This is a genomic window from Ralstonia sp. TCR112 (assembly GCF_007997035.1).
GTDB lineage: Bacteria > Pseudomonadota > Gammaproteobacteria > Burkholderiales > Burkholderiaceae > Ralstonia > Ralstonia edaphi.
Map to the genome: position 1 here is coordinate 1 of NZ_VOSS01000010.1, position 56,330 is coordinate 56,330.

The 56,330-nt window shown below is 65.3% G+C and carries 50 protein-coding genes and 5 pseudogenes (1 of these 55 running past the window's edge); 22 read left to right on the forward strand and 33 right to left on the reverse strand.

Annotation, left to right across the window (positions count from 1 at the left end):
* Positions 1–59: 59 nt before the first annotated feature.
* From can to FUT88_RS04270, 4 genes and pseudogenes are all read right to left on the reverse strand, one after another.
* On the reverse strand, positions 60–740 hold the full coding sequence (gene can / locus FUT88_RS04255) for a carbonate dehydratase (RefSeq protein ID WP_147213962.1): 681 nt from the start codon (positions 738–740) through the stop codon (positions 60–62).
* 23 nt (positions 741–763) lie between these two features.
* Positions 764–2,598: pseudogene (aceK, locus tag FUT88_RS04260) on the reverse strand (bifunctional isocitrate dehydrogenase kinase/phosphatase).
* Between the two features lie 158 nt (positions 2,599–2,756).
* Positions 2,757–3,938 (reverse strand): isovaleryl-CoA dehydrogenase, encoded by a 1,182-nt coding sequence (locus tag FUT88_RS04265; RefSeq protein WP_147213963.1) that lies wholly within the window; start codon positions 3,936–3,938, stop codon positions 2,757–2,759.
* 175 nt (positions 3,939–4,113) lie between these two features.
* Entirely contained in the window at positions 4,114–4,611 is a 498-nt protein-coding gene (locus tag FUT88_RS04270) for a MerR family transcriptional regulator (protein ID WP_147213964.1), read from the reverse strand.
* Between the two features lie 183 nt (positions 4,612–4,794).
* Between FUT88_RS04270 and FUT88_RS04275 the strand changes: the two genes are divergently transcribed.
* Both FUT88_RS04275 and FUT88_RS04280 read left to right on the forward strand, forming a co-directional pair.
* Positions 4,795–5,874, forward strand: a complete 1,080-nt coding sequence (locus FUT88_RS04275) for an MBL fold metallo-hydrolase (protein ID WP_147213965.1) — start codon at positions 4,795–4,797, stop codon at positions 5,872–5,874.
* A 34-nt stretch (positions 5,875–5,908) separates the two neighbouring features.
* On the forward strand, positions 5,909–6,295 hold the full coding sequence (locus tag FUT88_RS04280; protein ID WP_147213966.1) for an antibiotic biosynthesis monooxygenase family protein: 387 nt from the start codon (positions 5,909–5,911) through the stop codon (positions 6,293–6,295).
* Positions 6,296–6,363: 68 nt separating this feature from the next.
* On the opposite strand, the gene FUT88_RS04285 is transcribed toward FUT88_RS04280, so the two are convergent.
* From FUT88_RS04285 to argS, 5 genes are all read right to left on the reverse strand, one after another.
* Positions 6,364–7,209, reverse strand: coding sequence for a helical backbone metal receptor (locus FUT88_RS04285; protein ID WP_147213967.1), 846 nt, complete (start codon positions 7,207–7,209; stop codon positions 6,364–6,366).
* The gene (locus tag FUT88_RS04290) at positions 7,206–8,006 is read right to left on the reverse strand and encodes an SDR family oxidoreductase (protein ID WP_147213968.1); all 801 of its coding nucleotides are present in this window, start codon (positions 8,004–8,006) and stop codon (positions 7,206–7,208) included. Before FUT88_RS04290 ends, FUT88_RS04285 begins: the two co-directional genes overlap by 4 nt.
* A gap of 111 nt (positions 8,007–8,117) precedes the next feature.
* Positions 8,118–8,774, reverse strand: a complete 657-nt coding sequence (locus FUT88_RS04295; protein ID WP_004633713.1) for a thiol:disulfide interchange protein DsbA/DsbL — start codon at positions 8,772–8,774, stop codon at positions 8,118–8,120.
* Positions 8,775–8,934: 160 nt separating this feature from the next.
* Positions 8,935–9,645, reverse strand: a complete 711-nt coding sequence (locus tag FUT88_RS04300) for an SPOR domain-containing protein (RefSeq protein WP_147213969.1) — start codon at positions 9,643–9,645, stop codon at positions 8,935–8,937.
* Between the two features lie 60 nt (positions 9,646–9,705).
* Complete coding sequence (argS, locus tag FUT88_RS04305; protein WP_147213970.1) at positions 9,706–11,496, reverse strand: arginine--tRNA ligase; 1,791 nt, start codon at positions 11,494–11,496, stop codon at positions 9,706–9,708.
* 175 nt (positions 11,497–11,671) lie between these two features.
* Here argS and FUT88_RS04310 point away from each other — a divergent pair, with 175 nt between their 5' ends.
* Complete coding sequence (locus FUT88_RS04310) at positions 11,672–11,995, forward strand: DUF1840 domain-containing protein (protein WP_147213971.1); 324 nt, start codon at positions 11,672–11,674, stop codon at positions 11,993–11,995.
* A 128-nt stretch (positions 11,996–12,123) separates the two neighbouring features.
* On the opposite strand, the gene FUT88_RS04315 is transcribed toward FUT88_RS04310, so the two are convergent.
* The 3 genes from FUT88_RS04315 to FUT88_RS04325 all read right to left on the reverse strand — a co-directional run bounded on the left by FUT88_RS04315 (position 12,124) and on the right by FUT88_RS04325 (position 13,469).
* Complete coding sequence (locus tag FUT88_RS04315) at positions 12,124–12,681, reverse strand: bacterioferritin (RefSeq protein WP_004633723.1); 558 nt, start codon at positions 12,679–12,681, stop codon at positions 12,124–12,126.
* A 42-nt stretch (positions 12,682–12,723) separates the two neighbouring features.
* A complete protein-coding gene (locus tag FUT88_RS04320) occupies positions 12,724–13,152 on the reverse strand; it encodes a YqjD family protein (protein WP_147213972.1) in 429 nt (142 codons plus the stop codon).
* A gap of 143 nt (positions 13,153–13,295) precedes the next feature.
* Positions 13,296–13,469, reverse strand: coding sequence for a DUF1328 family protein (locus FUT88_RS04325; protein ID WP_004633727.1), 174 nt, complete (start codon positions 13,467–13,469; stop codon positions 13,296–13,298).
* A 221-nt stretch (positions 13,470–13,690) separates the two neighbouring features.
* Here FUT88_RS04325 and FUT88_RS04330 point away from each other — a divergent pair, with 221 nt between their 5' ends.
* On the forward strand, positions 13,691–15,133 hold the full coding sequence (locus FUT88_RS04330) for a CHASE3 domain-containing protein (protein ID WP_147213973.1): 1,443 nt from the start codon (positions 13,691–13,693) through the stop codon (positions 15,131–15,133).
* 82 nt (positions 15,134–15,215) lie between these two features.
* Here FUT88_RS04330 and FUT88_RS04335 read toward each other — a convergent pair whose 3' ends face one another.
* From FUT88_RS04335 to FUT88_RS04365, 7 genes are all read right to left on the reverse strand, one after another.
* Positions 15,216–15,356: an entericidin A/B family lipoprotein gene (locus tag FUT88_RS04335; protein WP_147213974.1), complete on the reverse strand. Its 141-nt coding sequence runs from the start codon at positions 15,354–15,356 to the stop codon at positions 15,216–15,218.
* Between the two features lie 70 nt (positions 15,357–15,426).
* Positions 15,427–15,867, reverse strand: a complete 441-nt coding sequence (locus FUT88_RS04340; RefSeq protein WP_147213975.1) for a response regulator — start codon at positions 15,865–15,867, stop codon at positions 15,427–15,429.
* Positions 15,868–15,969: 102 nt separating this feature from the next.
* Complete coding sequence (locus tag FUT88_RS04345) at positions 15,970–16,602, reverse strand: response regulator transcription factor (RefSeq protein ID WP_009277190.1); 633 nt, start codon at positions 16,600–16,602, stop codon at positions 15,970–15,972.
* 310 nt (positions 16,603–16,912) lie between these two features.
* Positions 16,913–17,338, reverse strand: coding sequence for a hypothetical protein (locus FUT88_RS04350; protein WP_147213976.1), 426 nt, complete (start codon positions 17,336–17,338; stop codon positions 16,913–16,915).
* Between the two features lie 243 nt (positions 17,339–17,581).
* A complete protein-coding gene (gene metH / locus FUT88_RS04355; protein ID WP_147214022.1) occupies positions 17,582–20,320 on the reverse strand; it encodes a methionine synthase in 2,739 nt (912 codons plus the stop codon).
* On the reverse strand, positions 20,317–20,670 hold the full coding sequence (locus FUT88_RS04360; RefSeq protein WP_147213977.1) for a bleomycin resistance protein: 354 nt from the start codon (positions 20,668–20,670) through the stop codon (positions 20,317–20,319). Before FUT88_RS04360 ends, metH begins: the two co-directional genes overlap by 4 nt.
* Before the next feature lies 1 nt (position 20,671).
* Positions 20,672–21,712: a homocysteine S-methyltransferase family protein gene (locus FUT88_RS04365; RefSeq protein WP_147213978.1), complete on the reverse strand. Its 1,041-nt coding sequence runs from the start codon at positions 21,710–21,712 to the stop codon at positions 20,672–20,674.
* Positions 21,713–21,863: 151 nt separating this feature from the next.
* Here FUT88_RS04365 and FUT88_RS04370 point away from each other — a divergent pair.
* Positions 21,864–22,255: pseudogene (locus tag FUT88_RS04370) on the forward strand (rhodanese-like domain-containing protein).
* 111 nt (positions 22,256–22,366) lie between these two features.
* On the opposite strand, the gene FUT88_RS04375 reads toward FUT88_RS04370, so the two are convergent.
* The 4 genes and pseudogenes from FUT88_RS04375 to FUT88_RS04390 all read right to left on the reverse strand — a co-directional run bounded on the left by FUT88_RS04375 (position 22,367) and on the right by FUT88_RS04390 (position 25,753).
* On the reverse strand, positions 22,367–22,624 hold the full coding sequence (locus FUT88_RS04375) for a DUF3567 domain-containing protein (RefSeq protein WP_147213979.1): 258 nt from the start codon (positions 22,622–22,624) through the stop codon (positions 22,367–22,369).
* Positions 22,625–22,938: 314 nt separating this feature from the next.
* A complete protein-coding gene (pcaD, locus tag FUT88_RS04380) occupies positions 22,939–23,778 on the reverse strand; it encodes a 3-oxoadipate enol-lactonase (protein ID WP_147213980.1) in 840 nt (279 codons plus the stop codon).
* Between the two features lies 1 nt (position 23,779).
* A complete protein-coding gene (locus FUT88_RS04385; RefSeq protein WP_147213981.1) occupies positions 23,780–24,916 on the reverse strand; it encodes a DUF3108 domain-containing protein in 1,137 nt (378 codons plus the stop codon).
* A pseudogene (locus FUT88_RS04390) lies at positions 24,882–25,753 on the reverse strand (IclR family transcriptional regulator). The gene FUT88_RS04385 and the pseudogene FUT88_RS04390 overlap by 35 nt, the downstream one beginning before the upstream one ends.
* An 82-nt stretch (positions 25,754–25,835) precedes the next feature.
* Here FUT88_RS04390 and FUT88_RS04395 point away from each other — a divergent pair.
* A complete protein-coding gene (locus FUT88_RS04395) occupies positions 25,836–26,828 on the forward strand; it encodes a fumarylacetoacetate hydrolase family protein (protein WP_102064381.1) in 993 nt (330 codons plus the stop codon).
* Positions 26,829–26,837: 9 nt separating this feature from the next.
* Here the strand turns inward: FUT88_RS04395 and FUT88_RS04400 are convergent, their stop codons facing one another.
* On the reverse strand, positions 26,838–27,746 hold the full coding sequence (locus FUT88_RS04400) for an IclR family transcriptional regulator (protein ID WP_147213982.1): 909 nt from the start codon (positions 27,744–27,746) through the stop codon (positions 26,838–26,840).
* Positions 27,747–27,849: 103 nt separating this feature from the next.
* Here FUT88_RS04400 and FUT88_RS04405 point away from each other — a divergent pair, with 103 nt between their 5' ends.
* The 5 genes from FUT88_RS04405 (at position 27,850) to FUT88_RS04425 (ending at position 33,132) form a co-directional block, all read left to right on the forward strand.
* A complete protein-coding gene (locus FUT88_RS04405) occupies positions 27,850–28,854 on the forward strand; it encodes an LLM class flavin-dependent oxidoreductase (protein ID WP_147213983.1) in 1,005 nt (334 codons plus the stop codon).
* Positions 28,855–28,937: 83 nt separating this feature from the next.
* The gene (locus FUT88_RS04410) at positions 28,938–30,101 is read left to right on the forward strand and encodes an ABC transporter substrate-binding protein (protein ID WP_147213984.1); all 1,164 of its coding nucleotides are present in this window, start codon (positions 28,938–28,940) and stop codon (positions 30,099–30,101) included.
* A gap of 80 nt (positions 30,102–30,181) precedes the next feature.
* Entirely contained in the window at positions 30,182–31,000 is an 819-nt protein-coding gene (locus FUT88_RS04415) for an enoyl-CoA hydratase/isomerase family protein (RefSeq protein WP_147213985.1), read from the forward strand.
* A gap of 56 nt (positions 31,001–31,056) precedes the next feature.
* Positions 31,057–31,944 carry a PhaM family polyhydroxyalkanoate granule multifunctional regulatory protein gene (locus FUT88_RS04420; RefSeq protein ID WP_147213986.1) on the forward strand — a complete coding sequence of 296 codons (888 nt, stop codon included), beginning with the start codon at positions 31,057–31,059 and terminating at the stop codon, positions 31,942–31,944.
* 3 nt (positions 31,945–31,947) lie between these two features.
* Complete coding sequence (locus FUT88_RS04425) at positions 31,948–33,132, forward strand: patatin-like phospholipase family protein (protein ID WP_186829235.1); 1,185 nt, start codon at positions 31,948–31,950, stop codon at positions 33,130–33,132.
* Here FUT88_RS04425 and FUT88_RS04430 read toward each other — a convergent pair whose 3' ends face one another.
* The gene (locus FUT88_RS04430) at positions 33,133–33,828 is read right to left on the reverse strand and encodes a glutathione peroxidase (protein WP_147213987.1); all 696 of its coding nucleotides are present in this window, start codon (positions 33,826–33,828) and stop codon (positions 33,133–33,135) included.
* Positions 33,829–34,232: 404 nt separating this feature from the next.
* On the opposite strand from FUT88_RS04430, the gene FUT88_RS04435 reads away from it, so the two are divergent.
* A complete protein-coding gene (locus tag FUT88_RS04435) occupies positions 34,233–35,087 on the forward strand; it encodes a ferritin (RefSeq protein ID WP_004633768.1) in 855 nt (284 codons plus the stop codon).
* A 73-nt stretch (positions 35,088–35,160) separates the two neighbouring features.
* A complete protein-coding gene (rfaE2, locus tag FUT88_RS04440; protein ID WP_027678400.1) occupies positions 35,161–35,658 on the forward strand; it encodes a D-glycero-beta-D-manno-heptose 1-phosphate adenylyltransferase in 498 nt (165 codons plus the stop codon).
* A gap of 4 nt (positions 35,659–35,662) precedes the next feature.
* Here the strand turns inward: rfaE2 and FUT88_RS04445 are convergent, their stop codons facing one another.
* The 3 genes from FUT88_RS04445 to FUT88_RS04455 all read right to left on the reverse strand — a co-directional run bounded on the left by FUT88_RS04445 (position 35,663) and on the right by FUT88_RS04455 (position 38,303).
* Positions 35,663–36,448, reverse strand: a complete 786-nt coding sequence (locus FUT88_RS04445) for an SPOR domain-containing protein (protein ID WP_147213989.1) — start codon at positions 36,446–36,448, stop codon at positions 35,663–35,665.
* 95 nt (positions 36,449–36,543) lie between these two features.
* A complete protein-coding gene (locus FUT88_RS04450) occupies positions 36,544–37,425 on the reverse strand; it encodes a type III pantothenate kinase (protein ID WP_147213990.1) in 882 nt (293 codons plus the stop codon).
* Positions 37,422–38,303, reverse strand: a complete 882-nt coding sequence (locus FUT88_RS04455) for a biotin--[acetyl-CoA-carboxylase] ligase (RefSeq protein WP_147213991.1) — start codon at positions 38,301–38,303, stop codon at positions 37,422–37,424. The genes FUT88_RS04450 and FUT88_RS04455 overlap by 4 nt, the downstream gene beginning before the upstream one ends.
* A 187-nt stretch (positions 38,304–38,490) precedes the next feature.
* Here FUT88_RS04455 and FUT88_RS04460 point away from each other — a divergent pair, with 187 nt between their 5' ends.
* The 5 genes and pseudogenes from FUT88_RS04460 (at position 38,491) to FUT88_RS04485 (ending at position 43,437) form a co-directional block, all read left to right on the forward strand.
* Positions 38,491–39,615, forward strand: coding sequence for an MlaE family ABC transporter permease (locus tag FUT88_RS04460; RefSeq protein ID WP_147213992.1), 1,125 nt, complete (start codon positions 38,491–38,493; stop codon positions 39,613–39,615).
* Positions 39,612–40,490 (forward strand): ABC transporter ATP-binding protein, encoded by an 879-nt coding sequence (locus FUT88_RS04465; RefSeq protein ID WP_147213993.1) that lies wholly within the window; start codon positions 39,612–39,614, stop codon positions 40,488–40,490. The genes FUT88_RS04460 and FUT88_RS04465 overlap by 4 nt, the downstream gene beginning before the upstream one ends.
* Positions 40,490–41,458 (forward strand): MlaD family protein, encoded by a 969-nt coding sequence (locus tag FUT88_RS04470; RefSeq protein WP_147213994.1) that lies wholly within the window; start codon positions 40,490–40,492, stop codon positions 41,456–41,458. Before FUT88_RS04465 ends, FUT88_RS04470 begins: the two co-directional genes overlap by 1 nt.
* Before the next feature lie 9 nt (positions 41,459–41,467).
* Positions 41,468–42,131, forward strand: a pseudogene (locus FUT88_RS27075) (ABC-type transport auxiliary lipoprotein family protein).
* A gap of 115 nt (positions 42,132–42,246) precedes the next feature.
* On the forward strand, positions 42,247–43,437 hold the full coding sequence (locus FUT88_RS04485; protein ID WP_186829236.1) for a VanZ family protein: 1,191 nt from the start codon (positions 42,247–42,249) through the stop codon (positions 43,435–43,437).
* Here the strand turns inward: FUT88_RS04485 and FUT88_RS04490 are convergent.
* The gene (locus tag FUT88_RS04490; protein ID WP_147213998.1) at positions 43,425–44,669 is read right to left on the reverse strand and encodes a rhizoferrin export MFS transporter; all 1,245 of its coding nucleotides are present in this window, start codon (positions 44,667–44,669) and stop codon (positions 43,425–43,427) included. The two genes, FUT88_RS04485 and FUT88_RS04490, sit on opposite strands and share 13 nt — an antisense overlap.
* A pseudogene (locus FUT88_RS04495) lies at positions 44,666–46,632 on the reverse strand (NRPS-independent rhizoferrin synthetase). Before FUT88_RS04495 ends, FUT88_RS04490 begins: the two are co-directional and overlap by 4 nt.
* Positions 46,633–47,207: 575 nt before the next feature.
* Here FUT88_RS04495 and FUT88_RS04500 point away from each other — a divergent pair.
* The gene (locus FUT88_RS04500) at positions 47,208–49,310 is read left to right on the forward strand and encodes a phosphocholine-specific phospholipase C (RefSeq protein WP_147213999.1); all 2,103 of its coding nucleotides are present in this window, start codon (positions 47,208–47,210) and stop codon (positions 49,308–49,310) included.
* Between the two features lie 179 nt (positions 49,311–49,489).
* Here FUT88_RS04500 and FUT88_RS04505 read toward each other — a convergent pair whose 3' ends face one another.
* From FUT88_RS04505 to FUT88_RS04515, 3 genes are all read right to left on the reverse strand, one after another.
* The gene (locus FUT88_RS04505; RefSeq protein ID WP_147214000.1) at positions 49,490–49,792 is read right to left on the reverse strand and encodes a hypothetical protein; all 303 of its coding nucleotides are present in this window, start codon (positions 49,790–49,792) and stop codon (positions 49,490–49,492) included.
* Positions 49,789–50,859: a DMT family transporter gene (locus FUT88_RS04510; RefSeq protein ID WP_147214001.1), complete on the reverse strand. Its 1,071-nt coding sequence runs from the start codon at positions 50,857–50,859 to the stop codon at positions 49,789–49,791. The genes FUT88_RS04505 and FUT88_RS04510 overlap by 4 nt, the downstream gene beginning before the upstream one ends.
* Before the next feature lie 187 nt (positions 50,860–51,046).
* Positions 51,047–52,492, reverse strand: coding sequence for a helix-turn-helix domain-containing protein (locus tag FUT88_RS04515; protein ID WP_147214002.1), 1,446 nt, complete (start codon positions 52,490–52,492; stop codon positions 51,047–51,049).
* Positions 52,493–52,759: 267 nt separating this feature from the next.
* On the opposite strand from FUT88_RS04515, the gene FUT88_RS04520 reads away from it, so the two are divergent.
* The 3 genes in view from FUT88_RS04520 to FUT88_RS04530 are tightly spaced (at most 16 nt apart) and all read left to right on the forward strand, a layout consistent with a single transcriptional unit that may run on beyond the window.
* Positions 52,760–54,283 carry an aldehyde dehydrogenase family protein gene (locus FUT88_RS04520; protein ID WP_147214003.1) on the forward strand — a complete coding sequence of 508 codons (1,524 nt, stop codon included), beginning with the start codon at positions 52,760–52,762 and terminating at the stop codon, positions 54,281–54,283.
* Between the two features lie 16 nt (positions 54,284–54,299).
* Positions 54,300–56,021 carry a choline dehydrogenase gene (betA, locus tag FUT88_RS04525; RefSeq protein WP_147214004.1) on the forward strand — a complete coding sequence of 574 codons (1,722 nt, stop codon included), beginning with the start codon at positions 54,300–54,302 and terminating at the stop codon, positions 56,019–56,021.
* A protein-coding gene (locus FUT88_RS04530) for a TorF family putative porin (protein WP_147214005.1) crosses the window boundary here: on the forward strand, positions 56,021–56,330 show its start. It continues 500 nt past the right edge of the window; only the first 310 of its 810 coding nucleotides appear in the window; the start codon lies at positions 56,021–56,023; its stop codon lies beyond the right edge, outside the window. Before betA ends, FUT88_RS04530 begins: the two co-directional genes overlap by 1 nt.

A 56,330-nucleotide genomic window follows, 5' to 3' on the forward strand; every position in this document is an offset into this window, starting at 1 on the left:
AGGGGATGAAACAAGGGATGGACCAACAACAAAACAACCCATCCCAAACAAAAAAGAAGTCAGAACCCCACCGGACTAGGCGTACTCCCTTCCTTCCCATAATTCAGCCAAGCCTCAGCCAACTGAGCATGCAGTTCCTCATTGGAACTCGCCGCCATCCCCAGATTGCGCAGCATCCCGTCCTTCACGCCGTAAATCCAGCCATGAACGGTCAGCGGTTGCCCGCGATCCCACGCGTCCTGCACGATCGTCGTCAGGCACACGTTGTTGACTTGGTGAATCACGTTGAGCTCGCACAGCCGATCATGCTGATCCTGCTCACGGACCACTGTGCCGAGATACGTTTCGTGCTGCTCGGCCACGTCACGCACGTGGCGGATCCAGTTGTCAGCCAGCCCGAAGCGCTGCTTGGTCAGTGCAGCCTTCACGCCCGAGCAGCCGTAGTGGCCCACCACCGTGATGTGCCGGATCTTCAGCACTTCCACCGCAAACTGCAGCACCGACAGGCAGTTCAGATCCGAGTGCACCACCACGTTGGCGATGTTGCGATGGACGAACACTTCGCCCGGCGGCAGACCGATGATCTGGTTGGCAGGCACGCGCGAATCCGAGCAGCCGATCCACAGGTACTCGGGGTTCTGCTGGTTGGCCAGGTTGGAGAAGAAAGCCGGGTCTTCGGCGTTGACGCGCTCGACCCACTTCCGGTTGTTTTCGAAGAGTTCCTTGATGCGATGTGGCATGGTTTCCCGTCGTGTTGAGAGAGTTAAGCGGCGGCGCGCTGCTGCGTCGTGTTGTCTTGCGCGGCATTGTCGGGCGCGCTCGCCCCGTAGCGATTGACGAAGCGTTCCGCTGCGTCATACGCGTAGAAATCGTGCATCTGCCCGGAGAGCAGGCGCTCCTTGTACCCCTGCCACATGGAGGCTTCGAAGAAGTCTGCGTGGTGTTTGAGGAAGGCTTCGCGCACGCGCGGGTCGCCCAGCAGGAACGTGCGGTACGTCTCCGGAAAAATGTCGTGCGGCCCGACGCTGTACCAGACCTCGCCGGACATTTCTTCTTCTTCCGTACGCGGTTCGGGCACGGTGCGGATGTTGCAGTCGGTGAGGTATTCGATCTCGTCGTAGTCGTAGAAGACCACGCGGCCGTGGCGCGTCACGCCAAAGTTCTTGTACAGCATGTCGCCCGGGAAGATGTTCGCGGCGATGAGTTCCTTGATGGCGTTGCCGTATTCGATGATGCCGTGCTCGACCTGCGCATCGGTGCCTTCGTGCAGCCAGATGTTCAGCGGCGTCATGCGGCGCTCGATGTAGACGTGGCGGATGACGATCTCTTCGCCGCCGTCATCGCTGCGCTGGTATTCGACCATCGACGGCGCATGCTTCTCCAGCTCCTTGATGAGGTCGTCATCAAAGCGCGAGAGCGGGAACGCCACGTCGGAATACTCCAGCGTATCTGCCATGCGCCCCACGCGGTCGTGCGCTTCACAAGCTGGTACTTGCTCTTGATCTGCTCGCGCGTGGTTTCCTTGGGCGGCGGAAAGTAGTCCTTGATGACCTTGAACACGTACGGATACGACGGCAGCGTGAACACCAGCATCACGAGGCCCCGGATGCCCGGCGCGATGATGAACTTGTCGGACGAATGCTGCAGGTGATGCAGGAAGTCCCGATAGAAAAGGTTCTTGCCCTGCTTCTGCAGACCCAGCGAGGTGTAGATCTCGGCGCGCGGCTTGCGCGGCATCAGGTCACGCAGGAAGGTCACGTAGGCAGACGGAATCTCCATGTCCACCATGAAATACGAGTGCGTGAATGAGAACAGGATCAGCAGCTGCTCTTGCCGCAGCAGCACCGTGTCGAGCGACAGCTGGCCCGACGCATTGCGCAGGATCGGCACGGCCAGCGGGAACGTCTTGTCGCCGTTGATCACGCGCCCGATGATGTACGCCGCCTTGTTGCGGAAGAACAGCGACGACAGCACGTGGATCTGGAAATTCGGCGCGATGCGGAAATCGCCGAAGTGTTCGCCCACCGCGCGCACGACGTAGCCGATGTCGCGCTCCAGGTCTTCAAACGGCGCGTTGAGCTGGAAGTTGTGGACGATGCGCTCGAAGCAGGCGCCCAGGCCGTCGCGTGTGCCGGGGTAGTACGCGCGATACGTCGGCTTGGTGGGCGACTCTTCGTTCTCGATGTATTCCGTCGAGATGGCCGGGCGCACGAAGATGAAATCGTTGTTGAAGTACGAACGGTGCAGGATGCGCGTGCACACCGAGTTGAAGAAGGTCTCGGCCAGTTCCGGCTGGTGATGGTTGGTCAGCAGGCCGATGTAGTGCAGCTTGATCTGGCGCCAGATCTCGTCGTCGATGTTCTCGGCGTCGTATTCGTCTTCCAGGATGACGGAGGCTTCACGCACGCGCTCGTCGTAGTACGCAATGCGGTCGCGCTGCAGTTGCTGCAGGCCGGCCCAGTCCCCGGTCTCGAACGCAGTCTTGGCCTGTACGCTCACCTCGCGGAACAAGCGGTAGTGCTTGTCGAAGCCGTCGAGCATCGTGCGGGCGACGTCAAAAGCGATCTGCGACGACAGGAGCTTGGGGAAATGGGACATGGCGTGTACGCGGGGAGGGCAGGGAAGCGGCAAAACCAGCAAACCAGGCAGACCTAGATTGTAGGGTCTTCGGTGCTGTGTTCGTGTCCTGAAACCGTTGCGCCTCCTTATCCGTTTGGCTGATGGCCCCGTGCCGCCAGCCGGCCTGCTCCGCCCCGTTACATCGTCTCTGCGTACAGCTCCCGGCCGATCAGCATGCGGCGGATTTCCGACGTGCCGGCGCCGATTTCGTACAGCTTGGCGTCGCGCCACAGGCGGCCGACCGGGAATTCGTTGATGTAGCCGTTGCCGCCCAGGATCTGGATGGCTTCGCCGGCCATCCAGGTGGCTTTTTCGGCCGTGTAGAGGATCACGCCGGCGCAGTCCTTGCGCACTTGGCGCACGTGGTCGCGGCCCAGCGAGTCAAGATTCTTGCCGACCGCGTAGAGGTACGCACGGCACGCCTGCAGCGTGGTGTACATGTCGGCCATCTTGCCCTGGATGAGCTGGAATTCGCCGATGCTCTGGCCGAATTGCTTGCGGTCGTGGATGTACGGCGTGACGACGTCCATGCAGGCCTGCATGATGCCGATCGGGCCGCCGGAGAGCACCGCGCGCTCGTAATCCAGGCCGCTCATCAGCACCTTGGTGCCGCCGTTTTCCTGGCCGAGGATGTTTTCCACCGGCACTTCCACGTTCTCGAACACCAGCTCGCCCGTGTGCGAGCCGCGCATGCCGAGCTTGTCCAGCTTCTGCGCCACCGAGAAACCCTTCATGCCCTTCTCGACGATGAACGCCGTCATGCCGCGCGCGCCCAGTTCGGGCTCGGTCTTGGCATAGACGACCAGCACGTCGCAGTCGGGGCCATTGGTGATCCACATCTTGGTGCCGTTGAGCACGTAGCGGTCGCCTTTCAGCTCCGCGCGCAGCTTCATGCTGACGACGTCCGACCCGGCATTCGGCTCGCTCATGGCCAGCGCGCCCACCCATTCGCCGGAAACCAGCTTGGGCAGGTATTTGGCCTTCTGGGCCGCCGTGCCGTTGCGGTGGATCTGGTTCACGCACAGGTTCGAGTGCGCGCCATACGACAGGCCCACCGACGCCGATGCGCGGCTGATTTCTTCCATGGCGATCATGTGCGCCAGGTAGCCCATGTTGGCGCCGCCGTACTCCTCGGCCACCGTGATGCCCAGCACGCCCAGCTCGCCCATCTTGCGCCACGCATCCATCGGGAACTGGTCGGTGCGGTCGATTTCGCCGGCACGCGGTGCCAGCTCGCCCTGCGCCCAATCGCGCACGGCCGAACGCAGCATCTCGATGTCTTCGCCCAAGTCGAATTTCAGGCCGGGCAGATCAATCATGGTGGTCTCCTTGGGCGCGGTTCAAGCCGCGGTGTCTCGGGTAAGTGGTCTGGCGCTGTGCGGTGCGCGCCGCTTGTGGCAGGCGCACCGGTGCCGGGAGGGTGTTGCGAGGTGTTGCGTATTGTATTGACGTTTACGTAAACGTCAATGACTGGCGATTACGTAGATTTGCGGATCAGGCGGCCTTGCGTCGCTTGGGCGGCTTGCCCGCGCCGGCCTGCGCATCCTCCAGCAGCTGGCGACACTGCCGTTCGTGCTGGTCGATCTCGGCCAGTTGCGCGTTCAGGTCTTCCAGCTGCTGCGTGAGCACCGCACGGTGTTGCGCCAGCGAGGCCAGGAAGCGCTCCAGCTGCGGCACCGTATCGCGTGGCGATTCGTACAGATCGAGAATCTCCTTGATCTCGCCGAGCGACAGGCCGAGTCGCTTGCCGCGCAAGGTCAGCTTCAGGCGCGTGCGCTCGCCGGCTGAATACACCCGTCGACGTCCGCCCGGCCCTTGGCGGTCCGGAGCGAGCAGGCCCTGATCCTCATAGAAGCGGATGGCGCGCGGCGTGATGTCGAACTCGCGTGCAAGATCGGTGATGGTGAAGCTTGCGTCGGCAAGCGCGCCGGCATCGCCCGATTCAAGATCGGCGGCAAGCGCGGCGGCGGCAGACGGAGTGGAGGCAGACATACGGCGGGAGCGGAGTAACGACAGAGGTGTGATGACACATGCACGCCAGCCAGCGACATTAAGTTTTCGCTTAAGATGGATGACCGGCGGCGAATTGACGTTTACGTTAGCGTCAATGGCGCCAAACCGCAATCGCAGAGACCGCCCGAAGCCCTCAAAGGCGGCGACCGAGACCCCATCCACATGAACGCGCTCGAACACCAACTCGACTATCCCTTTGGCGACACGCTTCCCGAAGGCGGCACGCGGTTTGAAGTCGCCCCCGGCGTCTACTGGCTGCGCATGCCGCTGCCGTTTGCGCTCGATCACATCAACCTCTGGCTGCTGCGCGATCGGCAGGACGGGCAGGACGGCTGGACGATCGTCGATTGCGGCATCAACCACGAAGCAATTCGCGGGTATTGGGAAACGATCTTCGCGAAGCACCTCGATGGCCTGCCGGTGCTGCGCGTGCTGGTCACGCACTGCCATCCGGATCATGTCGGCCTGTCGAACTGGCTGTGCGAAGGCGGCGACGAAAAACGCTGGAACGTGCGTCTGTGGATGAGCCTGGGCGACTACGCCTTCGCCCGCATGCTGGTGGGCGGCACCGGCGCGTCGAACGCCGGCGGCGAATTCGCCGCGCGCCATTTCGAGCGCCACGGCTTGACGGACCCGGCCTCCATCGAAGGCATCCGCAACCGCAAGGATTACTACAGCACGCTCGTGCCGGGCGTGCCCAGCCAGTACCGCCGCCTGATGGACGGCAACGTCGTCGCCATCGGCCAGCACAAGTGGCGTGTCATTACCGGCTTTGGCCATGCGCCCGAGCACGTCGCGCTCTACAGCGAAGACGCCAACGTGCTGATTTCCGGCGACATGGTCCTGCCCCGCATTTCCACCAACGTGAGCGTGTTCGATCTGGAGCCTGAAGCCGATTCGCTCACGCTGTATCTGGATTCGCTCGGCAAGTACGAGCCGCTGCCCAAGGACGTGCTGATTCTGCCGTCGCACGGGCGGCCCTTCCGCGGGCTGCATACGCGCATCCAGCAACTGCGGGACCACCATGCGGATCGCCTGGCCGAAACGTTGGCTGCATGCAAGGCCGCCCCGCAATCGGCCCGCGACATCGTCAACGTCATCTTCAAGCGCCAGTTTGACGTGCACCAGATGACCTTTGCGATGGGCGAGGCGCTCGCCCACCTGCACGCGCTGTGGCATCGCGGTGAACTGGTGCGCGAAACCGGCGCTGACGGTATCGTTCGATTCCACGCAGCAACGTAAGCTGCACAACTGCCGCCATTCACCGGAGCCGACCATGGCTGACCAGCATGACGTTCTCGACGACAGCGCCGTCGTCCTACCGTTTCCCGCGCAAACGCCGACTGCGCCGTATTACGCCGTGATCTTCGCCTCCACCCGCACCGACGGCGACAACGGCTACGGCGCCATGGCCGACCGCATGGTGGAACTGGCCCGCAGCATGCCGGGCTTTCTCGGCATCGAATCCGTGCGCGATGAGCTGGCCGGCGACCAGGGGCGGCCGGGCATCACCGTCTCGTATTGGTCGTCGCTGGAGGCCATTCGCGAGTGGAAGAACCAGAGCGACCACCTTGCCGCGCAGAAGCTAGGGCGCGAGCAGTGGTATGCGTCGTACCACCTGCGCATTGCCAAGGTGGAGTACGACTATGGATTTGTGCGATAACGCATCGCTCCGACCGACAAAAAACCCGCCAATTGGCGGGTTCTTTTTTGTGCGCACCGCTGGAAGATCTAACGCAGCGTCTTCGCAAATTGCCCCAGGTACCGCACGCCGTCGATCGCGCGGCTCCCGTACCACGACACCATCTCGCCATCGACGAGATAGACGGGCTTGCCGATCTGCTTTTCCAGCGCGTCGACATGCTCGTCGGTAAAGCTGTAAGGCTCGGTGGAGAGCAGCACGCAGTCGATGTTGCGCACGACATCATCGCTCCAGCGGAACGTCGGGTAGCGCGTGTCGGCCCGGTTGGGGCGGGCGCAATCGCCGCTCTTGTCGGTGCCGCATTGCACGGGCGTCGGATCGTCGGGCCAGGTGTGGCAGTTGACGAGCTTGAGCATGCGGGAGATGTACGTGTCGCGCGACACCGTCATCCACGGGTCTTGCCAGATGGCGTACAGCACGCGATGCGGCAGGAAGTGGCGGCCGCGCAGCGCCTCCAGCTCCTGCGTCAGCGCATCCGACAACTTTTGCGCCTGCGCTTCGCGGCGAAAGATGCCGCCCAGCAGCTGGTACAGCGCGAGATTGTCTTCCGGGGAGCAAGGATGCGTGACGATGATGTGCGGGATGAACTCGCGCAGCTTGTCGACGGTCGGGCGCGTGTTCTCGTCAATGTTGACGATCACGTGCGTGGGGGCCAGCTCGCGGAGCTTGTCGAGTTTGACGGTCTTGGTGCCGCCTACCTTCGGCACGTTGCGCACCGCTTCGCGCGGGTGGATGCAGAAGCCGGTGCGGGCGACGAGCTGATCGCCCAGGTCGAGCGAGAACAGCAGATCGGTAATCGAAGGCACCAGGCTGGCAATGCGCGGTGCGGTGTCGACGGGGGCGTGGGCAAGCCCAGCCGCATCGGTGTAAGTCATGACGAAATCTCGGGGTTGCGGGGTTTGCGCCCGGCGCGCGCAAACGCAAAGTCATAGAGCCCGCGCGGCAGCACGTGCAGCAGCTTGGCAACGACGCCCATTTGCCATGGCAGCACCGTGAAGCGCACGCCGCGATGGATCGCATTCACGGCTTTTTGCGCGAAGCGGTCCACCGGCATCAGGAAAGGCATCGGATACGGGTTGTGTTCCGTCATCGGCGTGCGGATGTAGCCGGGCGCGATTGTCACGACGCGCAAGCCCAACGGGCTGAACTCCACGCGCAGGCTCTCCATCAGTTTGATGACCGCCGATTTGGACGCGCTGTAGGCCGCCGCACCGGGCAAGCCGCGCACGCCCGCCACGCTGGCAATGCCGACCAGCGTGCCGCCGGGCCGCCCCGGCTTCGCACGTGCCAGCATCGGCGTGACGAACGGCTGGAACGTGTTGAGCACGCCCATCCAGTTGGTGTCCATTACGGCTGCAAAGGCTTTCAGGTCGCCCGGTTCGCGCAAGTCCGTGCCGACCGAGATGCCGGCGTTGGCGATCACCACGTCGGGCACGCCGACCTTGGCGATGAATGCGCTGGCCACGTCGCGCATCGATTCGGCGCTGCGCACGTCGGCGGCGTAGCAATGGCAGCGGCTCTGGATGCCGGCCGGCAGCGTCTGCACAAACTCATGGAGCACGTCGACACGCCGCGCGACCAGCCCGATCGTGGCGCCCTGCGCTGCGTATTGACGTGCCAATGCCTGGCCGATGCCGCTGGAAGCGCCGGTGATGAAGACGGTCTCGCTCATGTCGATGTCCTGTTGGTGCGAAGAAGGCCGAGGCACAAAAAACGCCCGCACAGGGGCGGGCGTCGATGGCGGTGTCACGCCCGGGCGGATGCCCGGAAACGCGGCAACCGGTCACATCTTGCGGTTGCGCACCTGGTCGACGAGGTAGTCGAGCGTCTGCGCGGCGCCCACGTTGCTGCCGGCATCGGCCGGCGACGTGGTGTACTTGCCCTGCACCACGACGGTCGGCACGCCTTCGATCTTGTACTGATCGGCCAGTTGCGCGGCGCGTTTCGTATTGGCATTCACACTGAACGAGTTGTAGGTGTCGCGGAACTGCTTTTCGTCGACGCCGTTGGCGGCCATGAACTTCGCAATGTCATCCAGTTCGGACATCGAGCGGTAGTTCTTGTGCAGTTGGTCGAACACGCGGTCATGCAGCGTCTTGCCGCTGGCGTCCTTGGCGTCGAGCTTGCCGAGCGCTTCCAGCGTGTAATAGATGCGCGTATGCGGTTCCAGCTTGGCATTGAAGGCCACCGGCACGCGCTTGATCACCACGTCCTTGCCTTGCTTGGCGACCCACGCCGTCCAGGTGTTTTCAAAGTCGTAGCAGTGCGGGCAGCCGTACCAGAAGAACTCGGTCACTTCGATCTTGCCTGCGGGCACGGGCTGCGGCGTTTGCAGCACTTTGTATTCCTTGCCGGCGGTGGGCGCGGCGTTGGCCGGCGCGGTCATCAGGAAGCCGGCGCCGGTGGCGAGGGCGATCAGGAAAGCAGCGAGTTTTTTCATGGTGAATGGACGACGAATTAGACGACGAACTGGACGAAGCGACGGAAAAACCAGCGAAATCCAGCGCAGAACCGACAGACGCCGCTGTCAGCGTCACTGAGACTCAGGTTTCTGACCGATCACAGCCCGCCGGGTTCACAGCGGGCTGCACGACTTGACGTTACTGGCGAGCGAAGCGAATGACCGACGATTCCACGCCCGTCGACTGCAGGCGGCCGCGCACGGCGGTCATCTCATCCAGCGAATTGAACGGCCCCAGGCGCACGCGATACATCGTGGTGCCGTTCACCTCGCGCTGCGTCACCTTGGCTTCAAAGCCTTGCATGGCCAGATTGCCCTTCTGGCGCTCGGCATCTTCGGACGATTTGTAAGCGCCCACTTGCAGGAAGTAGCCCGTCTTGGCGGCATCCTGGCGGGCAATCTCGGCAATCGGGTCCGTCACGGGTTTTTCGTTGGAGGCGGTGACCGGCGGCTTGGGCGGCTTGGCGGCGGGCGCGCTTGCCGCCTGCGAGGCCGAGCCCGGCTGGGCCGGATGGATGGTGATGCCCGGCGGCGGATTGTTCTGATCCGGCGCCTGATCGACCGGCTTGGCCGGCACGCGGCTCCACAACGGCGCGTTCGGGTCGGCTGCCTGCGGCGCGCTGGCTTGCGGCGCGGGCTGAACCGGCGTCGGCAGCGTGTTGACCACGTTGCCTGCTTCGCTCGGCTTGGGCTGCGCGCCGCCACGCGACACGAAGGGTACCGGCGCCTTGGTGATGTACACCGCCACCACCACGGCGATCGCCAAACCGACGATCAAGCCCAGCACCAGACCCAGAAACGTGCCGCCCCGTTGCGAGCGGGCACGGGAAGATTGCGTATTGCGTGCCATGTCGATCCTTCTAGAAGCGCCCGATTATAAGAGCGCCGTGTGATGCCAAATCGTGCGCGTTTACATCTTTTGCGGCGCCGACACGCCGATCACCGCCAGCCCGTTGCGCAGCACCTGACGCGTGGCAGCCAGCAGCGCCAGGCGGGCACGCTTGACGGCCTCGTCGTCGACCAGCACGCGATCGGCGTTGTAGAACGCGTGGAAATCGCCTGCCAGGTCGCGCAGGTAGAAGGCGACGGCGTGCGGGGCCAGCTCGCGTGCGGCGTCGGCCAGCATGTCGGGGAAGGCGGCGAGGCGCTGCACCAGGGCCGTCGCCTGCGGGCTGACGTCCGGGCCTGTCACCGCGGCCAGATCAGCGGTGGTGAGCGAGGCGGCGTCAACGCCGGCGCGCTCGAACACCGAGCAGATGCGCGCGTGGGCGTACTGCACGTAGTACACCGGGTTTTCGTCGCTTTGCTTGAGCGCCAGATCGACGTCGAAGACGAATTCGGTATCGGCCTTGCGCGACAGCAGGAAGAAGCGCACGGCGTCGCGGCCACGCGTGAAGCGCGCCGGCCAGTTCGGCTCGCCGGCTTCCACGCAGGCGCGGATGGTGTCGACGCCGGCTTCGCTGTCGGCGTCGCCGTTGGACCATTCGATCAGGTCGCGCACGGTCACGTACGAGCCGGCGCGCTTGGAGATCTTCACCTCGGCGCCGTCCTTCATCACCGTGACCATCTTGTGCAGGACGTAATCGGGGTAGCCCTTCGGGATGCCGATGTTCAGGCCCTGCAGGCCGGCGCGCACGCGGGCGATGGTGCCGTGGTGGTCGCTGCCCTGCACGTTGATGACCTGCGTGAAGCCGCGTCCCCACTTGGTCGTGTGGTACGCCACGTCGGGCACGAAGTAGGTGTAGGCGCCGTCGGACTTGCGCATGACGCGGTCCTTGTCGTCGCCGTCGTCGGTCGTGCGCAGCCACAGCGCACCGTCCTGCTCGTACGTCTTGCCGGCCGCAATGAGCGCGTCCACCGTCTGCTGCACCTTGCCTTCGGTGTAGAGCGACGATTCCAGGTAGTAACGGTCGAACTTCACGCCAAAGGCTTGCAGGTCGATGTCCTGCTCGTTACGCAGATACGTCACCGCAAAGCGGCGGATGGCCTCGAGGTTCTCGACATCGCGCTCGCCCGTCACGGGTTCGCCATCGGAGGCGCGTACGGTCTTGCCCGCGAGGTAATCGGCGGCGATGTCGGCAATGTAATCACCGTTGTAGGCGGCTTCGGGCCAGTTGGCGTCGCCCGGCTTGTAGCCGCGCGCGCGGGCCTGGACGGAGACGGCCAGATTGTGGATCTGGACGCCGGCGTCGTTGTAATAGAACTCGCGATGGACCTTGTGGCCCTGCCAGTCGAGCAGGCTTGCCAGCGCATCGCCCAGCGCGGCCTGGCGGCCGTGGCCCACGTGCAGCGGACCGGTCGGATTGGCCGAGACGAACTCCACCAGCACCGGCGCGCCGTCATGCGTGTTGGCGGCGCCGTAGCGATCGCCTTCTGCAAACACGGCGGCGATCACGTCGGCGCGCGCGGCGGCAGACAGGCGTAGGTTGATGAAGCCGGGGCCGGCGATTTCCACCGCGGCCACGAGGCGCTGGCCGCGAGCATCGGCGCGGATGGCATCGGCGATCTTGCCGGCCAGCTCGCGCGGGTTGGTGCCCAGCGGCTTGGCGAGCTGCAGCGCGACGTTGCAGGCGATGTCGCCGTGCGCGGCCTGCTTGGGGCGCTCCAGGACGATCTCCGGTCGGGCTTGGCCCTCGGGCAGCAGGGAGCCGACGGCGTCGGACAACAATTGGGCGATCGTCTGTTTGTGGGAGGGCAGCATAAAGAAACCATGACGCCGGCAGTGCTGAAATGGATTGAAATCCAGTCCTGGCGCCGCCAGTTGCGTTGTTCGGGGAAAAGTACGAAATTTTATCAGGTGAGCCACGGTCTCAGAGGTATCCGCCCCCAGTCATGGCAATCCGCGGCCCCAACCCAACCAAGGGAAATAAGAAATCATGATCACCTTTACTTCGCACGCTTCGCAAAAATTCTCGATGCAGAAGGATCTCGCCATGGTGCTGCTGGGCGTGATCGGCAAGACGCTGGGCGAGCGTGGTGTCATCACGCCCGAAGAAATGCCCCACGCCATCGACCGCCTGAAGCGCGCCATCAAGGACGACACCCACCAGGCACATATCAAAGTGGCAGAGCTGTCGGCCTCCGAGCTGGACGAAAACGGCGAAGAAGAGCCGCCGCACCTTGGTCAGCGGGCCTATCCGCTGCTGCACATGCTGGAAGAATCGCTGGTCGAGCAGTCCAACGTGCTCTGGGGCGTCTGACCTCCGGACGCCGGCCAAAAAAAATGCCCGGCCGCCAAACGGGGCGGTCCGGGCATCCGGCCACAGCGGGCCGGGAGCGGGGGAGGGGGCTGGCGCGTTGGCCGGTATCTCGTCTTACTGCATTCGCGTTATTGGTCGTGGAGCATGTCGGACAGCTCGTCCGCGTGCTCTTCCTCCACGGCCAGAATCTGTTCCAGCACGCGCCGCGTGGTGGGGTCTCGGTCCCCGATGTAGCGGATCATCTCCAGGTAGCTGTCGATCGCGATCCGCTCGGCCACCAGGTTTTCCTTGATCATGTCGACCAGGCCGTCGGCTTCCACGTATTCGGAATGGCTGCGCGTCGACAGGCCCTCCGGGTTGAAGTTGGGCTCGCCGCCCAGTTGCACGATGCGCGTGGCAATGCTGTCGGCGTGCGCCTGTTCCTCGTTGGCGTGCACCAAAAATTCTGCGGCGATCGGCTCTGCGTTGATGCCTTTGGCCATGAAGTGGTGGCGCCTGTAGCGCAGCACGCAGATCAGCTCCGTGGCCAGCGCCTCGTTCAGCAGCCGCAGCACGGTCTCCCGGTCGGCTTTGTAGTCTTCGGTCACCGCACCTTCTTCGATGTGCTTGCGGGCACGTTCGCGCAACGTTTTGATGTCGGTGAGGAAGCTGCTTTCCGAGGGTGCGGCGACGTTGGTCCGGCTCATATGAATGCTCCTGCGGGGTGATTGGCGTGGACGTGAAAGGGCTTATTCGCTGGCGTCGCGTCGGCTGCTGCCGCCTGCCAGTGCTACTACCAGCCCGATCGCCGCGCCGATCGCCACCGCAACCCCCACTGACTTGAACGGTGCGCCGGTGATGGTTTCTTCGGTGCGATCGAGTGCCCAGTCCATGCGTTCGCGGGCTTGATGGGCACGGTCGTTGGCGGCCCGGCGCAGTTGCTCCGCGCGAGCGTGCAGCGTGCGGCTTGCGCGGTTGGCTTCGGTGCTGCCTTCGTCGGTCAGTGTGTGGATGGCGTTTTCGAGCGAGCGCAGCAAGCTCTGCACGTCTTCCACGGCGGGGCGAGCAGCGTAGCGGGCGTGGTCGACGGCGTCGCTGGCGCTGTTCATGGCGCGGTGCGCGCGATCATTGACGTCGTCAATTCGGCTTCGGACGCGGTGGCTGGCAAAGAGTGACATGGTGAAGCTCCTCATCGTGGCGCCGCGGGAAAACACGCCGGCGGCGCGGTTGGTTCGCGTGCGATTTCGGCTCGTGCGAAAGCGGGCCGCATGCAAAACCACTTAGCAAGACACGGGCCGCGCTTTCGCGCGAAGGGTCCGCGCTAATCGACGGCCTTGAAGACCGTGACGCCCAGTACCAGAAACAGCACGAACAGCACCACGAAGATGAAGAACAGGACCTTGGCGATACTCGCCGCGCCTGCGGCAATGCCGGTAAAGCCCAGCACGCCGGCCACCAGGGAAATGATGGCGAAGATGAGTGCCCATTTCAGCATGTTGTCGTCTCCGGTTCGGATGGATCGGAATGCAGGGGACGGCGCATGGGGTGAGGCCGACGCCCTGTCGCGTACTCCCACGCACATCGCGTGCCTGGCCCGGGTGCGCCCCAAGTGTCGCGCGGGGCGCCCACGCGGTATCATCCGAATTGCCAAAAAAACACAAACGCAACGCGCGCCGCGTCGGGCGGTTTGACGCGTTTCCTATGGGTCTGCACGCCATGCGGTCATCCTTGCGCTCCACTCTGCTGCTCGCCGGCGGCATTCTGCTGACGCTCGGGGTGCTGATTGCCTCGGAGACGGGCAACATCCGCCTGAGCCAGGGCTATCGGCAGGTGATTCAGTCGCAGCAGGCTGAAACCGCCATCAACGAGCTGCTTGCCGAGCTGGTGAACGCCGAGGCCGGCCAGCGCGGTTTCCTGCTCACGGGCAAGGACGAATACCTCGATCCGTACAACAAGGCCATCCCGCACATCCACGCGTTGATGGCAGAAATTCGCGATCACTACGCCAACGATCCGGACGCGCTCAAGCTGTTCTCTGAGACGGCGCTGCAGGTCAGCCGCAAGCTCACCGAGATGGAGCTCACGCTGATCTACGGCAAGCGTGACCTGGAAGTGGCGCTCGACCTTGTGCGCACCGATTTCGGCAAGGCGTCGATGGAAGCGGTGCGGCAGGGGCTGGATCGCCTGCGTCAGCGTGAGATCGCCACCGTGGCCCGCAGCCTGGAACACGCCGAGCGCGATCTGGCGCTGTCGCGCTACGGCATTGCGCTGATCACGGCGGTGAACATCATCTTGCTGGTGGTGCTGGGCATGCAGCACGCCAAGCGCCTCGCCCTGACCGAGCGCGAGCGCGACATGGCCGAAGAGGAAAGCCAGAAACTCGATCGCATGGTGCGCGAGCGCACGCGGCAGTTGTCCGACTTGGCCGCCCACTTGCAGCGCGTGACTGAAGACGAGAAGACGCGCCTTGCGCGCGAGCTGCATGACGAGTTGGGCGCCATCCTTACCGCCACCAAGATGGATCTGCATTGGCTGCGCTCACGCATTCACGCCAGCGAGCCCGCGGTGAGCGAAAAGATCACACGCGTGATGGCCCACGTGGATCAGGGCATCCAGATCAAGCGCCGCCTGATCGAAGACCTGCGCCCGACGATTCTGCTGAACCTCGGCTTGGTGGAGGCGCTCTCCCAATTGACCGAGGACGTCGGCACGCGCAACGGCTGGCATACGGAAGTGAGCCTGCCCGACGACATGCCCAAGCTGACCGACGATGCGGCCATTGCGCTGTATCGCATCGTGCAGGAATCGCTGACCAACGCATCGAAATACGCGCATGCGACGACCGTATCGGTGGCGCTCGACGTAGATGACGAGGGCGTGCGCTTGCGTGTGCGCGACAACGGACGAGGCTTCCCTGCCGACATCGAGCGGCGCCGCATGGTTGGCCATCACGGCCTGTTGGGGATGGAGCAGCGGGCCATTGCGCTGGGCGGCACGCTCGTCATCGACTCCATGCCCGGCGGGGGCGTGACGATCATCGTCGAGCTGCCGCCCAGCGATGCCGTGTTCGACCGCGCTGCCGCCAACGAACCATCGGGCATGCAGGCGCTGACCGGCGGCATCGCGCCCGCCCCGGGCCACGGGGGCGCGACGGTGTAAGCCGCCGGGCGTGATGGCATCACCCAAACAAAAAAGCCCCGCGATGGGGCTTTTTGTTTAGGCGATGTGGCCGGTGGAGGCGTTACATCTTCTGCTTGGCGTTGTCGGCGGAATTTTCCAGCTTCTGACCGCCGGTCTGGATGTCCTTGCCGGCGCCGGCCATGGTGTTGCAGCCGGCCAGGAACATACACGTCAGTGCAAGTGCGGCACACAAGGTCTTCATCGAACGCTCCTTGGGGTGAGAAATGGCGTTGAGCGCGCGGCGCGACGGCAGATGCAGCGCGCGAAGAATCTCAGGGGTGGAAATGCTGCGCGGGCTGCTGGCGGGGGCGGCCGACGCCTGCGCGCTCTTCGATCACCTCGAACACCTTGTCGAGCTCGAGCGATTTGTCGAAGAAGTAGTTGGCACCGGCTTCAAAGCAGCGCTGCCGGTAAGTCGGCACTTGCGCGTGATTGGTGTAGACGATACGCACGCTGGGCGACGCTTGATCGCGCAACGTTTGGAGGACCTTGAAGCCGTTGCCCTGCCGCAATTGCAGGTCGACGATCACGACGTCGTAGTTGCCCTGCCCGAGTAGGCCGAGCGCCAGATCTTCGGTGTCTGCCCATTCGACCGTCGCCACGAAGGCGGAAGCCTTGAGGTATTCCAGCACCATGCCGCGAAGCACGGGGGAGTCCTCGATCAGGAGGACACGCAGGCCACGGGCGGAGAGGGTGACGGCTTGATCCAGCATGGGTTGATGTTAGCCAGCGCGTTGCCGAGGTGGTATCAGGCGTTGTCCTACATGCCAGTTGGGTTTGCGGCGCGCCGAGGGGTTTTGGCGCTCCACCGGCGGCTACTCGACCAGGCCGTTCTTGATGGCGTAATACGTCAGATCGGCATTGGATTTCATGCCCATCTTTTCCAGAATCCGCGTGCGGTACGTGCTGACCGTCTTGACGCTCAGGAACAATTCTTCCGCGATGATCGATACCGATTGTCCGCGTGCCAGCTTGCAGAAGATCTGGAATTCACGCTTCGACAGGGTCTGGTGCAGCGGCTGATCGGTCGGCTTTTCCAGGCCGCCAATCAGCAGCTCAGCCACGGTCGGGCTGACATAGCGACGGCCTTGCGACACGGTGCGAATGGCCTTGACCAGCTCGTCCGGCGCACTTTCCTTGGTCAGGTAGCCCGATGCGCCTGCGCGGATCAGGTTGATGGCGTACTGGTCTTCCGGGAAGGTCGACAGGATCAGCACCGGCAGATCGGGATGGCGCTGGCGGGCCAGCTTGAGCGTGTCGATGCCGTTGCGATCGGGCATGGAAATGTCGAGCACCACGACGTCGAAGGCGCCGGTGCGGAGTTGCTCCATCACCTCTTCCCCGCTGGCCGCTTCCCCCGCGACTTCGATGTCCCGCTCTTCGGACAGGAACTGCCGAAGGCCGGCACGGACGATCTCGTGGTCGTCCGCAATCAGGACGCGAATCATGCTGCTCCTTATGAGCGCGCTGGGCGGTCTATCCGACGCCGCGCGCTGCGCTTGTTGGTTCGATACGACAGCAATTGTATCGGACTGTTGCGCCAAACCGGGGCTCCTCGTGCCAGCGTGTTCAGGGGAAGTTGTCTGCGTTTCCATAAGAGACCTCGGGAATGTGCATGAATCGCAACATGTCGATGCCTCCCAATGAGCAATCGGCGTGCCTGGGCGCGTGCGGCCAAAGAAAATGGGGCGGAAGAGTTCCGCCCCAGAGGGTAGCCAGGATTGCCGGACGGGGCCGGCAGTTCTGCGCAGTGACGTGTTACTTCGTCTGGGTAGTCGCGGCGGCGTTTGCGCCGGCGTCGGCGCTCAGGCCCGCGCCCGTATCAGCCTGGGCAGCCTTGCCCGACTTCTCTGCGGACTTTTCCGTCTTGCTGACCGACTTGCCGACCTTGTCTGCGGTCTTGTCGACGCCGGCTTGCGTCTTGGCCTTGCGCTCGTGCGCCGCCTTGGCGCCGTGCTCGGCCTTGGTGTTCAGTTGGCTCTTGGCGGGCTCGGTGTCCAGTTTGGCGCCGCCGTCCGACTTCGCATCGGCCTTCAGGCCTGCGCCGGCATTGCCTTGCGCTGGGGCCACGGCAGCCGTGCCGTTGGTTTGCAGCGATGCGCCGGCCGACGGGGTTTGCGCGTTGGCGTAAGCCGAAGCAGCAGCGATGGCGATGGCGGACAGGGAGATCAGCAGCTTGTTCATGGAAGAGACTCCTTTCGTTCTGAACGGCCACGCGAGGGATTCGTCGCGGCATCACTCTGTGTGTGTGTTGAGTGAATGGGTTCAGTCTATGGAGCCCTTCCGGTTACGACTGTTAGGGGGTGTAAGCCTTTGTAATGTAAGGCACGCCCCTCTTGAAACGTCGACAAAGCCAATGCGGGCAAGGGTTTGCGGACGTAAGACACAGTGTGGATCACACCATGTCTTAAACGTCTTGTCACAGAATCAGAGATTCGGCGCGAGGGCGCGCTCCACAAAGGCGCGGTCTTCGCCGCTGCGGGCGATCATGTCATCGACCTGATCCTGCCCGATCTTGCCCAGCGTGAAGTACGTGCTTTCCGGGTGCGACAGGTAGAAGCCCGAGACCGACGCGGCCGGCGTCATCGCCAGCGCCTCGGTCAGGCCCATGCCGATCTCCTGCGCGTCGAGCACGCGGAACATGTCGCGCTTGACGGTGTGCTCCGGGCAGGCCGGATAGCCGGGCGCGGGGCGAATGCCTTTGTACTCTTCGCGGATGAGCGCATCGTTGTCGAGCGTCTCGTCCGCGGCATAGCCCCACAGGTCGCGCCGCACGCGGGCGTGCAGGCATTCGGCAAAGGCTTCGGCAAAGCGGTCGGCCAGCGCCTTGAGCATGATCGCGCTGTAGTCGTCGTTGTCGGCTTCGAACTGCTTCTCGCGCTTTTCCACCCCGATGCCGCCCGTGACGGCAAACAGGCCGATGTAGTCGGCAATGCCGGTGCTCTTGGGTGCGATGAAATCGGCCAGGCAGCGGTTCGGACGCATCACGCCGTCGATGATCGGGCGCTCGCTCTGCTGGCGGATGTTGCGCCAGGTAAGCGCGACTTCCGAGCGCGATTCGTCGGTGTAGATCTCGATGTCGTCGTCGTTGACGGTATTGGCCGGCAGCAGCGCGATCACGCCGTTGGCCGTGAGCCAGCGCCCGGCGATCAGGCGCGCGAGCATGCTCTTGCCGTCGGAGAACACCTTACGGGCCGATTCGCCGACGATCTCGTCGTTGAGGATGTCGGGGAATTTTCCGGCCAGGTCCCACGTCTGGAAGAACGGGCCCCAGTCGATGTACTGCGCCAGTTCGTTCAAGTCGTAGTTGCGGAACACGCGGCGGCCGATGAACTTCGGCTTGGGCGGCGTGTAGTTGCTCCAGTCGATCTTCGTCTTGTTGGCGCGCGCGGCGGCCAGCGACACCATCGGCGTGGCCTTCTTGTTGGCGTGCTGCGTGCGGATGCGATCGTAGTCGGCGTGCAGTTCTTCGACGTAGCGTGCGGCGCCTTCGTCGGACAGCAGGCTCGATGCCACGCTCACCGAGCGGGAAGCGTCCGGCACGTAGACCACCGGCCCTTCGTAATTCGGGGCGATCTTCACGGCGGTATGCACGCGGCTCGTCGTCGCGCCACCGATCAGCAGCGGGATCTTCTTCACGCGGAAGTATTCGTCGCGCTGCATTTCCGACGCCACGTAGGCCATCTCTTCGAGCGACGGCGTAATCAGGCCCGACAGGCCGATGATGTCCGCGCCTTCCACCTTCGCCTTGGCCAGGATGTCGTTGCACGGGACCATCACGCCCATGTTCACGACTTCGAAGTTGTTGCACTGGAGCACGACGGTGACGATGTTCTTGCCGATGTCGTGCACATCGCCCTTGACCGTGGCGATGACGATCTTGCCGCGCGAGCGCACGTCGCCGCCTGCCGCTGCAATCTGGCGCTTTTCTTCTTCGATGAACGGAATCAGGTGCGCCACCGCCTGCTTCATCACGCGGGCGGATTTCACCACCTGCGGCAGGAACATCTTGCCGGCGCCGAAGAGGTCGCCCACGATGTTCATGCCGTCCATCAGCGGGCCTTCGATGACCTGGATCGGACGGCCGCCGGCGGCAAAGATCTTCTGGCGGACTTCTTCAGTGTCTTCGACCACGTAGTCGGTGATGCCGTGCACGAGCGCGTGGGCCAGCCGCTTTTCCACCGGCTCCTGGCGCCAGGCGAGGTTTTCTTCGCGCTTTGTGCCGCCGCCCTTGTAGCGGTCTGCGATTTCCAGCAGGCGGTCGGTCGCATCCGGGCGGCGGTTGAGCACCACGTCTTCCACGCGCTCGCGCAGCTCGGGGTCGAGGTTCTCGTACACGCCGAGCTGGCCGGCGTTGACGATGCCCATGTCCATGCCCGCCTGAATCGCGTAGTACAGGAACACGGTGTGGATCGCCTCGCGCACCACGTCGTTGCCGCGGAACGAGAACGACACGTTCGACACGCCACCGCTCACTTTCGCGTACGGCAGGTTCTGCTTGATCCAGCGCGTGGCTTCGATGAAGTCCACCGCATAGTTGTTGTGTTCTTCGATCCCGGTGGCCACCGCAAAGATGTTCGGGTCGAAGATGATGTCTTCCGGCGCGAAGCCGACCTTGTTGACCAGGAAGTCGTAGCTGCGCTTGCAGATCTCGGTCTTGCGGGCAAACGTGTCGGCCTGGCCTTGCTCGTCAAACGCCATCACCACGGCGGCCGCGCCATAGCGCTTGATGAGCTTGGCGTGGTGCGCGAACTGTTCTTCGCCCTCCTTGAGCGAGATCGAGTTGACGATCGCCTTGCCCTGCACGCACTTCAGACCCGCCTCGATCACGTCCCACTTGGACGAGTCGATCATGATCGGCACGCGCGCGATGTCCGGCTCCGAGGCGATCAGATTCAGGAAGCGCACCATCGCCGCCTTCGAATCGAGCATCGCCTCGTCCATGTTGATGTCGATGACCTGCGCGCCGTTTTCGACCTGCTGGCGTGCCACGGCCAGGGCCTCGTCGAACTGGCTGTTCAGGATCATGCGCGCAAACGCCTTGGACCCGGTGACGTTGGTGCGCTCGCCGACGTTGACGAACAGCGTGCTCTCGCCGATGTTGAACGGCTCGAGGCCGGAAAGGCGCATGGGGTGGTCGGTCATGATGGTGCGGGGTTCGGTCAGGCGGCGGCGTATTCGCCGAGCTTCAGCAGGTTGCCGTGCGGGTCGATCACGTAGAGCTCTTTCATGCGCCACGGACGCACCGCCGGCGGCGCGAGCTCCAGCCCGCGCGCGGTGAATTCTTCAAGCAGGGCCTGCGTGCTCGGCACACGCAGGTAGCACGAGGTGTGCTCGGCAATGCGGCGGTCGTCGCACAGCCAGAAATGGATCTCGGCGCCATCGCGGCTGACGATCAGGTAGTCGTCGGCGATCAGCTCCTGCGTGAAGCCGAGCCGCTCCGTGTAGAAGCGGGCCGACTCCTGCAGGTCCAGCGAGGCCAGCACTGGGATCGTGCTGTCGATGCGCGCCTTCATGTCAGGCGGCTTCGAGATACTGGCCGGGCCATGCGCGCGGCTTGCGGTTGGCCACGCGCTCGGCAATCGCCTTGATGTGCTCCGGCGTGGTGCCGCAGCAACCGCCTACAAGGTTCACCAGGCCGGCCGAGGCAAATTCGTCGACCAGGCTGGACGTGACGTCAGGCGTTTCATCGAAGCCCGTGTCGCTCATCGGGTTGGGCAGGCCGGCGTTGGGGTAGCACGAGACGGCCGTGTCGCAGATCTTCGCCAGCTCGGCGATGTACGGACGCATCAGCGCCGCACCCAGCGCACAGTTCAGGCCGAAGGTGATCGGCTTGGCGTGGCGCAGGCTGTTCCAGAACGCCTCGACGGTCTGGCCCGAGAGAATGCGGCCCGAGGCGTCGGTCACCGTGCCGGAGATCATCACGGGCACGCGCTCGCCGGTGTCTTCAAAGAGCTGATCGATGGCGAACAGTGCCGCCTTGGCGTTGAGCGTGTCGAAGATGGTCTCGACCAGGAACACGTCCGCGCCGCCTTCGAGCAGCGCCTTGCCCTGCTCGTAATACGCATCGCGCAATTGGTCGAAGCTGACGTTGCGGGCGCCCGGGTCGTTCACGTCGGGCGAAATGCTGGCGGTCTTGGGCGTCGGCCCGAAGGCGCCTGCCACGAAGCGCGGCTTGTCGGGCGTGCTGTATTTGTCGCAGGCCTCGCGTGCCAGACGGGCGGCCACGACGTTCATCTCGTACGCCAGATCCGCCATCTTGTAGTCCTCCTGCGCGATGGTCGTCGCGCCGAAGGTGTTGGTTTCGATCAGGTCCGCGCCGGCGGCCAAGTATTGCTCGTGGATTTCACGGATGACGTCGGGGCGCGTGAGCAGCAGCAACTCGTTGTTGCCCTTCACGTCGATCGGGTGGTCGGCAAAACGCTCGCCGCGGTATTGCGCCTCGGTCAGCTTGTAGCGCTGGATCATGGTGCCCATCGCGCCGTCCAGAATCAGGATGCGGTCGCGCAGCAGCGCGGGCAGGTTGGCGGCACGGGTGTAGGGCAGGGGCGCGGTCATGAGGAGGGACTCCGAGGTGCAGCGGCCGGTCAACTATTCAAAATTTGCGGCCAAAGGAGAATTTTACCAGTCGCATCAATGACTTGCCGCCGTTGTGGGCAATCGCGCTCCTATAATCCACATCACGTCATTTGCCCGTCCGATGCCCGCCATGCAATTGCTTGATCCCGCAGACGCTCACGCCTTCCTGGAACGCACACCCGCCGCGCTGTTTGTCGACTGCCGCAGCGAAATGGAACACCTGTTCGTGGGACATCCGGCCGGCGCCCACCATGTCTCGTGGAACGACGGCCGCATTGGGAAGTGAACCCCGAATTCGTGCCGACCGTGCGCAAACTGAGCGGCCATGGCGTCGAGCGCCCCGTTGTGTTGATTTGCCGCAGCGGCAATCGCTCGGCGGCTGCCGCGCATGCGCTGGAAGAGGCGGGTTTCCGGGATGTCTACGTGGTCCGCCACGGCTTTGAGGGCGATCTGGACAGCACGCGCCATCGCAACACCCTCAACGGCTGGCGCCATGCCGGCCTGCCGTGGGAGCAGTGCTAGAACGAAGCTATTACCGCGATAGCGGGTCGGCACATGAAAAACGCCCGGCAGCGCCATGCTCCGGGCGTTTTGGTTGGTTCGCGTGGCGGGCCGTTGCGCCCGCGGAGTACATCAGTGCATCGTGACTGGTTGCGTCATCACCGTGTCGAATTTGCCGAGAAAATCGTCGACTTCTTCAACGGTCGGCTCGCTGGCGATCAGCTTTTTCACGTCCTCGCGGAAATGCTCGGCCAGCTCGCCCCCGAGGAAGATCTCACGTTTGAGGTTCTTGTCCACGATCTCGTAGCCGCCCGCTGCCAGAATGGCGTGTTGGCCGTCTACACCGAACTCAACAACACAGTAGTTGTCGCTGTTGTAGATCATCTGCATGGTGCACCTCCGAGGCGTCAATCGTCTTGCTGTTGTGGGGACTGCTCTACTGCTGCACCGGGTAGATGGGGCCCGCCATCACGACTTCAAGGGCCGATCAGCTCCCGCCTCATGACCGTTTCATCTACCCCTTCGGCTTCATGATCGGTCACAAAGTTCGCGAACGCGAGGCGAAATGTGTGACGTGCGTTGTGATCGCGTAACAAGACCTTTCCTGCCCTGCACCGAAAGAAGCAAGCGCCCTTCCGCCGTTCGGCCGGTAGACGAGGGGCCGTGTGCGGGGCGCCTGCAACTATCGGCAAGGCAAGCAGGCCTCATGGCGTGTCACATTGACTCCCGCATCCTGCGTGCCCGAGGAACTCATCCAGATCGGCGAGAAACGCATCCTCCTGTTCGATAGGGGCCAGGTGCGCCGCATGCGGGATCACTTTCAAACGTGCGTCGGGAATGTGCGAGGCGATTTCGCGTGCTGCTTCCACGGGCGCGCCGGTGTCTTGGTCGCCGGTCATGACGAGCGTGGGGCACGCGATGCGCGCCAGTGAGCTGCGTGTGTCGAGCGCCTTGATGGCCAGGCACGCCCCGACATAGCCGTGGGGCGGCGTGGCGCGCAGCAAGTTGCGGATGCGTTCAACGACGTCGGGATGGGCCTCACGAAACGGTGTGGTCAACCAGCGCTGCATCGTGGGTTCGACAATGCCGCTCATCCCGTGTGCTTCCACCTGGCCGATGCGTTCGTCCCACATGGCGTGCGCCGACACGGGCGTGTAGGACACGGTGTCGCACAGGGTGAGCGACCGCAGCCGCTGCGGATGCCGCACCCCCAGAATCTGCCCGACCATGCCGCCCATCGACAGGCCAACGAAATGCGCCTGTTCAATCGACAGCGCATCGAGCAGGCCGGCCACATCGTCTGCCATCTGGAACAGCGTGTAAGGGCCATGCGGGGCACTGGTCTTGCCGTGGCCGCGTGCGTCGTAGCGGAGCACTCGGTAGCGGCTGGCCAGCTTCTGCGCGCTGCTGTCCCACAGTTCGTGGTCGACACCTAAGGCATGGGCGAGCACGATCCATGGCCCGTCTGCGCCATCGGTGCGGTAGTGGATGTCGATGTCATTGGCGTGCACCGTGCCGGAATTGGCGAGGGCGTTGGCGTCCATGTCAGCCTCCTTCCTGGGACTGGTAGACCAGATCGAACTGCATGCCGTTGGGCTCGGTCTGGCGCAGGCGTACCGGCAGCCAGCCGCGATCGGGGGACAGCCAGATCTCCACGCGGCGCTTGTCGTCTGCACGGCGTGGCAGCCGTATGAAGTGCTGCGCACGAATCGTGCCGTTCGGCGTGTCGACGCTCTCCTCGCCGATGTGCTGGACGCGGGCGACTTCCACGCTGTCGGTATCGGCGATCGGGAATTCCAGCGTGAGGCCGGGGCTGGCAATGCGCTCCGGGGCACCGCGCGCCAGCCCGGTCAATTGGAGGAAGACGCTGAAGCGGTCTTGCGTGCCCTCGGGCAAGGGCAGCACGGCCGGCGTGCGTGTGAATGTGACGGTGGATGCGCTCTGGGGGCCGGACGCCGGTGGGGTGCCGGCCGCGTAGTGGAACGTGGTGACGTCGGGTTGTCGGCGGCCGCGCACTTCTTCGTACCGCATGGGCGTCAGGCCATACGCACCCACGATGCCGGCGCTGCGAAACGCGAGCGTGCCGAAGAACAGCGGCAAGGGAATTTCCACGGCCAGCGTGTAAGTTTTGCCATCGGTGGCCCAACGGATCACACCGTCCTCGTTGCGCACGCCGTTGACGTAGGTGGCGTACCGCAGCGTGGCGGAGGGCGGCAGTGAGAAGGCATCCCCCGGCGGAGCGGGCGGCCCGCTCGGGCCTTCGCCACTGATATCCGTGATCACGCCGGTATCGCCAGAGGCTTGGGCGCCGGCGCTCGTGAACTCGGATGGGTCCATGCTTGCCACGTCGGGCGCGAGCGGGGTGGGAGCCGGCGCTGGGGCGGGTGCGACCTGGGGGTGCGGACGACTCGGAGCAGGCTGGGGCTTGGGCGCGGCCGGAGGCGGTGGCGGCTGCACCGGCTCCGGTTGCAGCAACAGGGCGGGGATGATCTGCTCCGGCGTGGGCGGCCACGTCACCTGGCGGCTGCGCGCGATCCACACGACGGCAACGACATGCAGCACAAGCACGGCCAACAGCACGACCCCGAGACGGCCAAGCCGATGGAAGCGGCGCCTGCGCGATGGCACGTCGTCGGTACTCAGTTCGTCAGGATTGCGGGGCGTTGGGGGCAACGTATCCAAGGTCGGCGGAAAGCTGTTGTGCGGCCAGCCGCAAGCGCGCTCCAGCGGGCTGCTCCAGGTGGTGTCGAAGGTGCTTTGTGCGCCCAGCGCGATCAGCGCAAGGCACAGTTGGCCGTTGGCGTCGAATACGGGCAGCGACATCGCGTTGATGCCCGGAAGTACGCCGCCGTGGATGCGCGAGGCGCCGTGCAAACGCACATCGGCGCAGATGGCGTCGTAGGCTTCGAGCGTTTGCGGCAGCTCCGGGTTCTCGGTGTCGCCGGACTCGCCCTTGGCCGCAATGCGATCGAGTTCGCGCTGGACGAACGAGCGCGTCTGCGCGCGCGGCAAGTACGCGCCGAACACCCGGCCGGTGGCCGAGTTCAGCATCGGCATCACATCCCCCAGGCGCAGGCTGACCGTCACAGGGTGGCTCGCTTCTTCCCAATGGACGATGGCCGGGCCCTGGTTGCCCCAGACAGCCAGGCCGATGGTGTGATCGATCTCGTCGCGCAGGGCGGCGGCAGCGGGCCGGGCGCGGCGCATCGGATCTTGCCGGTTCAGGCTCACCAAGCCCATTTCCAGCGCGAACGGGCCGAGGTCGTAACGGCCCTCAGGCGTTTGCGTGACGAGCCCCAGCCGCGCAAAGCTCACCAGATAACGGTGCGCCTTGGCGGGGTTCATGGGCGCGGCACGCGCGAGGTCGCGCAGCATCATCGGCCCAGTGGTGTGCGTGAGCACTTCCAGGAGCCGGAAGCCGACTTCGATGGACTGGATGCCCGAGCGCGCGGGCGCATCCAGCTCGCCATCGGCATCGGGCTCCAGGTCGAGATCGGTGTCGGCGGGCAGCGGTGACATGGTGACGGGTCAGGGATCGGTTCGGGCCAGTTTAGCCGATGCTCGGTGTACCATCCGCGCAGCCTTTCTCCATACAACGCACATGAAACTCGCCACCCTCAAGGATGGCTCGCGCGACGGCCAACTCGCCGTGGTCTCGCGCGACCTGAAGACCGCTCACTTCGCCACGCACATCGCCGGCACGCTGCAGCGCGCGCTCGACGACTGGGCCTTCCATGCGCCGCAACTGCAGGATCTGTACGACCAGCTGAACGCGGGCCGAGCACGCCATCCGTTTGCGTTCGACGCTGCCAATTGCATGGCGCCGCTGCCACGCGCGTACCAATGGGCCGACGGCTCGGCCTATGTGAACCACGTTGAATTGGTGCGCAAGGCGCGCGGCGCCGAGATGCCCCCCGAGTTCTGGACCGACCCGCTGATGTACCAGGGCGGCTCGGATGACCTGGCCGGCGCGCATGACCCCATCGTCTGCCGCAGCGAAGCGTTCGGCATCGATTTCGAAGCCGAGGTGGCCGTCATCACCGGAGACGTGCCGATGGGCACCGAGCCGGCCGCCGCCGCCGAGGGCATCCGCCTGATCATGCTGGCCAACGATGTGTCGCTGCGCAATCTGATCCCGGCTGAGTTGAGCAAGGGTTTCGGCTTCTTCCAGAGCAAGCCGGCAACGGCGTTTTCACCCGTGGCCGTCACGCCCGATGAATTGGGCGAGGCCTGGCGCGAACGCAAGGTGCATCTGCCGATGACGGTGCGCTGGAACAACAAGAAGGTTGGCCAGCCCGAGTGCGGCACCGACATGGTGTTCGACTTCGGCCAGCTGATCGCGCATATCTGCAAGACGCGCAACGTGCGCGCGGGCAGCATCGTCGGCTCCGGCACGATTTCGAACGTGGACCGCAGCAAGGGGTACGCGTGCATTGCCGAGAAACGCATGCTGGAAACCATCGAATCCGGCGCGCCCGTTACCGAATACATGCGCTATGGCGACACCGTGAAGATCGAGATGTTCGACGCCAACGGCGTGTCGATTTTCGGGGCGATCGACCAGGAAGTTGTTGCGCCGGGCACGCAGGCGTAAGACTTTTCCTTATGCGGATTCGGGTGCCGTCCGCGGACGGCGCCCCCGCTTTGGCGCAGCGGCACCGGCCGTCAGCGCCTGCCCGTGATACCCCAGGCGCAGCGATAGCGTCCGCCCGGCCTCGCGCAGCAGCCGCGACGCGGGCCCCTCCAGGCTCGAATCGAACACGCTGGACAAGCCCAGCGCCGTGATGGCCCCGGCCAGCTTGCCTTGTGAATCGAGCACCGGCACGGCCACCGAATCGATGCCGTGCACCAATGTCCCGCCGATTCGCGCGACGCCTTCCTGCCGCACCGCCTGCCAGCGCGCGCGGCAGTTCAGCCAGTCGGTCAGGCCCGCCTTGCCGGCGCCGGGCCCGCGCAATTCACGGTCGATGAGCGAGACGATCTGGATTTCGGGCACCCACGCGGCGCACGCCTGGCCCGTGGCCGAATTCAGCAGCGGCATGACCGAGCCCACCCGCACATTGACCGCCACCGGCCGGCCGCTGTCTTCCCAGCGCACGATGACGGGGCCGCGCGCGGTCCAGATCGACAGAAACACGCTTTCGTTCAGCCGTTCGGCCAGCTTGGGCAGCAGGTTGCTGCCCTCGCGCACGAAATCCACGTCGGACAGCGCCGACAGCCCCACCTGCAACGCCTGCGCGCCCAGCCGGTAACGGGCGGAGGCCGGGTCCTGCTCGACAAAACCCATGCGTTCCAGCGACACCAGATAGCGATGCACCTTCGCGCGCGGCATGCCCAGCTGCCGACCGAGTTCGGAGACGGCATGGGCGCCACCGGCATGCGCCATCGCCGAAAGCACGCTCAGCGCGATCTCGGCGGACTGGATGCCGGCGCTGGTGCGTTCCGGCGTGGCGTCTTCTGTGGGCAGGTCTTCGGGTGAGGTATCCGGCGGCAGCGGGTCGTCGATGGGCATCTTGAAGTCTCGGATGTCGCTTTATAAGATACGCGTTACGTAAAAAGATACAACCGGCGCGGCGGCCTGCGCGCTGGAAAAGACCTCGAAACCGGGAGACGCCATGAAGCTGTCGATCTTTTCCGTGCAGGACCATTACCCCGACCGGCCCCGCAGTCTGCCGCAACTCTACGCAGACGTCATCGCCCAGGCGCGCCACGCCGAAGCGCTCGGCTACGACACCTTCTGGGTGGCCGAGCATCACTTTCACGAGTACGGCGCCGTTCCCAACCCCGCAGTCTTTCTGTCGCATCTGGCCGCGCAGACGCAACGCCTGCGACTGGGCACGGCCATCTCGATCCTGACCTTCCATCATCCGGCCACGGTAGCCGAGAACTACGCGATGGTCGATGCGCTTTCGGGCGGGCGGTTGTCGCTGGGCGTGGGCTCGGGCTACCTCAAGCACGAGTTCGAAGGCTACGACGTCGACCCCGCCGTCAAGCGCGAGCGCTTTGACGAAGCGCTGATGCTTGTCGAGCGCCTGCTTTCCGGCGAGCGCGTGCATCACGCGGGCCAGTTCCACACGCTGCGCGACGTGCGCCTCAACGTTCTGCCGGTGCAGGCCCGCGTGCCGATCCATGTGGCGATCCTGCGGCGAGAGGCGGCGTATCACATTGGCCGGCAGGGGCGGCGCATGCTGTTCGTGCCGTATGCCTCGGTCGAGAGTTTTGAGGACATCCGCACGTTGATGGACGAATACCGCCGTGGCCTGGCGGAAGCAGGCATTGCCGACACGCGCGGCATGGCGGCCGTCGCGCTGCACACGCATGTGGGCCCGACCGAAGCCGCCGTGCGTGCAACGGCCGCCGACGCATTCGACCTGTACGTCGCCACGCGGCTCTACGCGCGTCGCCAGACGTACGACGATGTGCTCGCCAGCGGCCTGTCGTTGTTCGGCACGCCCGACGCGGTGGCTGAAAAGCTCGCGCAGCTGTCCGACATGGGCGTCGACCATGTGATGGCGCTGCACAACTTCGGGCTGATGCCGCAATCGGCCGTGCTCGAATCGATGCGCGCGTTGGTGGAGGATGCGCTGCCGCGCGCCGGCATCACGGCGCTCGCTGCCTGAACCTGTCCAGCCTGGGAGACTCCGCATCGCCAAACCGTCGCAAAACCGCTACGCTCACTGCCAAACCACGGGAGGAGACCCCAATGCAGCGACCGAAGCGGCGACACGCAGGCGTACTGGCTGGTTTGGCTTTGTTGTCTTCCGCCGCGCTGGCGGATATTCGCATCGGGGTCACGGTGTCGGCCACCGGGCCGCAGGCGTCGCTGGGGCAGCCCGAGAAGAACGCCACCACGCTGTGGCCGCGCGAGATCGGCGGTGAAAAAGTCGACGTGATCGTGCTCGACGATGCATCGGACACCACGCGCGCGGTCACCAACACGCGCAAGCTGATGAGCGAGTCGAACGTTGACGTGATCGTCGGCTCGTCCACGACGCCGAATACGCTGGCGATGATCGACGCGGCGGCCGAAGGCAAGACGCCGGTGATCTCGCTGGCCTCGTCTGCCCGCTTGATCGAGCCGATGGACGCCAAGCGGCGCTGGATCTTCAAGACGCCGCATTCGGACTCGCACATGGCCTCGCTGATTGCCGAGCACGCTGCCGCGCACGGCGTGAAGACCATCGCCTACATCGGTTTTGCCAACGCGCTAGGCGAGGCCTTCCTTGCGGAGGTGCAGCGCTTTGCCGATCTCAAGCACATCCGCATCACTGATACGGAGCGTTTTTCGCCCACCGACAACAGCGTGACCGCGCAGGTGCTGCATCTGCTGGCGAACAAGCCCGACGCGGTGGTGATTGGCGGCTCCGGAACGCCCGCCGCACTGCCAGCCCGCGCGCTGGCCGAGCGTGGTTACACCGGCAAGATCTACTTCAACCACGGCGTATCCAACAACGATTTCGTCAAGCTGTGCGGCAAGGACTGCGAAGGCGCCTACGTGCCGACCGGCCCCGTGATGGTTGCGGCCGAATTGTCAGACGCCAATCCGACCAAGAAGCAGGCGCGGGATTTTGCGCATCGCTACGAGGCCGCCTTTGGCAAGGGCAGCGTCTCGATCTTCGCCGCCTACACGGGCGACATCGGCTTGCTGTTACAGCGCGCGGTGCCGGTGGCGCTCAAGCGCGCCAAGCCGGGCACGCCGGCTTTTCGCGAGGCGCTGCGCGACGCACTGGAGCAGGTGCGCGATCTGCCGACCAGCACCGGCGTGGTCAACATGAGCCCGCAAGACCACGTCGGCCTGGACCAGCGTGCCCGCGTGATGGCGCAGATCCGCCGCGGCCAATGGCACCTGGCCGATACCGCGAAGTGACAGTGACGGTGACGATGGCGCACATCCCGCGTTGCACGCGCAGTCTCATCCGCTATGCTTGATCCATTACCTCGGACGCCATGACCTCGCTCGCTCCCCGCTTTGCCCGCTACCAGGCGCTGACGCTCGTCCAGCACGGCCCGATCCTCGAAATCGTGATGGGTGCGGCGCAGTCCGCCAACCGCAAGCTGTCCACCGCCGATGCCGGCCTGCACCGCGAGCTGGCGGAAATCTGGCGCGATGTGTCCGCCGAGCCGTCGGTGCGCGTCGCGCTGATCCGCGGTGAGGGCAAGGGCTTCTCGGCCGGCGGCGATCTGCACCTCGTCGAGCAGATGGCCGACGACTTCGAGGTGCGCACGCGGGTCTGGCACGAGGCGCGCGACCTCGTCTACAACGTCATCAACTGCGACAAGCCGATTGTCAGCGCCATGCACGGCCCGGCCGTGGGGGCAGGGCTGGTCGCCGGATTGCTGGCCGATATTTCGATCGCCGCGAAGGATGCACGCATCGTCGACGGCCACACGCGCCTGGGCGTGGCGGCGGGCGACCATGCCGCGATTGTCTGGCCGCTGTTGTGCGGCATGGCCAAGGCCAAGTATTACCTGCTGCTGTGCGAATCCATGACCGGCGAGGAGGCCGAGCGCATCGGGCTGGTTTCGCTGGCCGTGCCCGAATCGGAACTCGTCAACCGCGCATTCGAAGTCGCCGAGCGCTTGGCGGCCGGTTCGCAGACGGCCATCCGCTGGACAAAGTACGCGCTGAACAACTGGCTGCGCATGGCCGGCCCAAGTTTCGATACGTCGCTGGCGCTTGAATTCATGGGTTTTGCGGGCCCCGACGTGCGCGAGGGCATTGCGAGCCTGCGCCAGAAACGTCCGCCCACGTTCGACGGCGCGTGATTGAAGATGAAGACTCGCAAGCGCGCCCGACCCTCGACCGATTTGTAGGAGACACCATGTTCACCCAGATGCCCAATTTCGCCGAAGGCGGTTTTGAATTCTTGCGCAAGTTGTGGGGGGGCGGCTTTGCCGGGATGGCCGGTGGCGGCATGCCCAACATGGCGAGCTTTGCCGCGCCGCCGATGGATCTTGAGGAAATCGACAAGCGCATCCACGACCTGCGCGCCGTGGAGAGCTGGCTGCAACTGAACGCCAGCCTGCTGCGCACGGCAATCCAGGGCCTGGAGGTGCAGCGCGCCACGCTGGTGGCCTTGCAGACGTTCGGCTCCGCACTGTCGCCCGAGGCCATGAAGTCTGCGTTCGACGGGCTGACGCCGGACGCGTCCTCGTCGGCATCGTCTTCCGACGAGGCATCCAAACCTGCTTGGCCGCACACCGCCGCCACGGCCAAGCCGGCCGAAGACGAACCGCCTGAAGACGCAGACGAGGCGGAAGAAGACACCGACGACGATCAGGCTGAAGCCCGCGCCGAGAATGCCCAGGCTCAAGCCCAGGCCGCTGCGCAGGCACAAGCAGCCGCCCGCGCCGCCGCGGCCGCGCTTGACCCTTCACCGTGGTGGAACATGCTGCAGCAGCAGTTCAACCAGATCGCCAGCTCCGCGGCGGCGGCCATGCCGATGCCGCAAAACCTGATGCCGGGCTTCCCGGGCGGCTTCCCCGGGTTTGGCGGCGCCCCGGGCGCGGAAGGCCTGGATGCCGCGCCGGAAGATATCGAAGGCACGCCGGCGCCGGCCAAGCCCAAACGCGCTGCCGCCAAGTCGGCGCAGAAGCCGGCCGCCAAGACCCCTGCAGGCAAGACGGCGAAGCCCGCCACCAAAAAGGCCGCTGCCAAGAAAACGCCCGCGAAATCTGCATCGCATAAGCCCAACAACGACGCGCCCTGATCGATGTCGACAGACTGCACTGCACTCTTGATGATGGGCGGCGGCGCGCGTGCCGCCTATCAGGTCGGCGTGCTGCGCGGCATCGCAGGATTGGCGCGCGAGTATGCGCCGGATGTGGCGCGCACGCCGTTCGACGTCATTTGCGGGACATCGGCGGGCGCGATCAACAGTCTGGGCCTCGCACGCGGCGCGCAGGATTTCACGCTCGCTACCGAGGCGCTGACCCAGCTCTGGGGCAGCCTGCATGCCGATCGCGTCTATCGCACGGACGTCGGCCGCGTCGGCTCCAGCGGCGCGCGCTGGCTGACCGCACTGGCGTTCGGCTGGATGACCGGCCGCACGCCGCGCGCGCTGTTCGACAACACACCGCTGCGCGAGCTGCTTGAATCGCAACACGACGGTCAGCAGGTGCAGGCTGCATTCGACGCCGGAGCGCTGCGCGCGCTGGCCATCACCGCGCTGTCTTACACCACGGGGCGTCACGTCACGTTCTATCAATCGCCGCACGTGGTGCTGCCGTGGCGGCGGTCGCAGCGGATTGCGGTGTCGGATCAGATCGGCGTATCGCACATGCTGGCGTCGTCGAGCATCCCGTTCGTCTTCCCGGCCGAGCCGGTGCCGCTCGAAGGGAACGACGAATGGTTCGGCGACGGCACGATGCGGCAGATGTCGCCGTTGAGCCCCGCCATTCATCTGGGCGCGAATCGCATTCTGGTGGTGGGTGCCGCGTCCCGCTCGCAGCCGGGCTGGTACGACACGGTACCGGCGTCGGGTTATCCGTCGCTGGCGCAGATTGCCGGGCAGGCGCTGGCGAGCATCTTTCTCGACGGGCTTTCGGCCGATATCGAGCGGCTGCAACACGTCAACGCCATGGTGGCCCGCAACCCCGAGATTGCCGACGCACGCGACGGCTGGCGCAAGATCGAGGTGCTGGTCATGGCGCCGTCCGAGCGCATCGAACTGATTGCTTCCCGCCACGTGCAGCGCCTGCCGGGCACGGTGCGCGCACTGCTCAAGCCGCTGGGCGGCACTGAGGCGCGGGGGGCGGCATTCGCCAGCTATCTGCTCTTTGAGCCGGAGTTCACGCAGGAATTGATCGACCTGGGCGAGCGCGATGTGCAGGCGCGCCGCGATGAGTTGGCGGCGTTCCTGTACGGCGCGATTCCGGATACGATGCGCGCAGCCTGATCAGCGCGACGAGCGTGTCGACGGTTCAGCCAGCAACGCGTCGATGCGCTTGATGAGCGCCGGGTCGCTCGGCTCGACGCTGCTCGGGAACACGGCCGCCACGCGGCCGGTGCGGTCCAGCAGGTATTTGTGGAAATTCCACTTGGGCGGCTGGCCCGTCTGCGTCGCCAGCCACGCATACAGCGGCGACGCGCTCGCCCCCACCACAGCCGTCTTCGAGAACATCGGAAACTTCACGCCGTACGTGTTGTAGCAAAAGTCGGCGATCTGCTTGCTGTTGCCGGGTTCTTGCTGGAAGTCGTTGGACGGAAACCCCAGCACCGTCAGCCCCTTGTCACGGTACTTTGCGTACAGCGCTTCGAGCCCTTCGTACTGATGCGTATAGCCGCAATAGCTGGCGGTGTTGACGACCAGCAGGACGCGGCCGGCATATTGGCAAAGGTCTTGTGGCGCGTCGTCCTGCAGGCGCTTGACGCGAAAATTCAGGCTGGCGGGGCAGGCACCTGCAGCGGCCGGCGCTTGTGCTGCAGGGGTGACGCCGGCCGTCGCAGCGTGCCCAGTGCGCGGCAGCAGCAACGCGATGACCGCAATGGCAATCGCAATGGCGATCATGAGCAGATGGTGCCGACGCAGGACGCCCGACGTGTGCAGTTGCAGGCGCGGACGACGTGCGGACGCGGTGGCAGAAAACAACATGGCGATCCTCCAAAAGCGGACGCTCAGCCGGCGAGCGGGAGTTTGTCTTCAGTCTAGGGTATAACGCGCCGGGGTCGCCCCATGTGGGATGTGCGGTATGCGTGGCGCGCCATCCGCCGCACGGATCGCTGCACTTTCTATACTGAAGAACTCGCCGGGCGATGACCCGGTCCGACACAAAAGACGGTGGCCGCGTGCTGCCGATCACATCGCGGTGTACCGCGAGACAACGCGCGACTGCGTCGTGCGTCAGGGGGTCGCCAAGCCACCTTGCAACTGTGGCATCGGCAGGCCTGTTGTCACGAGGAAACGGGCAGACACAGAACTTTGCTCGGGCAACCACGAAAAACAGGGCCCGGTCAAGCATGTCTGCTAGAATCCGCCTGCAAATTCAAAGGCTTACCATGCTCTATCCCGAATTGTTCAAGTCGTTGGAAGCGGTCCGCTGGAATATGGAAAAGGATATTCCGTGGGACACGTTCGATGCGTCGCTGCTGACCGACGCGCAAGCGCAGACCATCAAGATGAATGCCATCACCGAGTGGTCAGCCCTGCCGGCCACCGAGATGTTCCTGCGTGACAATCGTCACGACTCCGATTTTTCGGCGTTCATGAGCGTGTGGTTCTTTGAAGAGCAGAAGCACTCGCTGGTGCTGATGGAGTATCTGCGCCGCTTCCGTCCGGACCTCGTGCCGACCGAAGAAGAGCTGCACAACGTGCGCTTCGAATTCGATCCGGCTCCGCCGCTGGAAACGCTGATGTTGCACTTCTGCGGCGAAATCCGCCTGAACCATTGGTACCGCCGTGCCTCCGAATGGCACACCGAGCCGGTCATCAAGGCGATCTACAAGCATCTGTCGCAGGACGAAGCCCGCCACGGCGGCGCCTACCTGCGTTACATGAAGAAGTACCTCGGCCAGTTTGGCGACAGCGCGCGCAGCGCATTCGCCAAGATCGGCGTGCTGATGGCCTCGGCGCGTCGCACCGAAAAGCCGCTTCACCCGACCAACCTGCACGTCAACAAGGCGCTGTTCCCACAAGACACGGTGCAGTCGCGCCTGCCGAACCCGGATTGGCTGGAGCACTGGCTGGACGAGCAGATCAAGTTCGACGCCGGCTGGGAAAAGAAGGTCATCGAGCGCATCCTGCACAACATGGGCCTGCTGTTCGAGCGCACCTTTGAAACCGTGCAAGACCTGAACCGCTACCGCAAGGAACTGAACGCACGTCTGCTCGGCTCGGCCGAACAAGCTGCCTGATCCTTGCCACTGGCAGCCAGCGGCCCATCGATTCGATGGGCGTTTTGTTTTCCACTCCGATTCCGCTTTTGCCATGACCGCTCGCCAGCCCGCACCCGCCTTTGAACAGAAGATCTGCGACGCCGCCGACGTGGAAGCCCGCGTGCGCGCCTTGCCGCGCCCCTTGGTCTTCACCAACGGCGTGTTCGACATCCTGCATCGCGGTCACGCCACGTATCTGGCGCAGGCGCGTGCGCTTGGCGCGTCGCTCGTGGTGGGCGTGAACACCGACGCCTCGGTGCGGATGCTCGGCAAGGGCGACGACCGCCCGCTGAACACACAGGACGATCGCCTTGCCGTGCTGGCCGCCCTCGAAGCGGTGAGTCTGGTGGTGTTGTTTGCCGAGCGCACGCCGGTCGAACTCATCAAGCGCGTGCGCCCTGACATCTACGTGAAAGGCGGCGACTACGACATCGATGCGTTGGAAGAAACGCGTGTGGTGCGCAGCTGGGGCGGCACGGCGCTGGCGATTCCGTTCGAGCACGATCGCTCGACGACGGCGCTGCTCAAGCGCGTGCGCGCGACGTCTTGAGCGTTTAGCGCGATGCCGTGACCGCCGCGCAAGCGTGCAGGTCTTCGGCGCCCAGGTTTTTCTTGAGTGCGGCCAGCTGGGCTGCGACGCCCGAAGCCGCATCGGCGGTGGTCGTCACGCGCAGCGTGGTCTGCGCGCCAAGTCGGCGTGTTTGCGTGACCACCGCGGTGCGCACGTCCTTGGCGCGCAGTTCGTCCAGACGCTGCTGCGCGCGCTCCTTGTCGCGGAACAGGCCCAGCGACACCACAAACGTATTGCCTTCCTGCACGATGGCTGAATCCGCCACGTTGCGGCGCTTGAGTTCGGCCACCTTGCGATCGGCGTCGTCGCGCGTGTCGCGGGCCGGCATGTGGACCCACCAGCGGTTGTCTTCCTGCCGCGTGATGCGCTCAACCTGCACGCCGGGCAGCTGCTTGATCTGATCGAGGCCGCGCGTGGCCTGTGCTTCGGTCAGGCCGCCGAGTTCGGTGCAGCTGCCGCCGCTGTCAGCGGTGGTGGCGGTGGACAGAGCCGTGCGTTCGATGTTGGCCTGTGGGCCCGACGCGGCAGGCGTGGAAGCGGCTGACGACGAGCCCGGCGCCGATTTGGGTACGCCGCCGGCTGGGGCAGAAGCGGGTGCCGGCTCGAGAATGCGGATCTCTTCGGTACGGATCTGGCGGCGCATGCGGTCAGGCTCGCGCTCGCTTTCGAACCACGCCTTGGACACTTCGGGCCCGAACACGCCGGTATTGGCCGCGAGCAGAACGCCGTTGACGAGCAGCAGGAGCAGCAGGGCGAGGCGAAGCGTCATGGTGCGAACGGACGTGGATTCGGACGGTGGTTCGGAATGCAGGAACACAGCAGCAACGGTAAGACGTCAGACGAAGACAGCGCGGCCAAGTGAGACTACGCCAGCGTCGCGGCACCTTCCCGGCTCGCGCGCGCCAGCACCTGCAGGCCAAGCAGCACGAGATTATCGTGCATCTGGAACGGCATGCGCAGATGCGGCCCCAGCGCAGCGCGCGCCCCGCCGCTCAGCACGCAGCGTGCCGGCCCGGGATGCTGCTTTTGCAGTGCCATCCACGTCTGCGCAATCGCGCCCGCCTGCGCGATGACGCAGCCCAGCGCGATGGCGTCTTGCGTGTTGTCGGCCCAGGGTGGTGCCACGACGTCGCCCGCACTCAGGTAGCTGACATCGACTTCGGGCAACTGCGCCGTGTTGCGGGACAGCGCGCGCATCATCAATGTGAGGCCGGGCAGGATCAGGCCACCGGCAAACAGGCCATCCGGCGTGACGATGTCGAGCGTGGTGGCGGTGCCAGCCGTCACGAGCAGAAGGGCGGTGTCGGGCCACAGATGGCGGGCGCCGACCGCGCCGACCCATCGGTCAGTGCCGAGCTGCGACGGGTCGCGATACCCATTGCGCAGGCCAGCGGTGGCGTCTTCCGATGCCGCAATGCGCACGCGCGCGCCGTCGAACACGCGGGCGATGCGCGCGGTGAGTGCATCGCGCAGTGCCGGACCGGCCACCGCGCTGATCCACACCTCGGGCGGCGCAACGCCGGCGGCGTGGCAATCGCGCCAGTCTTCCACCAGTTCGGCCAATCGATCGTGCGCGCGGGCGCCGGCATGCTGCCAGGGCGTGCCGCCGGGCTCCTCCGGCAGGGCGAGTTCGGCATCGGCACCACCGGCAATCCACGCCCATTTGATGCGCGTATTGCCCGCGTCGATCAGCAACAGCGGACGGGCAGAGGCGGCGTGCGCGGCAGAGGCCTTCAGGCGTGTCATGGCTGCTCCGCGTCTGCGCTGCGCAAGGAAACCTCGCCGCTGTGGACCCACTGGACCCGTCCACCGGATTCGATCGCCAGGCGGCCTTGCGCGTCGATGCCATGCGCCACGCCTTCGAGCACCACGGTGCCGTCCTGCCACAGGCGCACGCGTTCGCCGGCAAAGGCATCGCGGGCGGCAAACGGCGCCACGAACGGCGCCAGGCCCTGTGCGCCGAAGCGTTGCAGGTATTCACCGAGCGACGTGAGCAGCGCCGAGAACACGGCGTTCGGTTCCGGCGCATCCACCAGTTCTTCCACGCCCGACAGGCCGCGGCCGAGCGTGGTCTCCAACACGCGTGGCCGTTCCAGGTTCAGGCCGATGCCGATGACGGCCCAGGTCTGGCCCGGTTCCTTGCGCACGGTCTCGACCAGGATGCCGGCCAGCTTGCGCCCGGCGATCTGCACGTCGTTGGGCCATTTGAGGCCGAGCGCTTGTCCGCTGCCGCCCCGCGCTTCCGCGTACCCGGCCACGGCGTCGGCCACGGCCACACCCACGGCCAGGCTCAGGCCGCCGAGCTGCGCGGGCTCGCCCGCAAACGCGCAGGCGACGGAGAAGGTCAGACCGTGGTCGCCGCCCCATGGGCGCCCCTGGCGGCCGCGTCCTGCCGTCTGGCGCTGCGCGGCAAGCACGCGGGCGCCGAGCAGCGGCGCGGTGCCGGCCTGGCCGCGAATCGCCGTGTTGGCGGGCCAGGGGGCCTCGCGTACCGCGGCCATCAGATCTGCGCTGGTGGAGCCGGTGGTTTCAACCACATCGATAGGCCAGCCGGCAGCCGGGCCGCGGGGCTGGATACGCTCGCGCGCAAGGCGCCACCGCGCGGAGGGTTCGGCAAGAGACATAAAAAAACGGGCGATCAGGTTCGCACTAAGAATGCGCGCATTGTACGAGCGGCGCGTCAAACGCGGGTCTGGCGCTTGCTTCAAGCGACGCAGAGGCCTCACAGTGTGGCAGCCAGTGTGACAGCGTTTGGCGGCGCGTTGGCTACAATTCGACCGATATCCGGCATCACCGCTTACGGAGAACCGTTTGATCACCTGCCGTACACCGCAGCTCGAGGTACGCGTTGTCGATGGACGTTCCGTCGCCTTTCTCTCCGGCGACTGGACCACGCTTGCCTTGGCCGAACGCGCCGGCGTGCGCGGCGCGCGCCAGCAGATCCGCGCCGGGCTGGACAAAGCCAACGCGTGGTGCCTGACTGAAGTCGGCCGGATCGACCACTTTGGCGCGCAACTGCTCTGGCGCGCGTGGGGCAACCAGTGGCCCGAACACCTGGACGCCCGGCCCGACCAGCGTCGCATGCTCGATCGCGTTGCCAAGCTCGACCCGGGCGGCTGGAAGCAGCGCCTTGCCCCGCGCATGAACCCCGTGGCGATCCTGGGCGAAGGCATGCTCGATTTCTTCGATCACGCGCGCGACGGCATCGCCATGGTCGGCCAGCTGGTGTTCGACTTCGGCAGGTTCCTGCGTGCGCCGCATCGCGGGCCCTGGCGCGAGATCTCCGCGAACATCTACAGCACGGGTTACAAGGCGCTGGGCATCACGGCGCTGGTGGGCTTCCTGATCGGCATCGTGCTGAGCTACCTGTCGGCCAACCAGCTGCGCGTATTCGGGGCCAGCATCTTCATCGTCAACATTTTGGGGATGGCCATCATCCGCGAGCTGGGGCCGGTGCTGGCGGCGATTCTGGTGGCCGGGCGTTCGGGCTCGGCCATCACGGCGCAGATCGGCGTGATGCGGGTGACCGAAGAGCTGGACGCGATGCGCGTGATGGGCATCTCGCACGGCTTCCGGCTGATCCTGCCCAAGGTGATTGCGCTGGCGATTGCCATGCCGCTGCTTGTGGCCTGGACCGATCTGCTCGCGCTGGCGGGCGGCATTCTGGCGGCCAAGTTCCAACTCGATATCAGCCCGACGTATTTCATCACTTCGTTGCCCGATGCGGTGCCGGTGGCCAACCTGTGGCTCGGCATCGGCAAGGGCGTGGTGTTCGGCATGCTGATCGCGCTGGTGGCGTGCCACTTCGGCTTGCGCATCCAGCCCAATACGCAGAGCCTGGGCGAAGGCACGACCACGTCGGTGGTGGTGTCGATCACCATCGTCATCCTGGCAGACGCGGTGTTCGCCATCCTCTTCAAGGACGTCGGGATATGACGCGGCCCCGCCATCCTCACATCGAGCACGCAGCGGCGCCGACGGCAATCACGCCCGCGCGCGAACGCGTGATTGAAGTGCGCAACGTCACCAAGCGCTACGGCAAGGTGACCGTGCTCGACAACATCGATCTGGACGTGTTTCGCGGCGAGGTGCTTTCCATCGTCGGCGGTTCGGGCAGCGGCAAGACGACGTTGCTGCGCCAGGTGGTGGGGCTGGAGAAACCCACCTCGGGCACGATCCACATCTTTGGCGAAGAGCTGACCTGCCAGGTCGGCAACGATCTGCAGTCGATGCGCAACCGCTGGGGCATGCAGTTCCAGCATGGCGCGCTGTTCTCGGCGTTGTCCGTGATCGACAACGTGGCGTTGCCGATGCGCGAGTTGCGCACGCTGCCCGATGCGTTCATCCAGCGCGTGGCGATGCTGAAGCTGCAGATGGTCGGGCTCAAATCCACCGATGCCGACAAGATGCCGTCGGACCTGTCGGGCGGGATGATCAAGCGCGTGGCGCTGGCGCGGGCGTTGTCGCTGGAGCCCGAGCTGGTGTTTCTGGACGAGCCGACGGCCGGGCTGGATCCGCGCGCGTCGGACGATTACGTCGCGCTTATCCGCGAGTTGCGCCAGGAACTGGGCTTGACCGTGGTGATGGTGACGCACGATCTCGACACGCTGGTGGCACTGTCCGACCGCATTGCCGTGCTGGCGGATCGCAAGGTGCTGGCGGCCAAGCCGCTGGACCAGATCATTCAGATCGATCATCCGTTCATCAAGGAATACTTCCTCGGTGAACGGGGCAAACGGGCCCTCATGGCGCTGGGCCCGCAGATGACGGAGGCGGTGGCTGCAGCCTCGCTTTCGACGCAGGAGGATTGATGGAAAACAAGGCCCACGCATTCCTGGCCGGGCTGTTCACGATCGGGCTGGTCATCTTCATCGGCCTGGCCGTCATGTGGTTCAACCGCGACCAGACGGTGCGCTTGCCGTACGACGTCGTCACGCGTTCGACCGTCAACGGGCTCAACCCGCAGGCTTCTGTGAAGTACCGCGGGCTGGACGTCGGCAAGGTCGACAGCATCCGCTTTGACGACAAGGTGCCGGGGCAGATCGTCGTGCGCGTGCTGGTCGACAAGGATGCGCCCATCACCACCACCACGTACGGCCGACTGGCCTATCAGGGTGTGACGGGTCTCGCCTATGTTCAGCTGGACGATCGCGGCTTCGACAACAGCCAGCGCGCGCCTAACCCGACGCACCTCGCTACATCAGACAAGAACCCCGCGCGCATCCGCATGGAAGCCGGCTTCCTCGACGAGTTGGACAAGCGCGGCGACCAGATGCTTTCCAAGCTCGATCAGACGCTCAGCTCGCTGTCGATCATGTTTGACGACGAGCATCGCCAGCAGGTCACCGCGTCGCTGCAATCGTTCCAGAAGACGATGGACGCCTACAGCACGCTCGCGCAGCAGGCTGAACCGACCATGCGCCGCCTGCCGCAGATTGCCGACAACCTCGATTCCACGCTGGTGGCCACGCGCAAGCTCACGCAGTCGCTGTCGGATCCGAAGGGGCCGTTGATGACGACGCTTTCCGGTGCCGGCACGGATCTGACGGCGGCAACGCAGTCGATGCAATCCGCCGCCAATGTGCTGACGTACGAAACGCTGCCGCAGCTCAACGGCTTTGCGCGTGAGGCCCGCCAGGCCGTGCGCGGCTTCGATCATGCCGTGACCGACTTCAACGCCCGGCCGCAAAGCGTGCTGTTTGGCCCCGCACCCGGCGCGCCTGGCCCCGGTGAAACGGGCTTTACCGCACCCGCCGCCCGCGCTTCGGCCCAGCCCTGAGGAGAATCCATGCCGATGTTGTCTGCTGTGTTCCGCCGCGCGCACGCGCTGCCTGCGCTGATGGCGCTGTCGCTCCTGGCAGCCTGCTCCAGCGCGCCCGTGGCGCCCGCTGCCCTGTATGACTTTGGCCTTGCGCCTGCCGCAAGCGCTGGCGCGCGCCTGCCCACCGCCCTGCGCGTGGCCGACGTGGCCGGCCCGGGCTGGATGGACGGCAACGCCATCTATTACCGCCTTGCGTATGCGCAAAGCCAGCGCACCGACGTCTACGCCAACAGCCGTTGGGTGGAATCGCCGGTCAACCTGTTCGATGCGCGTCTGCGCAACGCGGCGCGCGCGCGGCCAAGTGGTGGGCTATCCCACGCCCGATGTGCCGAGCTTGCGCGTCGAGCTGGTCGACTTCTCACAGGTGTTCGACAGGCCCGAAGCCAGCCGCGGCGTGGTGCGGTTGCGGGCGACGGTGTCGCTCGCGCGCGGCGTGATCGATCAGCGTGTGGTGCAGGCCGATGCCCCGGCGCCCAGCCCTGATGCAGCGGGTGGTGTGGCGGCACTGACGCAGGCGTCGGACAAGGCCATCGGCGAGGTGCTGGACTGGGTGGCCGGCTTGCCGCTGGCGGCGTCGACCTCTGCCGGGCCCGCAACGCCGGGGGCGGCATTCGGTACGCGCCGGCGTTGATCTCCCGACCTCTCAACCGGATGGAGGAACCATCCGTGATGCGCGGCATCGGACGCTATCATGGGCGGCTTCTTCCGGGCACGTCCGCCCCTCCTTTTCGATTGCAGCTTCTCCGGTGACGGACTTCCACTCGCAACCCGCCGCGCCCACCTCGCATCGTCACTCGCCGCTTGCGCGCGCCGGGCTGGGGTGGTTCGTGCTGCTGGTTGTCTACGCAAGCCTGTATCCGTTTGCGGGCTGGACAGACACCGGCGTGTCGCCGTTTGCCTTCCTCAGCGCACCGCTGCCGCGCTACAACACCGGCTTCGACCTGCTCACCAACGTGTGGGGCTACATGCCGCTGGGCATGCTGACGGTGCTGGCGCTGCATCCGCGCATCACGGGGTGGCGCGCGGTGTTGCTGTCGCTGCTGGCGGGGCTGCTGCTTTCCGGCGCGATGGAAGCGATCCAGACCTATCTGCCCACGCGCGTGTCGTCCAATGTCGACCTGGCGACGAACACGCTGGGCGCCTTGCTCGGCGGCATCGTCATGCTGCCGTTTTCAGCGCGGCTCATCGACCGGGGCGGGTTGCGCCGTCTGCGCCGCCGCTGGTTCGAGCCGCATGCGACCTTTGCAATCCTGCTGATGCTGGTGTGGCCGTTCGCGCAGATCTTTCCGCAGGAATTCCTCTTCAGCATGGGCGGGGTGATCCGCAGCATCCTGCTCGATCCATCGCCGGATGCGTTTGTGGTCAACCTCGTCAACGGCTGGTTTCCGGAGCTGTTCGACTGGCAGGACAAGCTGACGGCGCACCCGGAAGCACTGCAGCGCCAGGAACTGCTCGAAGCGCTCATCACGGCTTGCAGCTGGATCGGCACCGGGTTGCTGGCCAGCGTGGCCATGCGCCGCGGCGCGCCGATGCTGCGCCTGCTGGCTGCGCTGCTGGCCGGGGCGCTGCTGGTGAAGGCGGGGGCGACGGTGCTGCAGTTTCCGCTGGGCGGCGCGTGGGATTGGCTTTCGTCCGGCGCGCGTTTTGGGTTGGTCGTCGGCTCGCTGGTGCTGGTGCTGCTGGTGCGGCTGCCGCGCTGGCTGCGTGGTGCGCTGGCCATGGCCCTGCTGATCGCGCTGATCATCCTGTCCAACGTGCTGCCGCCGAGCCCGTATTCGTGGGTGTCGGCGCAGAGCTGGCGGCTTGGGCGCTTCGTCCATTTCAACAGCCTGTCGCAATGGATCGGCTGGTTGTGGCCGTTTCTCGGCCTGGGCTATCTGGCCTGGCGCGCCGAGCAGACACAGCTGCAGCGGCGCGCCGGACGTCAGGCGCGTTGAGCGTGCGCCGCAGCCGATGCAGCACGCGGTGACGCTGCGCGGCGTACCGCAATCAGCGCCAGCAGTGCCGCAAGGTACATCGCCGCCATGGCGACAAAACCCGCGCGCCACCCGAACAGGCCCGTCGACAGCGCGGCCACGCCCAGGCCGATAAGCGCGCCACCCTTGGCTGCGCTGCTGCACAATCCCAACGCAAAACCTTGACGATCTTCCGGACTCGTCTCAGCGACCAGGCTGTTGAGGACCGGCAGCAGGCCGCCCAGGCACAGGCCCCAGGCCAGGCGTGCGGCGATGAAGCCGGCTTCCCCTTGCGCAACGCCTTGCCAGAGCGCGGTGACGCCGCAGACCGCCGTCAATGCGCACACGCGCCCCAGCGTGACATGCACGGGCAGTCCCGCAAACCGCTTTGCCCACCAGCGCGCAGACAGCGCCAGCGTCGCGGCCGTGGCGCTGTAGGCGAGACCGGCCAGCATCACCGAGCCATGCAGCGTCTCGGTGATGTACGGCGCGAGAAAGCCCTGCGGCATGACGCGCGCCGCCTGCACGGCGACCATGCCGAGCAGCAAGCCGACCACCAGGCCGCCCAACGGGGCATGCCGTGCTTGCGACGTCTCGGCGGCTCGTTTTGCTGTGTTGCGCGGAGCGGGGGCAATCCCTGGCAAGCAGAACATCGCCAGCGGAATGCACGCCAGGATGACGAGCGCGCCTGCCGTGTTCGCCATCCGGAAACCCATCCACGCGACGAGCCACGCACCAACCGGCGGCGCCATGAAGCTGCCGCATGCCGTGACGGTTTGCAGATCGGCGAAGACGCGGCGGCGCATGTCAGGCGGCGCCACGCGCATCGCATAGATTTGCGCGGCCGCCAGGAAGCCCGCCAGCCCGCCTTGGACCGTACGCGCCAACAGCACGCTGGCCGCCGAGTCTGCATAGACGGACCACAGCTGTGACGCCGCCAGCGCGACCAGCGCCCGCAGGATCATCGGCTTGGGTCCGACACGGTCGGCGAGGCGCCCCCACCATGGCGCGGTGACGAGCGTGGCCGCCATCGGTGCAAAGTAGGCTGCACTGGCCACCCACGCGAACGGCACCGCCGGCAACGGCGTCAGTTCACGCAGAAACAGCGGCCAGAACGGGCCCGTCATCTCCATGGCGCCCATCGAAAGGGCCTGGATGACAAGGAGCCACCGGATGGCGCTGCGCCACGTGTGGACGGGCGTTGCCGGGCTCATGCTCGGTCCGCTGCGCGCAGCGGGTTGGGCAGCGCGGCGTGCATGTCGTCGGACTGGTCGCGCAGACGCATGCGGACAAACGTCTTGAACGTCCACGGCGCTTCCAGCAGCGCGTGGCGCTCGTGCGACCACGTGTCGGCATCCACGGTGGTGCGATTTGCCTCGAACACGGCGTGCATGGCATCACGCCATTGGCGCAGCCCGGCCGTGCTGCCGTGGTCGGGAAACAGCCCCAGCGCCAGTTCACCGATATGGCACAGCAGGAACGCGTGGATCAGCTTCTTGCGCGGAATGTCCCGATCGGGATACGTGGTGTGGCCGGCGCGGAACGGCGTGATCGAGAAGCCTTGTGCCTGCAGCGTTGGCAACGCGATCTTCACGTCGCCAAAGTCGCGCACCACCAGCCGCACCGGCATGCCGGCCGCGTCGATGACGACGAAGGTGTTCTGCTGATGCGCCTCCAGCGCAATGCCGTAACGCAGGTAGAGGCCGACGATGGCCGGAATGGCGACGCGCAGGTATGCCTCGAAGAAACGTTCGGCCCGCTCGGCGCGGGTGCCGCCGGCCTGGCGCGCCAGCACGGTATCCAGCAGCATCGGCGCCGCTGCCTGCGTCATGTCGGCGGTGAAGTCCGGCGTGAAGAGCGCGCCGACCGGCAGCAGCCGCTCGTTGCCGGCAATGCGCGTGGTCGGGTTGTCACGCACGATCATCGAGAGATGGCGCGCGCGCTCATCGTCCGTGCCGGCCAAGTGGATGCCGTGGCGTTCCGGCACGATTGACAGGACGCTTGCCAACGCGGCGTCGTTCGCGAGGATGCGTTCGAGCAGCGCGCTCACGCGCGGGCCCATCACGGCCGATTTGGGCGACACGGTGCGCTCGACGCTCGTCAGCCGCATGCTCACGGGCAGCTTGAGCATGGGGCGCCCGGCGCGTCCGTGGCGGCCACCGTGCGGAATGACATCGTTGGCCGGGCGGCGATGCTGATGTCCGGCAGGCGGATCAGTTCGCCCGCGGCAAATTCGGTGGCGAAGGTCTCGCCGAGTGTCGTGTCGCGCTGCCAAGGGTGGACGGGCAGCGGCAGCCACGCTTCGGGTGCGAGCTGGCGTGCCAGCAGGGCTTTGCGAAACGCCGCCATGGCGTCGGGGAAGGTCACCGCGAACCAGTCGGCGTAGGGCTGCACACCGTCCATCGCCGTGATCTGCAGACGATGCGCCGCCACGGCCACCAGGCCGAGCGGCACCTGTGCCTCGAATTCGGGGGAGAGCGCGATGACCTGCTCAGGCGCGAGGCCCAGCCGCGTCTTGTAGGCCGGATGCCACGGGTGGCCGCCGGTGCCCCATTGCTCGGTACGCGCCAGGGCGTGCGGCGTGCCGTCGCCGCAGAGCAAGGCCAACGCGTCTTGCGACGCCGCGGCGCGGTGCTCGGCAGCCAGACGCTCGCCCCAGGCGAGCCGATAGGCTTGGCACAGCGTGTCGTTGTCCTGGCTGTTGTCCAGTTCCGTCGCAAGGCGGGCAATGGCGGCGAGGCGAGGGGCGTCGGCGGCATCGCCCATGTCGAGCATGGGCGTGAGCCAGTGGAGCAGGGCGGAGGGGCGCTCGATGGCCATGGGCGGGCGATCGTGCGCCAGGACAGCGACGTCGCCCGTCAGCGTCCAGCTACCGAGCGCGCCCGGCCGCAAGCCGGTGAAGCGCAACAGCACGCGCTGCTGCCAGATCGGCAGCAAGGTCACATCGGCGCGCGTATCGGCGATGAGTTGGTCTGCGCTGAGCAGCGCTTCACGAAACAGCGCCTGCAGCAGGCGCGACAGCACCCGGCGGCGTGCCAACTGCTGCGCTGCCGACCAATGTTCGGGCTGCACGCCGGCGTCGCGCAGCGCGGGAATGGATTCAAGACGGAGGTTGCCGGCCGCGGCGGCAGCAGATGCGGTTTCGGTGTGGGCGGCGGTATCAGATCGACGTTGCACGAGGGCTCCTACGGGACATGAGCGTGTGCAGGCGAGCGGGGCTCGGCCCTGCAGCACAGGGGGTCCAGATGTAGGGGCCGCGTCAGAGGCAGGCGGGAATGCAAGGCTCCTGTGAGGAAGCTGCAAGCGCGGGTCGTTCTTCTAGGTATGTACGCAATGCGAGCAGCGGGTCTGCTGCGAAGGCGCCATTTGGTGCGCTGCAGTGTAGATGAGAATTATTCGCACTTGCAACACTATTCCATCAATCTATGGATCGCGCGTGACGGAGTCGGCGCGTGGCGTCTTCACGTAACCGACATGAATCCTTTCTACCTTAGCGCGTGGTGAGCAAACGCTGCGCGCTGCACAGTCCGGCTTGCTGAAGTCATCAGGAGGTCATCTGTGTTTGCGACCGAAAAGCCGCGCCGCCCTGTCTGCGTCGTCGCCTGAGGCCGTTGTCTCGCGACACGGCTTGGCGTCAGCGCTCGCCGATACCGTCGATTGACTTGCTCACTGCGTGCAATCAGTCGCCGCCCCGTGTTGTCCCCCCCCCCACTCCCCCCAACCCCAAAACACTCAGACATCAGGACGAAAACATGACCTCCAACAGTCGCCGTGGTTTTCTCCGTTCCGCTGCCCAGTTGGCTGCTGCTTCCGCAGCCATGGGCGCGGTGCCCGAAGGCATTCGCCAGGCGCTGGCGATTCCCGCCCATAACACGCACCGCACGATCGAAGACGTGCAGCACATCGTGATCCTCATGCAGGAAAACCGCTCGTTCGACCATTACTTCGGCACGCTGCGTGGCGTGCGCGGGTATGGCGATACGCGCACCGTCACGCTGCCGACCGGCAAGAGCGTGTGGCATCAGCCGATGGCCGGTGGCGTGGGCGAAGTGCTGCCGTTCCGCCCGAGCGCGCCCGATCTGGGCCTGCAGTTCCTGCAAGACCTGCCGCACGGCTGGAACGACACGCACCTTGCCGTCAACGGCGGCCGTTACGATGGCTGGGTCCCGCACAAGGGCACCACGACGATGGCGTACCTGACGCGCCAGGACATTCCGTTCCACTATGCGCTGGCCGACGCCTTCACCATCTGCGACGCCTATCACTGCGCGACGCCTACGTCGACCGACCCGAACCGCTACTACATGTGGACCGGCTATGTCGGCAACGACAACGTCGGCGGCGGCCCCGTGATCGACAACGCAGAAGCGGGCTACGGCTGGTCGACGTATCCGGAGGTGCTCGAAGCCGCCGGCATCTCGTGGAAGATCTACCAGGACATCGGCACGGGCCTGGACGCCGCGGGCTCCTGGGGCTGGACGAGCGACGCCTACATCGGCAACTACGGCGACAACTCGCTGCTGTACTTCAAGCAATACCAGAACGCACAGCCCGGTAGCCCGCTGTACGACAAGGCGCGCACCGGCACCAATGCAGTAGCCGGCGACGGCTACTTCGACATCCTCAAGCGCGACGTGCAGAACGGCACGCTGCCGCAGGTGTCGTGGATTGCCGCGCCGGAAGCGTTCTCCGAGCATCCGAACTGGCCGGCCAACTACGGTGCCTGGTACATCGATCAAGTCTTGCAGGTCCTGACCTCCAACCCCGAGGTGTGGAGCAAGACCGCGGTGTTCATCACCTACGACGAAAACGACGGTTTCTTCGACCACCTCGTCCCGCCGTTTGCATCGTCGGGCAGCAATGGCCTGTCGACGGTCGACACCACGGGCGAATACTTTCAGGGCAACAGCACGTACGGCGCCGGCAGCTACGGCCTGGGCCAGCGCGTGCCGATGCTGGTGGTGTCGCCGTGGTCCAAGGGCGGCTTCGTGTGCTCGGAAACGTTCGACCACACGTCGATCATCCGTTTCATCGAGCAGCGCTTCAAGCGCACGCACAACGTGCGCTCGCCCAACATCTCGAAGTGGCGTCGCGCCGTGTGCGGCGATCTGACGTCGGCGTTCAACTTCGCCACGCCCAACGAGGTGGTGCCCGCGCTGCCGAGCACCGCCGCCTACGTGCCGAAAGACAAGCTGCGCCACGCCAGCTACGTGCCGCTGCCCCCGCTGGTGCAGGCCGTGCCGAAGCAGGAAGCCGGCGTGCGCCCATCGCGTGCGCTGCCGTACGAACTGTTTGTGCGCGGCCGCCAGGACGAAGCCGCCGGCAAGTTCCAACTGGAATTCGTGAACACCGGGGACGTGGGTGCCGCCTTCCTCGTCTACACCGCCGGCAGCACGGACGCACCGCGCACCTACACGGTCGAGGCGGGCAAGCGCCTGTCGGACAAGCTGGCCGTCAACGCAGGCGGCGCGTATGACTTCACCGTGCACGGCCCGAACGGCTTCCTGCGCCGCTTTGTCGGCAAGCTCAGGCTGTCGGGCCTGCTGCGTCCGCATGGCCGTGCGCTGGAAGTGAAGGAAGGCTACGACGTGGCCAACGGCAACCTGCAACTGCGTCTCATCAACCGCGGCCGCGCGCCTACCGTCTTCACCATCAAGAGCGCCTACACGGGCGAGAGCGTGCAACGCGAAGTGCGCGGCGGTGACGATGCGGCGGTGTACCTGGACCTGCGCAGCCAGCACGCCTGGTACGACCTGACCGTCACGGCCAGCAGCGATGCCGGCTTCGAGCGACGCCTTGCCGGCCACGTTGAAACCGGCCGTGTCAGCGCGTCCGATCCGGCGCTGAGCGCATAAGCGACACCCAAGCAAAACGGCCCGCTGGCAAGTCACGCCAGCGGGCCGTTTTTTTCCTTGCGACGCTCAGCGTCAGAGTTGTTTCGTGTACGTGCGTGCCTGATACAGCGCCAGCGCGCTCAGCCCGACGATCACCACGATCGCCAGGACGTCGGCAAACGGATAGCCCCAATACTGCGTCATTGCGTGGTCTCCTTCGATTCGAGGTCGAGCAGGCCGGTGTCGGCCATGCGTTGACGGCCAAACTCGGTGATGGCGTAGCGGAAGTGCACCTTGTTGGTGGCTTCGTCGAGCTGGTCTTCGGGTGTTTGCACCAGGCCTCCGGAGTACAGGTCTGCGAGGATGGCGCGGATGCTGCCCGTCCAGTACTCGTCTTCGGGTTTGCCGTATTCGATGCAGGTGCGATGGGCGATTTCGCTGTCCCACAGCATGTCGCTGCCCGCGAGCAGTTGCAGGATGTAGCCCTTCATGTGCAGTTTCATGCGTGCGTCTCCGTGTTTACAGGTGCCGCGCCGCCGCGGATGACTTCCAGGTTTTCCGCGCTTTCCGACACCATCACGAAGCCGCCAAAGATCACCAGCGCCAAGCCGATCAGGAAGTACCACTCCGGAAACTGCAGCGTGAAGATGGCCGTGAAGAGGGTCGCGAACATTGCGTAGAACGCGCCGAGCGCCTGTCCGCGTCCCACGCCGATCAACGGGAACGACTTGTACCAAGCGACTGCGCAGAATGAGAAGGTGAGGCCGCCCACGATCAGCCACAGCAGCGCCTTGCTGTGCACGATGCCCGAGGCAATCTCCGTCACGGGCACCGGCACATGCACGAACAACGCGATGGCCGGCAGGATGAAGACGACCCAGTAGATGGCCTCGGCGGTGTAGCGGATGGAGACGCCGCAGTCGGGGTCCGTCACGTCCATGGCGCGGCCGACGATCGCGCCTTCCAGGCCCCAGCCGATGGCGGCCATGGCGCCACCGAGATAGCCGATCCACTGATGGCTGCCGCTGTGCGATTCGGCCATCAGTGCCGGCGCGTAGATCGCCACGCCGCCCAGGATGATGATGGCGATGCCCACCGCCGCCCGCGCGCTGATGCGCTCGTTGTACCAAAGCTTGGCCACTGTCGCGCCCACCACCGGATACAGCAGTCCCGCCACGGCCGCAAACACGGCGCCCACATAGCCCATCGCGAGATACGAGCCGAAGTTGGCCATCAGTCCGCCCACGACCGCCGCAATGAAGTACCAGCGGGAGATCTTGCGGAATTGGCCGAGGGTGCGGAAGTAATCCCCCAGCTTGCCGAGCGAGCCGAGCCACACCCACTGGAAGACCGTCACCATGACGCTATGAAACGCCGTGATGACCGCTGCGCAGACGAGGAAGACGCGCGGGTCGGAAAGGTCCATCGCGGCGAAGGGGGATTCATGCCAGACGGCCGTGCCGGGCACGTACCAAGCGCCCCACAGGATGGCGGCCCATAAGGCCCAGCGGTAGCCCCACTGCAGCGTGCGTTGATGATGGGCCGCGCGGGCGGCGGAGGAAGAAGCCAAACCGATCTCCTTGTTCTGTACGCGTCAGACCCAAAAGCCGGGCGTGACGCTTTAGTTACTGGAGGTTGATAAATTAACTATAAGTTTTTTGGAGTCTATGCCGGCCCTCCAGGCATGCCGGAAAAAATCGCAATGGTTGACGGGATTGTCAGAAGTTGACGTCTGCGACGTCGGGGTGTGCCGTGGGCTACGAGGCGCCCGCCTCGGGCACGGTGTCGACCACGGTAATCAGATGCAGCGGTGCGTCCGTAGCCGGATCGCGCGCCAAGGACGTTGTGATCTGCACCGGTACGGCAGAGCCATCTCCGCGTACCAACTGCAGCGATAGCGCATACGTTGGTATCGTGCCGGCGAGCAACTCACCGTACTGGCGCAGGTGGCGGGCCAGGTCGTTGCGGTGTGTGAGGTCGAGCAGCGTGCGTTGCTGCAGCGCCGTTTCCGGTTGGCCCAGCAGCGTGCAAAGCCATGGGTTGGCGCGCAGGCAACGGCCTTCCAGACTGACTTGCGCGATACCGACGGGCACCTGTTCGAACAGCGTCCGCAGTTTGGCCTCGCTGTCGCGGAAGGCGGCTTGGGCTTCCACTTCAGCGGTAATGTCCTGCGCCGCGCCGATCATCGTCGGCGTGGCGGCCGATGGGTCTTGCGCTTCGCCTTCTTCACGAAGATGGCGGTGCGAACCGTCGGGCAGGGTGATGGTGTATTCAACGCGATACGGCTGGCGCGATGCCACGGCGCGGTCCAGCACGGCCTGCACGCGGGCGCGATCGGCGGGAACGATGGCGTCCAGATAGCGCGCCATCGTCACGGGCGTGGATTGCGGCGCCCAGCCGAAGATGCGGTAAGCCTCGTCCGTCCATCGGCAGGCGTCGGTGCCTGGTTCCCAGAGCCAACTCCCGAGGTGGGCGATCTGCTGCGCCTTGGCCAGCAACGCCTCCGAATCGCGCAACGCGGCTTCGGCGGCGTGTCGCTCGGTGGTGTCCAGGCTCAGGCCGATCATCTTGACCGGGCGGTCCTGCGCATCGCGCACGAGCGTTGCGCGCGAGACGATCCAGCGGACCACGTCAGGCGCCGGCGCAATGCGGAATTCATGCTCGTAGACGCCGCCCGCACTCAAATTCTGCGAGACGGCGGCCTGCACACCGGGCACGTCTTCGGGAAGCACGCACTGCCAAAAATCGTCCAGCGTGCGGATCGGCCGGCCAAAGAGGCGCGGGGCATTCGGTGAATACGCCACCGCGTCCGTCAGCAGGTTCCACTCCCACGTGACCACGCCGGAAATCTCCTGCGCGAAGGTCATGCGCGCCTCGCTTTCCATGATCGCGGCGATGTGCTTCTGGCGGCCTTCGCGGGCGCGGGCGTCGGTGGCCAGGCTGGCTTCCAGATCGGCGAGCGCGCGGTCTCCGTAGCGCAGCCACAGCCAATTTACGTTCAGGAAGCGGGCCAACGCGAGCAGGTTGGCGTATTCGATCTCGCCGCCACGCGTCCATTTGTGGACCGCCGACGGGGACACGCCCAGCGCCGCCGCCACTTGCTTGAGCTGGATGCGGCCGCGTGTCAGCACGCCTTTGAGGCGGCCGGCAAAGCTGTCGTCGTCGATGGAGCCGTCGGGCGGCGGAAGTGCTGCGGCGGTCATGGGGCGGATTTACTGGGAGTGATTCTTAACAGTATAGCGCGTTGAAAATAGCGAAAATTTATCGATATACAGAGTCGTTAGGTCATAACGATTGGCGTGACGCAACTAATTTTTTCTAGACTAGTCGAAAATTCTCCAAAGGTAAATAAAAACACCAACAGTGAATTTCTGGGTTGCCACACCAAACGACGTCTGCCAAGACGCTCCGGTGTCGGCATTTCGGGCGCCGTCTCTTTGTGCGCCAGCCATCCACCAGGGGTACTGGATATGACGCAAGCTTCCCTTCCCACCGAATTCCATTCCGCCACGCTGGCGCCCCGTCTTGATCTCTATATCGACGGCCAATGGGTCCAGCCCGAGGGCGGCGTGTACCGCGACATCGTCGATCCCGCCACCGAAAACGTCCTGACGCAGGCGGCCGATGCCTCCGTGGCCGATGTGCAGCGCGCCATTGCCGCCGCCCGCCGCGCGTTTGACGAAGGCCCGTGGCGCAAGACCGGCACCCGCGAGCGCGCCCGCCTGCTCAACCGCATTGCCGACGCCATCGACGCAGACGCCGAGAACCTCGCGACGCTCGAATCGCTCAACACCGGCAAGACCCTCACCGAAAGCCGCTGGGACATGGATGGCATTGCCGCGACGTTCCGTTATTTCGCGGGGTTGGTTGCTACTGAATCCGGTCTCATCAACGAGGCGCCCGACACGGTCATCAGCCGCACGCTGCGCGAGCCGGTGGGCGTATGCGGCCTCATCACGCCGTGGAACTACCCGCTGCTGCAAGCCGCCTGGAAGATCGCACCGGCGCTCGGCGCGGGCAACACCGTCATCGTCAAGCCGAGCAACCTGACGCCGCTGACCACGCATCGCTTTGCGGAACTGCTGATCGAGGTTGGCGTGCCGGCGGGCGTGTTCAACCTTGTCACTGGTGCAGGTGAGGCCGGGGCAGAGCTGTCGCGCAATCTGGACGTGGATCTCGTTTCGTTCACGGGTGGCGCGGTGGCCGGCGCGGCGGTCATGAATGCAGCCGTCGGCAACTTCAAGAAAGTCGCCCTGGAGCTGGGCGGCAAGAACCCGAACATCATCTTCGACGACGCGGATTTCGATACCGCCGTCGACTACGCGGTCAACGCAGCGTTCTTCCACGCGGGGCAAGTGTGCTCGGCTGGATCGCGCCTGATGCTGCAAGACGGCATTCATGACCGGTTTGTCGATGCGATGGTCGAGCGCGTCAAGCGCATCCGTATCGGGAACGGCTTTGCCGAAGGTACGGAGATGGGCCCAGTGCAGTCGGCATTCCAGCGCCAGAAGATCCTCAACATGATCCAGGCCGGCGTGCAGGAAGGTGCCGTGCTGCGCTGTGGCGGCAAGGCGCCTGAAGGCAAGGCGTTCGAGCGCGGCTTCTGGCTGGAGCCCACTGTGCTCGCCAACGTGCGCGACGACATGAAGATCGCCACCGAAGAAATCTTCGGCCCGGCGCTCACCGTTGAACGTTTCTCAACCGAAGAAGAAGCGGTGCGCCGCGCCAACGCCACGCCGTTCGGCTTGGCCGGCGCTGTGTGGACAGCCGATCTGAACCGCGCAAACCGCGTGACACGCGCACTGCGTTTCGGAACCGTGTGGGCCAACGACTATCACCCGTACTTCCCTGAAGCGCCGTGGGGCGGCTACAAGGCCAGCGGCATCGGCCGCGAACTGGGCCGCGGCGGCCTGGACGAGTACACCGAACTGAAGCACAGCTACATCAACCTCGCACCGCAGCCGATGGGCTGGTTCGGCGCCGGTGCTGAGTAAGAACGGAGGGCATGTTTTGACCACAAACACCGTACAGGAGTACGACTACATCATCGTGGGCGCGGGCTCGGCAGGTTGCACGCTGGCTGCGCGCCTGACCGAAGACGCGGACGTGACCGTGCTGCTGCTCGAAGCCGGCGGCCCCGACCACCGCTGGGATTTCCGCACGCAGATGCCGGCGGCGCTGGCGTATCCGCTGCAAGGCACCACGTACAACTGGGCCTACGAAACCGAACCCGAGCCGCACATGAACAATCGCCGCATGGCACAAGGCCGCGGCAAGGGGCTGGGCGGGTCCTCGCTCATCAACGGCATGTGTTTCATTCGTGGCAACGCGATGGACTACGAGCGCTGGGCGAGCGATTTCAACTTGCCCGACTGGGCGTATGCCGACTGCCTGCCGTACTTCCGCAAATCGGAAACGTATGACAAGGGCGCCAACGACTGGCACGGCGATTCCGGCCCGCTGCAGGTCACCACGCCCAAGCACGACAACAGCCTGCTGTTCCACGCCTTTATCGAAGCCGGTGAGCAAGCCGGTATTCCGGCCACGGACGACCTGAACGGCTATCGCCAGGAAGGCCTGGGCCCGATGGATCGCACCGTCACCGCCAAGGGCCGCCGCGCCAGCACATCGCTGTGCTATCTCGACGAGGCGCGCAAGCGGTCCACGCTGACCGTGCTGCCGCGCGTGCTGGCCGATCGCGTGATCTTCGATGGCACGCGTGCGGTCGGCGTCGAGGCGCTGATGGACGGCAACCGCGAAACATGGCGTGCGCGCCGCGAGGTGATCGTCGCCAGCGGCGCCATCGCTTCGCCGCAGTTGCTGCAGCGCTCGGGCGTGGGCAATGCCGACGAGCTGCGCGCCCTGGGCATCCACTCGGTCGCACATCTGCCCGGCGTGGGTGAGAACCTGCAGGACCATCTGGAGATGTACATCCAGTACGAGTGCTTGCGTCCGGTATCGATCTACGAAAACACGCTTTGGTACAACAAGCCGAAGGTCGGGCTGGAGTGGTACATGCACGGCACGGGCCCCGGCGCCAGCAACCACTTCGAGGCGGGCGGGTTCATCCGCAGCGACGACAGCTTCGAATGGCCGAACATCCAGTACCACTTCCTGCCGCTGGCCGTGAACTACGACGGCAGCAACCCGGTGAAGATGCATGGGTTCCAGTGCCACGTGGGCTCGATGCGTTCGCCGTCCACCGGTTACGTGAAGCTGGCCTCGCGCGATCCGCGGGACAAGCCGCGCATCCTCTTCAACTACATGGCGCATGACGTGGATTGGCGCGAATTCCGCGCCGGTGTGCGCATCACGCGCGACATCATCGCGCAGCGTGCGTTCGACCAATACCGCGGTCGCGAGATCAGCCCAGGCCCGAGCGTTCAGACCGACGCCGAAATCGACGCCTTTGTGCGGCAACACGCCGAAACTGCGCTGCATCCGTCCTGCACCTGCAAGATGGGGTCGGCCGACGATCCGATGGCCGTGGTCGACAACGAAGGCCGCGTGCACGGCTTGCAGGGTCTGCGCGTGGTGGATGCGTCGATCATGCCGCGCATCGTCACCGGCAATCTGAACGCGCCGACGATCATGATGGCCGAGAAGATCGCCGACCGGATTCGCGGTGTGGCGCCGCTTGCCCGCTCGGATGCGGCGTTCTATGTGCACGGCAAGTCGCCGCTGCAGGCGCCGGCCAAGCCGCTCGTCGCCGATGAACTGGTGGCGGCCTGATGCGCTGGCGCAAGGTCACCGCAATGCTGGGCGGGGCGGCGGCGTGTGCTGCTGCGCTGCCCGCATTGGCGGACGAGTTGCCGGCGGGCGATGACAGGCGCTGGTCGGCCAACGCATCGGTTGTCTCGCAATACGTGTCGCGCGGCTTGCGCCAGACATGGGGAAAACCTGCGCTCCAAGCGGGCGTCGACTACACATCGCCGAGCGGTTTTTATGCCGGCGTGTGGGGCTCGCAGGTCAGCGACCACGTCATCGCCGGTGCGCATGCCGAGATCGACACCTACCTGGGCTATGCCGCCACCGTCGCGC

Bases quoted from the DNA above. Each gene is read 5' to 3' on its own strand.
- can (WP_147213962.1), bottom strand. From the start codon at position 740: ATGCCACATCGCATCAAGGAACTCTTCGAAAACAACCGGAAGTGGGTC.
- FUT88_RS04265 (WP_147213963.1), bottom strand. From the start codon at position 3,938: ATGATTGATCTGCCCGGCCTGAAATTCGACTTGGGCGAAGACATCGAG.
- FUT88_RS04270 (WP_147213964.1), bottom strand. From the start codon at position 4,611: ATGTCTGCCTCCACTCCGTCTGCCGCCGCCGCGCTTGCCGCCGATCTT.
- FUT88_RS04275 (WP_147213965.1), top strand. From the start codon at position 4,795: ATGAACGCGCTCGAACACCAACTCGACTATCCCTTTGGCGACACGCTT.
- FUT88_RS04280 (WP_147213966.1), top strand. From the start codon at position 5,909: ATGGCTGACCAGCATGACGTTCTCGACGACAGCGCCGTCGTCCTACCG.
- FUT88_RS04285 (WP_147213967.1), bottom strand. From the start codon at position 7,209: ATGACTTACACCGATGCGGCTGGGCTTGCCCACGCCCCCGTCGACACC.
- FUT88_RS04290 (WP_147213968.1), bottom strand. From the start codon at position 8,006: ATGAGCGAGACCGTCTTCATCACCGGCGCTTCCAGCGGCATCGGCCAG.
- FUT88_RS04295 (WP_004633713.1), bottom strand. From the start codon at position 8,774: ATGAAAAAACTCGCTGCTTTCCTGATCGCCCTCGCCACCGGCGCCGGC.
- FUT88_RS04300 (WP_147213969.1), bottom strand. From the start codon at position 9,645: ATGGCACGCAATACGCAATCTTCCCGTGCCCGCTCGCAACGGGGCGGC.
- argS (WP_147213970.1), bottom strand. From the start codon at position 11,496: ATGCTGCCCTCCCACAAACAGACGATCGCCCAATTGTTGTCCGACGCC.
- FUT88_RS04310 (WP_147213971.1), top strand. From the start codon at position 11,672: ATGATCACCTTTACTTCGCACGCTTCGCAAAAATTCTCGATGCAGAAG.
- FUT88_RS04315 (WP_004633723.1), bottom strand. From the start codon at position 12,681: ATGAGCCGGACCAACGTCGCCGCACCCTCGGAAAGCAGCTTCCTCACC.
- FUT88_RS04320 (WP_147213972.1), bottom strand. From the start codon at position 13,152: ATGTCACTCTTTGCCAGCCACCGCGTCCGAAGCCGAATTGACGACGTC.
- FUT88_RS04325 (WP_004633727.1), bottom strand. From the start codon at position 13,469: ATGCTGAAATGGGCACTCATCTTCGCCATCATTTCCCTGGTGGCCGGC.
- FUT88_RS04330 (WP_147213973.1), top strand. From the start codon at position 13,691: ATGCGGTCATCCTTGCGCTCCACTCTGCTGCTCGCCGGCGGCATTCTG.
- FUT88_RS04335 (WP_147213974.1), bottom strand. From the start codon at position 15,356: ATGAAGACCTTGTGTGCCGCACTTGCACTGACGTGTATGTTCCTGGCC.
- FUT88_RS04340 (WP_147213975.1), bottom strand. From the start codon at position 15,867: ATGCTGGATCAAGCCGTCACCCTCTCCGCCCGTGGCCTGCGTGTCCTC.
- FUT88_RS04345 (WP_009277190.1), bottom strand. From the start codon at position 16,602: ATGATTCGCGTCCTGATTGCGGACGACCACGAGATCGTCCGTGCCGGC.
- FUT88_RS04350 (WP_147213976.1), bottom strand. From the start codon at position 17,338: ATGAACAAGCTGCTGATCTCCCTGTCCGCCATCGCCATCGCTGCTGCT.
- FUT88_RS04360 (WP_147213977.1), bottom strand. From the start codon at position 20,670: ATGAAGGCGCGCATCGACAGCACGATCCCAGTGCTGGCCTCGCTGGAC.
- FUT88_RS04365 (WP_147213978.1), bottom strand. From the start codon at position 21,712: ATGACCGCGCCCCTGCCCTACACCCGTGCCGCCAACCTGCCCGCGCTG.
- FUT88_RS04375 (WP_147213979.1), bottom strand. From the start codon at position 22,624: ATGCAGATGATCTACAACAGCGACAACTACTGTGTTGTTGAGTTCGGT.
- pcaD (WP_147213980.1), bottom strand. From the start codon at position 23,778: ATGGACGCCAACGCCCTCGCCAATTCCGGCACGGTGCACGCCAATGAC.
- FUT88_RS04395 (WP_102064381.1), top strand. From the start codon at position 25,836: ATGAAACTCGCCACCCTCAAGGATGGCTCGCGCGACGGCCAACTCGCC.
- FUT88_RS04400 (WP_147213982.1), bottom strand. From the start codon at position 27,746: ATGCCCATCGACGACCCGCTGCCGCCGGATACCTCACCCGAAGACCTG.
- FUT88_RS04405 (WP_147213983.1), top strand. From the start codon at position 27,850: ATGAAGCTGTCGATCTTTTCCGTGCAGGACCATTACCCCGACCGGCCC.
- FUT88_RS04410 (WP_147213984.1), top strand. From the start codon at position 28,938: ATGCAGCGACCGAAGCGGCGACACGCAGGCGTACTGGCTGGTTTGGCT.
- FUT88_RS04415 (WP_147213985.1), top strand. From the start codon at position 30,182: ATGACCTCGCTCGCTCCCCGCTTTGCCCGCTACCAGGCGCTGACGCTC.
- FUT88_RS04420 (WP_147213986.1), top strand. From the start codon at position 31,057: ATGTTCACCCAGATGCCCAATTTCGCCGAAGGCGGTTTTGAATTCTTG.
- FUT88_RS04425 (WP_186829235.1), top strand. From the start codon at position 31,948: ATGTCGACAGACTGCACTGCACTCTTGATGATGGGCGGCGGCGCGCGT.
- FUT88_RS04430 (WP_147213987.1), bottom strand. From the start codon at position 33,828: ATGTTGTTTTCTGCCACCGCGTCCGCACGTCGTCCGCGCCTGCAACTG.
- FUT88_RS04435 (WP_004633768.1), top strand. From the start codon at position 34,233: ATGCTCTATCCCGAATTGTTCAAGTCGTTGGAAGCGGTCCGCTGGAAT.
- rfaE2 (WP_027678400.1), top strand. From the start codon at position 35,161: ATGACCGCTCGCCAGCCCGCACCCGCCTTTGAACAGAAGATCTGCGAC.
- FUT88_RS04445 (WP_147213989.1), bottom strand. From the start codon at position 36,448: ATGACGCTTCGCCTCGCCCTGCTGCTCCTGCTGCTCGTCAACGGCGTT.
- FUT88_RS04450 (WP_147213990.1), bottom strand. From the start codon at position 37,425: ATGACACGCCTGAAGGCCTCTGCCGCGCACGCCGCCTCTGCCCGTCCG.
- FUT88_RS04455 (WP_147213991.1), bottom strand. From the start codon at position 38,303: ATGTCTCTTGCCGAACCCTCCGCGCGGTGGCGCCTTGCGCGCGAGCGT.
- FUT88_RS04465 (WP_147213993.1), top strand. From the start codon at position 39,612: ATGACGCGGCCCCGCCATCCTCACATCGAGCACGCAGCGGCGCCGACG.
- FUT88_RS04470 (WP_147213994.1), top strand. From the start codon at position 40,490: ATGGAAAACAAGGCCCACGCATTCCTGGCCGGGCTGTTCACGATCGGG.
- FUT88_RS04490 (WP_147213998.1), bottom strand. From the start codon at position 44,669: ATGAGCCCGGCAACGCCCGTCCACACGTGGCGCAGCGCCATCCGGTGG.
- FUT88_RS04500 (WP_147213999.1), top strand. From the start codon at position 47,208: ATGACCTCCAACAGTCGCCGTGGTTTTCTCCGTTCCGCTGCCCAGTTG.
- FUT88_RS04505 (WP_147214000.1), bottom strand. From the start codon at position 49,792: ATGAAACTGCACATGAAGGGCTACATCCTGCAACTGCTCGCGGGCAGC.
- FUT88_RS04515 (WP_147214002.1), bottom strand. From the start codon at position 52,492: ATGACCGCCGCAGCACTTCCGCCGCCCGACGGCTCCATCGACGACGAC.
- FUT88_RS04520 (WP_147214003.1), top strand. From the start codon at position 52,760: ATGACGCAAGCTTCCCTTCCCACCGAATTCCATTCCGCCACGCTGGCG.